Here is a 53,206-nt window from a genome sequence, read left to right as displayed (position 1 = left end):
CCACCAGAGGCTGGGTGGCAACCGCAACGGGCGGCACCATCACTGCTGGGCCGCTCTTCGCCACGGTGACCAAAAACCCCAACCTGCAGTGCAACTTCACACCCACCGTTTCTGGCGCGCAGAACCCCTACCTCCGCATCAGGCTGCGTCGGCGCAACACCACGCGGTCCGGGGCGCAGATGTACTGGGCAAACGAAGATGGAGGCCTATCCGAAGCCCGGCGCATGGTCTGGACCATCAGCACGACGACCACGGATTGGCAGGACATTGAAATCGATCTGTCCGGCCATGCCGGATGGAACGGCAAGAACATGTATGTCATCCGCCTGGATATGATGAACTCGGCCGACACGACCGGAGAAATCGACATCGCCTACATCGCAGTGGGAAGGCGATCGGCGGCAGCCTCGGCGCAAGCGCTGTCCAGCCTCGACAGTGTTGTAACGCAGCAGGGCGCAACGCTCACTGCGGAGTCGAAGCGCATAGATGGGCTTTACGCCTCAGTTGGAGATGCCAGCGCGGCGATTCAAAACGAAGCCACTGCGCGCAGTGACGGCGATACCGCGCTTGGCAGACGTGTCGATACAGTCCAGAGCAATCTGGGCGCCACGAATGCCACCGTGCAGCAGATAAGCGCGGCACAGACTGCGCTCAACGGGAAAGTAAACGCCACCTGGTCTGTGAAGCTGGGCCTCACGTCCGGCGGCACCTACTACGCGGCGGGGTTTGGCCTGGGGCTTGAGAACCAGGGAGGCACATTCCAGTCGAGCTTTGTTGTGCTGGCTAACCGGTTCGCGATTATGAACCCGGTGGGTGAGGGCCTGATCGTGCCGTTCGCTGTTCAAAACGGACAGGTCTTTATCAACGATGCGTTGATCTCCAACTTGGCAGTGCAGAAGGCAATCGTTGGCAACTCGATCAACTCATCCGCACTGGCTAATGATGGAACGCCAATCATGCGGGTGGATTTCGCTTCGGGGACGATCATAATGCTGAACCAAGCAGCAAATGCCTATACGGTCTTTAATCGCAACGGTATCGATATGGTGATTAACGGAGTGCGTCGTATTCGGATGGGTGAGTGGTAGGCATGTATGGCTAACGGTCTGGAGGTATATGGTGCTGACGGTAGACTGCTCGTCAATATGACGATGTCTATCAGTCAGCACCAAGGAGAAGTCGTAACCAATGCCGCAAATGGAGCTGTTGCTATGCCTGCTCTCCCTGCCGGCAAACAGCGCTTTTACATTGTGGTCACGTTGGTCGACACGCAGCAGTGGAAAGGAAAGAAACCGGGTGTAACAGTTTCTGGAAATACGCTGTCATGGCAATACCAGCACTCAACTTGGTTTGGCCAGTTTTCTGCCAATTGCCGTATCTATTATGGATACTATTAGGATGACATATGCCAGTTGGATTCCAAGCCTTCAAGGAGGACGGCTCCCTCCTTTTTGACATCGATCGTATCTGTTACGGCCTACTGAAGAGTGGTTACCTAAATTTGGTTGATAGATGGGGCCGGTACTATATCCGCTCCGCAAACCTCCCACCCAATGAGGAAAGCAGCTGGTCTTATCTGAATTTGCTTGACCCCATATGCGGGATCACGGTAACCGGCGCGATTTCCCCGATCGTTTTCTTGGTGGGTGACGGGAAGCCTTGCGGTGAAAGCATAAGTGGGAATGTACGAACCCTGTACTTTCAAGGTTGCACACCTGGCACCAAGGCATTTGTATTCGATCTGATGCGCGATGTGGGTGAGAGGAGCGGCATGGAATGTTACGACGCATCCGGGAGAGTGAGCTTCACAACAGGCATGCCGCCACTGAACATAGTGGCAACCGTGAATCCGCCACCAATCAATCCAACTCAAGTCCCCGGCGCTGACTCTCGAGCAACCCCGTATGTGGGTGGTGCAAATGAAACATCCGGTAGAGAGTGGTCAGGCTCTGATTTCAGACAACCAAAAGGGGCCGTCTTTGTCGGGAGTGTTAGCGGCGAACTAGCTGCTAGCCTTACATTCTCTAGGGGTTGCGGCCTGAATCAAGGATCAGATGTTGGCGATGGATTGTATCGAGTTGGTGCGAGCGAGGGGTGTGGCGGGTCTCAAAATGGAGTTCGCTTCTTTTTTAGTCCGGCAGTAGCAACAACAGCCACCACCTTCGGTAACTCAAACACATCATGGTTCGATATTCCAACAGATCGCCAACCACAAGCGCTTGTGATTCGAGCATCCGATTACCCATTTCCATTTAGATAACCATCAACGAAGAGGAAACATCCATGCCTTACGTCGCTATCAATCTGAGCAACAACTTCGATTCCGCTAATAACTACCGCTATGCCACACAGGAAGAAGCTGATGCTCGTGCGCGGGAGATCCTGAGCCAGTTTCCGGCAGCCCAAGTCTTTACCGCCAAGGTGCTGAAGGACTACAGCGCCAAGGTGACCGTCACCGCCAAGGACCCGGCCGAGCCAGAGCCACCCACCGAGGCACCGGAAGCCTGACCGAGCCCACTGGACACCACAGCCCGCTTCGTGCGGGCTTCTTTTTGCCTGGAGAAAACCTATGGCCCGACTTACTGAGGCCCAGGCCGGTGGCGCGAACGTGCTCCGCTTCCTGGACCTGATCGCCTTCTCGGAAGGCACCTCTACCGTGAAAACCAGCGACGATGGCTACAACGTGCTGTACGGCGGCGGCCTGTTCCAGGGCTATGCCGATCACCCGCGGCGCAAGCTGACCTTCCCCATCAACGGCAGGCCGGTCACCAGCACCGCTGCTGGCCGGTACCAGCTGCTTGAGCGTTACTGGGATGCGTACCGGTCAAGCCTGCGCCTGGCGGGCGGGTTCACCCCGGAGAACCAGGACCGCATCGCCCTACAGCAGATCCGAGAACGCCGGGCGCTGGATGACATTAAGGCAGGCCGCGTCGAGCAGGCGATCGCCAAGTGCTCGAACATCTGGGCCAGCTTTCCCGGGAACAACTACCAGCAAAACCCGCACCGCCTGGACAAGTTGCTGGCGCAGTGGGCGAAGTTAGGTGGGGTGCCGGCATGAAGTCCTGGGCAATCAGATCAATTGCGCTGCTGGTGCTGCTGGGCAGCTACTGGCTGACGTACCAGCACGGCCGGGCGGTAGAGCGGGCCGAGGCCGCCGCTGCATCAGCCCAGCGGGACAGTGGCGATCGCTTGGCCGAGGTGATCGGCGAGCGCACGGCCCGCCAGGAAGAACAACGACGCGCCCAGGCGCAGGAGGAGGCGAGAGCTCATGCCCAGGAAGAACGAACGATTGCTGATGTTGGCGCTGCTGGCGCCGATGCTGTTGGCCAGCGGCTGCGCGACGAAGGCGCCAAGCTCGCCGCCACCGTCAGTTGCCCCGGCACGGATACCGCCGCTGTCGCCCGAGGCCAGGCAGCCACCCGCGCCGCCATGGTGCTCTCCGACCTGCTCACACGGGCTGATGCTCGAGCGGGAGAGCTGGCGAAAGCTTATGACCGTGCCCGAATAGCCGGCCAGACCTGCGAGGCGTCCTATAATGCCCTGATCAACTGAGTGGAGCAGGGCAGTGGATAAGCGCACCTTTATTGGCATGGTAGAAGCAGGAGAACCGTTGATACAGCAGGCGATGGACGCTTTGCGTGCGTATCACCAGGCCCAAGACAACGGCACTCCGCCGGCGGAGGTGGAGCGCCTGCGCCTGCAAGCTGAGTCGTTGTTCCAGGCCGTCTCCGACTATCAGTTCAGGGTGATAGCCAAGGCCCGTGGAAAAGTTTTACCACCTCTTCACTGAAGCGGCTCAATCAGCCCGGCGCCCTGGTTGCGCACGTTGCCCACCGCGGTGCTCACCCGGTACCACTCAAAGGCTTCCGCTGATTCGCCCAGGTTGAGCGCCATTTGCTCGGCCTGTTCCTTCGGGGTCCCGGCCGCCATCCACTCTCGAGCCAAGGACGGCGCGAAAACCACCGGTCTACGGTCGTGCACATCGACCATGCCACCCTGTGCGTCGGCGGTGATGATCACGAACCCGTCGTGCTCATTGCCGGCGAACTGGCCGATACTGGCGCACAGGGCAGGGTGGCCGTCTCGGCGCCGGATGTAGTAGGGCTGTTTCTTCGGCCCGCCCTCGTCGACCCACTCATACCAACCGTCGATGGGCGTTATGGCGCGGTGCGGCCAGATAGCCCGGAAGAACGGCCCGTGCGCCACCTTTTCGACCCTTGCGTTGATGGGTGCTGCACGGTCGGTTGCCCAGTGCGGCCGCCATCCCCACCTCACCAGGTCCATACGCGGGCCTGCGCCCCCTATCCTCAGCACAGCAACAGGCGTCGTCGGCGCGACGTTGTATCGGCCCAAAGGCTGGTCGCCGACGTTGTTTGTCCAAGCCTCTGGCAGGCTGAGCGTCTCGACGAAATCGTGTATCCCACGGTATTGGCTCAGCCTTCCGCACATGCGCCGTCCTCCTATCCGAACTGATAAGCATAGCCTCAGCTTTCCCTGATTTTCGCCTCCATGTGCTTGAGGTGCTCTCGAGGATCAAGGTCGTAGCCGTCCCTGGTCAGATCGATGCCGTAATGGGCGCGCGCGATATTCATCAGGTGCACGTACTCGACGTAGGCCCCGTTCGCACGGCGGAACTCGACAGCTATCTGATCCTGCAGGCTCTGGTTGATCTCTACGAGCTTCTCGATGTTGCGCTTGGCCCTGACCAGCTCCCGCCTGAGCTGGTCGTTTTCGTTGCAAAGCATGTGGGATTGATGCTCGAGCATTTCCTCGCGGGTTGGCATGCCGAGCTCGAACCCGGTTGTGTCGATGTCCATCTGGATGACTCGCAGTAGCTGTATGGGCATACAGTATTTCGATTCGACGCAATCGGCCATGGCCAGGCGACGAGGTGTAGCGGATGGGATGGGGAATGTGATCGGCAGAACGCCGGATGCGGGCCGGAGCCCGTGGGGAGATTTTCGGGGAATGGTGAAATAGGGTATGGCACAGTGCGGCACCGTTTGCAGCGAGCGCCCGCTCAAGGCCTTGATCCGTAAGGCTTTAGGTGTATCCTGCACGCATGGGGTGCAAGGGGTCGAGTGTTCGAATCACTCCGTCCCGACCATATATTTCAATGACTTAGGCCATTTCCGAAAGGGATGGCCTTTTTCATGTGTGTGACTTTTGCGTGACTTCTCAGGTTTTTACGCCTGCCTCCTCTTCAAGATCTAAAACCCCCTCGTATGATTGTGCCTGGCCGCTGTACCGGGGGTTTTCAAAAGTCCCGCGAAGCCGGTTTTTGCATCCAGCGGATTTTTGCCGATACAGTACCCCCTCTAAGGAGGGATCATAATGAAGACCGTCGCGGTAATCGCAATCTTGGTAATACTCGCTGGCTGTTCTACGAGCGAGCCTCCGAAGGCTCAGGCAGAAACCTCTGAGTGCATCAACTACCGGTCCATGATGACCGCGCCGATAGCTCCGGATGCGATGGAGCGGCTTAGGGTTAAATGCGAGCAATCAAGGCTTTGATCTGCTGAGTCTCGTTAAAAAATCATTACCGCCTCGGCACCCGCCGGGGCGTTGTTATTGGCAGCGACGGATCGAGATTAGGCCGACTATTTCTATGTGCAACGAAAAACGCACACGAGGAGTAGTGCGAGCAAAAGAAAGCCCGCCGAGGCGGGCAAGGGACTATCACGTAGGGATAATTCGATTCTCCGCAAGGCGACGTGAAAATTGAGTGAAAGAAAAGTCCTCATACCGTGACCATCAATCTGCACCGGTCTGTGTAGTCCAGTTAATCCGCCTGTATTTTCCTCGCCCACCCAAAGGTGTCGCACGCGGGCGCTAGCCACTCACGAATCAGGGCATTGCGTGCCAGCGTTTCAGGCTGCAGCAAGCGTGCGCCGAAATCCGCATGGCGTACGAAGCGCACTTCCAGGCATGCCTCTAGTTGGCCAACAAGGCTTGGGAAGTCCATCAGGGAGTACAGGCGTGGCCACTTTATCAGCTTGCTATACCGCAATTGCTGAGACTCTACGCACAGCTGATCATCTGGGCGCCATTGTACGTTGAACAGGTTGTCATGGCGCGACAGTTCTACCCGCCATTTGCCATTCAGTGGAAGGCTCAATTCGAGTTTCAAGCTTTCAGGGCGCAAGCGGTTTCGCTGGAAGAACCAGGTTTCCGTCGGCTCGGTAGTCACATCGATGGAGCAGACGCTGTAAGGCTCCTCTGCCACATTGAACCGGGTGAACCACGCCAGGGTTTCAGGGTGGGTTGGATGGTTGAACATCTATGGCCTCCTGCCAGGCATCGCTGGAGCCTGCCTTGGCAGACCTGAGCAAATTGAAAGTGCAAGCAGCTGCAGCAACGCTTTACAGCTGCGCTTTCTGCTGCCGGGAGCGCTGAAAGCGGGTGACAGTGATCTGGACGGCAGCTGCCACGAGGCACAGCAGGCCGATTTTCCAGCTGCCTTCCAGGCCGTAATGCTCGGCTATCTTTCCAGTAATGATGACGCTAACGAAAATGGCGACAGGCAGAATCAATTTGTTCATCGGGTCTTCCAGCAAGCTGCAAAAGGCGTGAATGAACATGCGCTCATCCAGCGGAAATGACGCGATCTTAGCAAATCCATTTCCGGCTTTGTGGCCACATCCTGGCCTGGGTGTGGTCAGCTGCCCGTATCGCGATAATGGCAAAGGGGCACCATGGACTTCCGCCACTTAGCGCCCGAAACTGATCAGCTCGTACCTAGACCAAGGCAGGTCATGAATAACCTGAAACGCACAACCTCCCTCCTGTTACTGCTGGCAGTCACCTCGTTAACCGCCTGTGTCCCCTGGAAACGGGAACGCGCCGCCTACGCGGACCTTTGCGACTCCGAGTTCCAGTTCAAGGTGCCAGGCCCGCAGGGTGAAACTACGCTCTACCTGGAAACCTACCTCTACGACCACGCCGCGCAATGGGGCGAGAAGCGCTACGAGCAAGGCCTTTACGTGCAGTACCCGGGCGAGGAGTACAAGCGGCCGGAATTCTTTGTGCAGCTGATCGCCTACAACAAAGACCGACAGCGCCCGTCGACCGATTCCAAACGGGGGGAGCCGCCGATCCCGGTCCTCTACGACAGCCGCCAGGCTTACATCACCTTTGAAGACGGTTCACGTTTGAATGCACGGCCGGAGGTGTACCTGGGCATCAACGATATCTACGACTTTCCGTGGGTGAGTGAGAAAACCGCTCGGCCATCGCCGTATGACATCAACAGCGACGAAGTGCACCGGATGATCCCCAAGATCACCAACAACAAGCGCTACGGTTCGGCCTATGTGATCTTCCAGACGGACAAGTTCGATGCGGACTCCAAGTGGACGATTCATCTCGGCGCGCTGGATGTTCAGGGCCGCAAGGTGCAGATTCCGCCGCTGAAGCTTTGCTATCACCCCGTGAAAAAGTGGATCGGGATCGAGCCGCTCATGCGGCCTTGAGCGCACTTTCAAGGGAGGCCTGGCGTAGGCCCCAGGCCTGCTGTTGGTCAGCCATCGCCAATGGGGCCGCTGTGACACCGGCAAAGCCGGTGCCGGGCACCGCGTGCCTCCATTCGCGGGTTACTGTACCAGCCTTGGTATTTGGAGTCAGTCAACCCACCGCCAAAGCGGCTCGTCAAGCATCCCGGCCCCTAGCAACTGCGTCCGCCCGTGGTGCTTCTCAAGCTCCAGCACATTGCACCCGTCGCACGCGGTCAGCGCGTCGATCAGCGGCTTGCTGTGCGACACTACCCACACCTGGCTACGTTGCGAGGCGCGGATGATCAAGCGTGCCAGCGCAGGGAGCAAATCGGCATGCAAGCTGGTTTCCGGTTCGTTCAGCACCATCAGCGACGGCGGGCGCGGTGTCAGCAGCGCGGCCATCAGCAACAGGTATCTCAAGGTGCCGTCCGACAATTCAGCTCCCCCTAGCGGCCGTAGCAGCCCATGCTGGTGTAACCGCACGCTGAACAGCCCTCCCGCAGGAGCATCTATCTCCAGGCGGCTCCCGGGAAATGCGTCATCCAGCGCCGCGACCAGGTCTTCGACATCGCCAATCTCGATTATGGTCTGCAGCGCCGAAGCGAGGTTGCGCCCATCGTGATGCAGCACCGGCGACCGTGTGCCCAGCTGTGGCTGTCGGCAAGGCGCGTCGCGGTCGATGCGAAAGTGGTCATAGAACCGCCAGCTGTTGATGAAGGCGCGCAGCTCACCAATTTCCGGCGCCTGGCGGGGCCGCCCGACGATGTTGAAGAAGCTCTCGCCGCTGTCAGCATGCTGATCGAGCACTGTCCAGCCGTTGCCCTCGCGGGCCCGCACCATGGCGTTCTTGCGCTCTACCAGCAGGGAAGCGGGGCGATAGGCGCCAGCGCCCCAGATGGCTTCGCACTTGATCTCAGGGTCGAGCATGAATGCGGAGGGATAGGGCAGGGGAATCGGTAAGCCGAGGGAAATGGCAAAGCCGAAATCCTCGGTGGCGAAACCGAGCCGTAGGCGTTTGGCGTCGCTCGGGTGCTGGCCTTGGATGGGCACCTCGCCGCGCCTCATCCGCGCACTGGTTTCTGGTCCGGCCCACCAGGTCGAGTCCAGGCCGCCTTCGCGGGCAAGCGCCTCAATCACGCCGCCCTGAGCGGTTTCGGCGAGCAGGCGCAGGGCTTTGTACAAATTGGATTTGCCGCTGCCGTTGGCACCGGTCACCAAGTTGAGTTGGCCTAGTGGCAACACAAGATGGTTGATCGAGCGGTAGTTGCCGATGGCGAGGGTGGTGAGCATGCGGTGCGTCTCCGTAAGAGCATCCCTTGTGACATCCGTGAACAAATCGCGAAACAGCACTCACGCCCGTCTTGCTAGGATGCACTGTCGACCCAAGGGGCACGGACTGCGGGCTTCCGAGCACTGGCAGTGTACCCGCAGTGCTATCTGATCGCGACGTTACAGCAAGGCCAAAATGAGTTGGGGAAAGGACGCCATGAACGGTATCAACCACGTGCAACGCTTGTATTCCATGGAAGGGGCAACTCATCTGTATTCGAGTGACCCTGCCATGCTCACGCCGGCAGACCTCTACACCGTGAAACACGAGCCAGCGCACTTAGCTGCGCTGGAGAACTGCAACATCTACCTCATCGTCCGGCGGCCACGCATCCTTCTGCAGCCGGAGCGATTTACGTTAAACGGGCGGAGGGTAGCAGGCAATTTCCTGGTTCACCGTGCTCATGGCCCTGTAACGGTGCCGTTTGAATACGACATACCGCAGAGCTGCATACCCGCCAACGTGCCCATTGTGGACGTTGCCATTGCCGCTAATGGCGTGGCCATGGTTGCTATCACGCCGCATGGCCAGCAAATGGTGGCGGTTAGCGTGGTCATCGCATCATCAACGCATGCGCTGACCGACGCAGATACGGCCATGGAAGTGCTCTATGTTGGGCAGGGTATTGGTCGCACCCGTGCGCGTACTGCGCTGGACAGGCTTCAGTGCCACTCCACATTGCAGAGAATTCTTGCCGACACACTGACTAACTTTTACGAGCGGGAGGTATTGCTACTGCTGTACCGCTTTGAACATGGACGTACCATCGTAAGCAATGGTGGAGATTTCAACGTCAGCTTTCACGCAGACGATGAAGCGGATTCGGCACACTTCAAACGCCTCCAAAACGTACGGCTCAAGCGGCATGAGGTTGTCTCCCTTGCCGAAGCGGGACTCATCAATTACTTCAAACCCTATTACAACAGCCTGCTCAAGACGACGAGCTTCTCGGCGAAAAACAAGCTGAAGGTTCTCAAACAACTATTGTCGAAGGGCCCAACGGGTCTCATCGTGGAGCTTTCGACCGTCAATCTACGTTCGCGTATTGGAACGTCCTATGCCGTACCGGTTGATCTTGCCAAGCGCTATGCGCCAGATGTACTTGATGGACGCAACATTCCTGACCTTGAAACGCGTGAGCTGTGGCATGAAGAGTTGAGAAGGGTGGCTCATACCCACTTTGCTAAATTCGCGCTGACCACTGCTCAGGAGCGAGAGTCTTTCATGCATGGCACAGTGTTCCTCAAAGACAGTGAGGGCGACAAATTCGAAGTTTGCTGAGTCTTGCCATGCCATTTCGGTAGCTGCGTCCAGGCCAATCAGCTCGGGCCCCTCGCGCAACGGCAGATAATTCTATTCAACGGGTAGACTTGTAACGCGCTTTAAACTCCGTTGATCATCGTCGCAGGACCGCCCTGGGTGGCGGGCAGTCCTTCCAGAAACGCCCTGACTTCTCGCTTGCCACGCAAGTGAAGCGTAGGCACCTGCGGCCCGACCTTTAGGCGGACTGCTTCGATGTCTTGCCGGTAACCCTGGTCGAACGTCCACACGAACTTCAGAAACTCCAGGTCGAACCTTTCTTCGCAACCCGCCGCACGATCAGGCCGCGGCTGGTTTCGAAGGAGGCGCAGCAGTACCCGCATGAAACAGGTGAGCCGTGGCGTGTCGAGCCAGATGACCAGGTCAGCGCGCGGCAAGCGCAGTTCGAACGTGCGGCGTGCATAGTTGCCCTCGCAGACCCACGTATCGCCCTCGACTGCATTGCGCACACGGTCGCGGAATTGTTCGGCATCCGGCTCGGCCCAGCCGGGCTCCCAGAAGAGTTTGTCCAGGTGAACCACGGGCAGGTTCAGGCGTTCGCCAAGGGCGCGGGCGAGGGTTGACTTGCCGCTGCCGCCGTTGCCTAGGATGACGATGCGTTGCATGAGGACTTCCTGTCGGGGGCAAACGGGCGATTGTATGGCTGAAGTCAAGGCTCAACAACAGTGCGTTAACCGCTTCGCATGCTTGCCGAGCCTCAGAAATTGGCACCCTCCGCCGAAATTTCGAAGAACCTTCATGCAGTGCTCCAGACTTTGTGCATGGCGCTTCGAGAGAAGGGCCTTGTACCTTGGCCGTGCGACGTGGCATCAAGACTCTTATCGCCCTGAGCGAAGAAGCCGAGGAGCGCTGGTGCCCAGCGATGCGTGAATGCATCGGTCCCGTGCTGAAGCAGCATTAAGGCTCAAGCGCAGTCGTACTTTACCCAATCGGCAAACCGCTTTGTCATGAACGCCTTGCAGCCAACTTCTACTTGCTCCTGGCGTGATACCGATTGTTGAGCAGTCAGCTTTTCAATCAACCATCCGCCGACTCCAGCCAGACCTAGTTGGGCGGCACTGCGCCATATCGATGAGTCAGCTACCTGGGATGCTTCGACGCTGGCTTTGGCGTGCGTAACACCATCGCTGTCGCTATAGAAATGAGTAGCACTATTCACAGGCAACGGATCCTGTGCGGCCTCGCCTGTAGCGTGGATCAACGCTTTGGAGCCCGCGATGGAGTAGACACAACCGTTAGCTTTTTCTGTGCGTTCGAACACCTTCGCATAAGCCTTCGCTGCTGCGTTCTCTTCAAAATCACCTAAGAACAGGACTAGCTGATCGCTGTCGAGCGTGCACTTGGCGGCTTCGTAGTCCTTCACGTTCCACAATCGGCTCTGATAGCCGGTATACGCCTGAATCCCTGCTTCGATGATGTTGGCGGCGCTGACATAATCGTCGGCATAAACCACTGTTACCTGCTTTGGGGGCATGGTGAAGCTCATTGCTATCTATCCCTGTGACGGCGAAAAGGGGCACTTTGTAGCGCAAAAAGCGATTTGATTAAAGGCCAATTGCCATCATGGTCGATTTCATTATGATGTGGCGCTTTGCCATAGCTGAGATGGAATTCGCTTTATGTTCAATGGTGACCTGAAGAAAAACGCGCTCGAGCAACTAGAAAAGTCGCGCAAGCGCCAGGTACTGCTGGCTGCGGAGGTCGAAAAGGGGTGTACTGAGCTGCACGGCGTACGCCATCAGGTCAGCACCGACCTGATGAGAAAGGTTGAAGGTTACATCGAAACCTTAGCGAACAAACCCAAGGAGTTTGAGAAGTCCTACCAGGCCTTCAAAGCCGAAGGTCGATCATTCTGTACCTTGGTCGACAAACTAAAGATCGAAGCAGACAAGGTTGAATTTACTGCGGGCTCCTCGGCCGCTGCAGGTGTGGCCGCAGGTGTCGGTACTGCGGCGTTTGCCCCTACCGCTGCTATGGCGGTTGCCACGACTTTCGGTACCGCTTCCACAGGTGCAGCGATCTCTGGCTTGTCGGGTGCGGCCGCCACCAATGCCGCACTCGCTTGGCTGGGCGGCGGTGCCATTGCCGCAGGCGGTGGCGGCATGTCGGCCGGGTCGGCACTGTTGGCCTTGGCGGGCCCTATTGGCTGGGGTATCGGCGCTACTGCTCTCGTGGGTGGTGGGTTGTATGCACGTAGCAAGAACAAGCAGATTGCCGAGGAGGCCGATGGGCATCGTGCACAGATCGAAGTCTCGATCCGTAAGTTGAACGTCGCCAAGGAGTGGGTGACACGCATGATCGGTAGCACCGTGCAACACGCCAACGGCGTTAGCGAATTGCTCGGTGTGCTGGTGCGTACCGCACCGCGTAACTATCAGCAGTTCGATACCGGGCAAAAGGATATGCTCGGTGCATTGATCAACCACATGAATGCCTTAGGGCCGCTGCTTAACAAGGCACCCCAATAATGGGGCGCGATCAGATGGGCACGGTTCGCGATCAAGTTAGTGGGCAGGTAGTTGAGGGTATCAACGCCGTCCGTGAGCATGTCATTAACAAGCTCCAAGATGCCCAGGATGGCGCTTTCCAACGGGCGGTCGAACAGATTGATAAGGTGCGCGAGTTCCTGGGCGACCCCTCTAAGATCCTGGGAAATCCGCTTACCAAGCATGGTGAAATCGCTGAGCAGGTTGAGGTCGGTGTCCGCAACGCCCGATCCTTGATTGAGCAGCAAGGTATTGTTGCAACGTTCGAAGGCGTGGGACGTACCGCGCCGGAAGACTTCCTGCTCAATGGCATCGCGGTTCAATCGAAGTTTATCAACGGTGCCAATAATGGGCTTAGCCATGTGCTGGAGCACATGGCTAAGTACCAGAGTTTTGGCAGGGATGGGTCGTTCTATCAGATTCCGAAAGACCAGTACGAAACCATTGTCCAGGTGATGAATGGAGAGGCGGGGCCGTTGAATGACAAATCCGTCAGAGCCATTCTGGCTAAGGTAAAGGAGATTGAAGAGGCGTCTGACAGACCATTCCAGGATGTTGTGAAGCCCAGCCTGCAGAACTATGCCGATCCACAGCAGGGTAAGGTTCTCGACACCCTCAACCAGGAGCAAGACCGGCTTGCTACGCGCAATGAGCAGCGCAAGGGGGATATTCGTATCGAGAATGGACCGTCACTGGCTGAAGTGGCCCAGGCTGCTGCAATCGCTGGTGCCGTTGGTGGTGCGATCGGGCTTACTACGGCCCTGTATGGAAAGTACAAGGATGGCAAGAACGCTTTTAAAGGTGATTTTACTGTTGAGGATTGGGCAGAGGTTGGTATCGATACGAGCAAGGCTGCCGTAGGTGGTGCCATTGCGGGTGGCTCGATCTACCTGATGACTAACTTTGCTGGGATGGCCGCGCCCTTTGCGGGCGCTGTAGTCAGTGCGGCGAAAGGCGTCAGTACGCTTCTCGCTGATTACCATGCAGAGCGTATCGATTTGGATGAGCTTATGAGCTTGGGTACTGTGGTCTGTGCCGAGTCTGCCATTGTTGGTATTGCCACGGCAGCCGGGCAAACACTTATTCCAATCCCTGTAATTGGGGCGATTGTCGGCTCCGTTGCGGGCAAGATGTTCGCTGAGTTTCTCAAGGGACAGTCAGCTCAGATTCAAGCTGCGATGGACGCCCGCTTGGCCGAATACTTGTCAGTGGTCGATCAGCAGTGCCAAGCGCTACTAGCTGACATTCTTCGAGCGTTCGACGAGCTGGGCGATCTGATGACTGTTGCGTTCGACATCAAGCACAATACTCAGCTTCTCCAAAGCAGCGTGGTGCTCGCGTTGACGCTTGGGGTAGCACCTGACGTTGTGATTACCACTCATGAGGAACTTGACGCATTCATGATGGGTTAAGCGTGGCTTGTAGCAGTAAAGGCGTACTGATCCATTCATCGCGCTTGAGTGGGCATGATCCGTATGCCTAACATCAAGGATGTGCTGACGCTGCTGTCGACGCAGCGAGCCAGTAGGATTTTAGGGCTGCTGCCACACAGGTGGCGTTGCCGTGCAAGACGACTGGCCCGGCCCCACCTCAGGCTTCAGGAATAAGCCCCATCAGCAGGTGCACCTGGCGCTGCAGCTGACTCACATGTTCACGTTCGGCGCGAAGCGCGGAGCGCAGCTCGGTGTTCTCCTGCTCATGGATGCGCGCGGTGCGCTCCAGGTCGCGATCACGTTTCAGCAAGTTCCAGATATCGCCCATGCGTGCATGCTGCAGGCCCTGCACCAGCAGCATGGTGCCGGTTACGCCCAGCAGAGTGATTTCGAGAGCTTCCATCGTAAGGCTTCCTTGAATAGTGGCTTTGTGCCGGTAAGCAGGAAGATATGTCTATTGAAATTACATGTCGATAATGGTGACTTGTACAGGTAAATGAATGGTACAGGTTCGGTGCGGATCTTACCGGTGGCGGGCGAGGCATTCTGATAGTGCGATAGGTGGTGCAGCCGCCGAATGCCGTGGCGTGTACACGTTCAAGGTGCTGGCGCTCATGTACGTCAATGCGGCGGTACATATGTCTGTTTAGTTTACATATGCGCCATTCCTTGCTCCGCCTGTTGCCTGACACGTAAGATTGAACGACACGCCAAACAGCTTGGCAGTCCTTGCAGGATCCTGGATGAAACGCACACAACGAATGGAACAGACGCGCTGGGACCTGGCCTTGCGTTACCGCCTGATTGAAACGGTGGTCTGGTGGGAGGGGCGACTGACGACCAACCACTTGATGCAGAGTTTTGGTATCAGCCGCCAGCAGGCATCCAAAGACATCAACACCTACATCACCGATTACGCGTCGAAGAACCTGGTCTATGACAAGCAGATAAAAGGCTACGTGCCCACCCGGCAGTTCAAGCCGCTGTTCATCGATGACAGCGCCAGTGCCTACCTGGACCTGCTCAACCAGAACAACGAGCGTGCGCCACATATCGAGGGCCTGGCATTGGCCTATGGCCACACTGAAGTGCTCAGGGTCCCGGACCGTTCGGTCAAGCCTGAAGTGCTGCGGCCGCTGCTCAAGGCCTGCAGGGAGAAGCGGCGTCTGGACATCGACTACGTGTCCTTCAACAGTCCGGCACTGGAAGGCCGCACCATCGCGCCACATACCCTGGTCTACACCGGCATGCGCTGGCATGTGCGGGCGTATTGCGAGAAGAACGGCAAGTATCGCGACTTTGTCCTCAGCCGTTTCCGTGGTGTGCCCGAGTTGCGTGATGATGAAACCGAGAACGGCATAGACGGCGATGTGGAGTGGAACACGCCGATCGAAGTCATCTTCAAGCCGGATGAGCGGCTGACCGACGCGCAGCAGGCCATCATCGAAGTGGACTACGGCATGGTCGAGGGGCGCTTGGTGGTGCCTAGCTCGTTGGCGCTGGCCAAGTATGTGGTGCGGCGCTTCCATGTAAACCCGAGTGTTCATGACGCAAGGCCCGAGGCCCAGCAACTGGTACTGGCCAACCGGGCAGAGCTCAAGCCCTGGCTGAGCCTGGACTGAGAGGTCGCTGTTTCACCGGAAGCGACCGCTTCGCCTCTAGCCATGGTGGCGCACTAAAAAGGCCGTGAAATGGCCTACCTTGGAGTTCCCTGCCACCTGGGTTGCCTCCGGGTACCCCAGGCATATGCGCCTGCGCGGCTATTTACGCATCCCACGCACCGTTCGACGCAGTTCCCATTCCCGCACCGATATTTCCCCTGAGCCCAACCCGTGTATTCCAACGCCTGCCACGGCGAGCCCGCTTGATTAGCATGGTGTGTATTTTTATCAATAAAAAAACATTTACATTCCAATCGAACGCTGTGAATATGTCCCTGCAAGCCAAAAAAAACAAGATCGCTTCCGGCGCTGATCCCCGTCAGGCCATAACAAGAACGATACGATCAGAACCTTGAGACCGGGCCTGCCTCGCCGGTCCTTCAGCGAAGGAGAACCTCTCCCGTGCATCGCTTCCGTAATCCCGCAATGGGTCGTACCTTGCAGGCGCTGGGCCTCGCGACCCTGACCACCCTGGCACCTCACGCGCTGGCTGAAACCACGCTGCGTGTCGGCCTGGGTGCCGACATCCGCAGCACCGAGCCGGGCGTCAACCGCGACGAAAACACCGACACCGTCATCCTCCATGTGGTCGAAGGGCTGGTAGCCCACCGTGAGGATGCCTCGGTCGGGCCGTTGCTGGCGCAAGCGGTGCAGGTCTCCGACGACGGGCTCACGTACACCTTCACCTTGCGTGACGGGGTGCATTTCCATAACGGCGCAACGCTGAGTTCGGCCGATGTGAAATGGACCTGGCAACGCTACCTCGACCCGAAGACCCAGTGGCGCTGCCTACCTGAGTTCGATGGCCGGGGCGGCGCGAAGATCGTCGATATCGCGACGCCTGATGCGCAAACCGTGGTGTTCACCCTCGACCAGCCCAATGGGTTGTTCCTCGCCTCGATGGCGCGCCCTGACTGCGGTGGCGCGGGCATCTTCCACCCGGATTCGCTGGCCGCCGATGGCCGCTGGAAGGCACCCGTGGGCACCGGGCCGTTCACGTTCAGTGAATGGAAGCCCGGCCAATACGTGCTGCTTGAGCGCTTCGAGCACTACAGCGCGCGCAATGAAGCCGGCCCCGATGGCTTCACCGGCAACAAGCAGGCGCTGGTCGATAGCGTGCGCTTCATGATCATCCCCGACCCCTCGTCGGCCAAGGCTGCGCTGCTGTCGCGCAATGTCGACCTGCTGCCGGACGTCACCGCCAGCGATGCCCAGGAGCTCAAGGCGCTGCCGGGCATACAGGTGTCGGCAAGCCCGATCATGGCCATCTGCGGCCTGCTGTTCCAGACCAACGACCCGTTGCTCAAGGACCTGCGCATTCGCCAGGCCATCGCCCACTCCCTGGACTACGCACAGATCGTCAATGCCCTGTCCAACGGCCTCTCGCAGCCCAACAACTCGGCGATCCCGAGCACCAGTGCGTTCCACGACGAGGTGGCCAAGCAGGGTTACAACTACGACCCTGCGCAGGCCCAGCGCCTGCTCAAGGACGCCGGCTACAAGGGCCAGCCGATCAAGATGCTGGTCAACAAGCGCTACCAGCAGATGTTCGACATGGGCGTGTTGGCCCAGGCGATGGCGCAGGCCAGCGGGTTGAACATCCAGATGGAAACCCTCGAGTGGGGCACCCAGCTGGAGCGCTACCAGAGTGGCAACTACCAGATGATGTCGTTCTCCTACTCCTCGCGGCTGGATCCCGCCCTGGGCTTCGACTCGCTGATGGGCGACAAGAGCAAGGAGCCGCGCAAGGTCTGGGACAACCCGCAAGCTCAGGCACTGCTGCGCCAGGCGACGCGTGAAAGCGACACGGCCAAGCGCCAGGCGCTGTTCGATCAGTTGCACGGGATGATGATCCACGACACGCCGATGGTGATCATCTACAACGGCACGGTGACCGGTGCGCTGCGCGACAGCGTGCAGGGCTATCACTCCTGGCCGGTGGCCAAACCACGGTTGTGGGGCGTCAGCCTCGCGGCGAAGTAGGGTAGGGGCCTGAACGATGTTGCGCTTTATCCTGCAAAAGCTGGGCATGGCCGTGCCGACCTTGCTGCTGATCTCGGTGATGGTGTTCGCCCTGATCCGCTTGATACCCGGCGACCCGGCACTGTTGATGCTCGGTGACATGGCCGACCCGCAAAGCCTGGCCGACATGCGCCAGACCCTGGGCCTGGATCACTCAGTGGTGACCCAGTTCCTGATCTGGTTCAAGGCGGTGCTCAGCGGTGACCTGGGCTGGTCCATCAGCACCCGTGAGGCGGTGTTGCCGCTGATTTTCGAGCGCTTCGCGGTCAGTGCCAGCATTGTCCTGATTGCCGTGTTGCTGGCGACCCTGATCGCCGTGCCATTGGGCGTGCTGGCGGCCTGGAAGCAGAACAGCGCGCTGGACCTGGGGCTGGTGATGAGCGCCACGCTGTTGCTGTCGATCCCCAGCTTCTGGCTTGGCCTGCTGCTGCTCTATGCCTTCGGCATCAAGCTCGGCTGGCTGCCGGTGGTGGGCTATGTCAGCTTCGGCGAAGCGCCGTGGCAGGCGCTCAGCTACCTGGTGCTGCCGATCGTCACCCTGACCCTGGTCGAAGTCGGTGCCATCGCCCGCATGGCCCGGGCCAGCACCATTGAGGTGTTGCGCCTGGAGTACATCGCCCACGCCCGCGCCAAGGGCCTGTCGGAGCGTGCCGTGCTGTGGCGCCACGCCTTGCGCAATGCCTTTGCGCCGACCTGGACGCTGGTCGGGCTGATCCTCGGCAACCTGCTCGGCGGCATCGCCGTGCTCGAAACCGTGTTCACCCTGCCGGGCATCGGGCGGCTGATGGTCGATGCGATCTTCGCCCGCGACTACCCCGTGCTGCAGGGCTGCCTGCTGCTGATCACCTTCGTCTATGTGCTGGTCAACTTGTTCGTCGATCTGCTCTACCCACTGTTCGATCCAAGGGTGAAGTTATGAGTTCGAAACCCTCCTGTGTGCCCTTGGCGACGCTGGACGTGCCTGTGCGCAAGGCACCGCGGGCCTGGCCGCCGGCCAACGCGCTGATGGGTGCTGGGCTGCTGCTGGTGCTGGTGCTGTTGGCCCTGCTGGGCGTGTTCTGGACCCCGTACGACCCGCTGCGCATTGACCTGCTGGCGCGTTTCCAGGCGCCTTGCGCCGCGCATTGGCTGGGCACCGACGAGTTTGGCCGTGACGTGTTCAGCCGGTTGTTGATTGGCGCGCGTACCAGCCTGTGGATCAGCCTGCTGTCGGTCAGTTTCGCGGTTCTTGCCGGAACCTTGATCGGCATGCTGGCGGGCTACCTGCGTGGCTGGACCGACCGCGTGCTGATGATGTTCAACGACGCACTGCTGGCGTTCCCGGGCATTCTCATGGCCCTAGGCATCATGGCGGTCATCGGTGCCAGCCAGTACGGCATCGTCCTGGCCCTGGGCATCGCCTACACCCCTTCGGTGGTCCGTGTGGTGCGGGGCAGCGTGATGTCGTTGCGCGAGCTGGAGTTCATCGAGGCGTCGCGGGTCATCGGCAATTCCGAGCTGTACACCATGCTGCGCCATATCGCGCCCAACTGCCTGGCTCCCCTGTGTGTGCTGGCCACCAGCATGTTCGGTTGGGCATTGCTGTCGGAGAGCGCCCTGAGCTTCCTTGGCCTGGGCGTCCCGCCGCCGGCGGCCACCTGGGGCAACATGCTCGCCAGCAGCCGCCCGTACATTGCCTCGGCAAGTTGGCTCGGCATTTTCCCTGGCGTGTTCATTTGCCTGGCGCTGCTGGCCATCAACCTGTTCGGCGATGCCCTGCGCGATCGTCTCGACCCCCGGATGAGGAAGTGATCATGTCCCAGTCAACCCCCCTGCTGCGGGTCCGTGACCTGCAGGTTCGCGTGGGCGAGCACGGCGTGCTGGCGGTCGATGGCCTGAGCTTCGACATGGCACCTGGCGAGATCGTCGCCCTGGTGGGCGAGTCGGGCAGCGGTAAAACCATGGCTGCGCGTGCTGTCATCGGCCTGCTGCCCCTGCCGATGCAGGTGTGCGGCGGCAGCCTGGACTTTCGCGGCAGTGACCTCACGCGCCTCGACAGCCAGGCCCTGCGCGCCATCCGTGGCGCGCAGATCGGCATGGTGTTCCAGGAGCCCATGGTCTCGCTCAACCCGGCCCTGACCATCGGCCGGCAGATGGCCGAGGCGTTGCAGCTTCACACCCGTCTGGGCCCGCAACAGATCCATGAGCGCTGCGTGCAGATGCTCCAGCGCATAGGCATCCGCGATGCCGAGCGTTGCCTGAAGGCCTTCCCCCACCAGTTCTCCGGTGGCATGCGCCAACGCATCATGCTGGCCTCGGTGATGCTGCTGCGGCCCAAGCTGTTGATCGCCGACGAACCGACCACGGCGCTGGACTGCCTGGCGCAACTGGATGTGATCGAGCTGATGCTCGAACTTACCCGCGAGCAGGGCACCGCCGTGCTGTTCATCAGCCACGACCTGTCGCTGGTGGCGCGCTATGCCCACAAGGTCGTGGTGATGCGTCACGGCAAAGCGGTGGAGCAGGGCGCGATTGCCGACATCCTTCTGGCGCCCAAGGCCGAATACACCCGTCAGTTGCTGGAGGCTTTGCCGCGTCGCGGCGAGTTGCCACCGCTGCCTGCCAGCGACGGGCCCTTGGTGCAGGTCGATCAGGTGTGCATCGAGCACCCGGGCCCCGCCAATTTCTGGGGCAAGCGTCAGTACAAGCGCGTGGTGCACGCCGCCAGCTTGAGCATCGCACCCGGCGAGACCTTGGCCCTGGTCGGCGGCAGCGGCTCGGGCAAGACCACCCTCGGGCGCTCGCTGGTCGGGCTGGTCAAACCGTGCGCGGGGTCCATCCGCTTCAGGGGCGTGGATATCCTCAAGGCCGCCAACCGGACTCACCGGCTGCAGTGCCAGATGATCTTTCAGGACCCGTTCTCCTCACTCAACCCGCGCATGCGTATCGGCGAAATCCTGATCGAGCCGCTACGCCACGAACCGGGCCTGAATGCCAGCGAGCGGCGTGAACGGGTTTTGCAGACCATGCGTGACATCGGCCTGCCGGAGGCATTCGCCGAGCGCTTCCCGCATCAGCTGTCCGGTGGTCAGCGCCAGCGCGTGGCGATTGGTCGGGCGCTGGTCCGGCACCCGCAGTTGGTCATCGCCGACGAACCGATCTCGGCCTTGGACATGACCATCCAGAAGCAGATTCTCGAGCTGTTCGAGCGTCTCCAGGCCCAATACGGCTTTGCCTGCCTGTTCATCTCCCACGACCTGGCGGCGGTAGAGCGCATCGCCCACCGGGTCGCGGTGATGCACCAGGGGGAGGTCGTGGAGGTGGGCGACCGCGAGCAGGTCTTCGACCACCCGCAACACCCGTACACAAGGCGACTGCTGGCGGCCGCCAGCCCGCTGGAACAACTTGACGACGGTAGTTACCGAATACGTCGCACCGGTTGAGCTGACCCCTGACTGACGCCCACACGCCGGCTGCAAAACCGGCGTGAGGGGGGAGTCATGTCCAAAAAAACAATAACAACACTCTCACAATGACTGCCGGGAGCCAGAAACATGAGACGCATCCACCTGAACGTACTGTTGACCGGTGTAGGCCTGATCAGCGCTCAAGCCCACGCCGAATTCATCAAGGACAGCAAGGGCTCGCTGGAACTGAAGAACTACTACTTCAACCGTGACTACCGGGAAGACGCCGGGCAATCCAAGCGCGAGGAGTGGGCCCAGGGCTTCACCCTGAACTTGCAATCGGGTTTTACCGAGGGCGTGGTCGGCTTTGGCGTCGATGCCGTTGGCATGCTCGGCCTCAAGCTCGACTCCAGCCCAGACCGCTCGGGCTCCGGCCTGCTGGCACGGGACAACGAGGCTGAACCGGGCAAACCGAGCTATGCCAAGCGAGCCCAGGACGAATACTCCAAGCTCGGTGTCACCGGCAAGGTGCGCGTTGCCAAGAGCGAACTGCGCAGCGGTCACCTGCTGCCGGACCTGCCGACACTGCAGCCGAACACCAGCCGGATTTTCCCGCAGACCTTCCGTGGCACGCAGGTCAGCTCCGGGGACATCCCGGGCCTGGCGCTGATCGGTGGGCAGATCGACCGGGTGCGCCAGCGCGAGTCGACCGACTATGAGGAAATGGGCCTGACCAGCCAGAGCGGTGCTTATCGCAGCACTGCGAAGAGTGATCGTTTCCGCTTCGCCGGGGGGGACTACAAGCTGACGCCGAGTCTGCTGCTGACCTACCACTACGCCCAACTGGAAGACATCTACCAACAGCACTACGTTGGCCTGAAGCACAGCTTTGCGCTGGGCGGCGGCGCGCTGAAGACCGACGTCCGCTACTTCGACGCCGACAAATCCGGCGCCGGGCTGGCGGGCAAGGTCGACAACCGCGCACTGAGTACCCGCTTGGCTTACAGCTATGGCGGCCACACTTTCGGCGGTGGCTATCAGGAGCAGTTCGGCAGTACCCCGTTCACCTACGTGGACGGCACCAACACCTTCCTCTTTTCCGAGTACCAGTTGAGCAATTTCTCCCAGACCAAAGAGCGTACCTGGCATGCGCGTTACGATTACAACTTCGCGGCGCTGGGCGTTCCGGGTCTGAGCTTCTCGACGCGCTGGGCCAAGGGCGACCAGGCCGTGGTCAAGGGCTTCGATGGCCAAGCCCGGGAGTGGGAGCGCGATATTGACCTGGGCTACGTGATTCAGGGCGGGCCGCTGAAGGGCGTGTCGCTGCGTTGGCGCAATGCCCTGACCAAGGCCAACTACCTGCGCGACATGAACGAAAACCGAGTGATCATCGGTTACACCGTGGCGCTCTGGTAATGGACCTACGCCTTGCTCCGCGCCACGCCCATTTTGCTCGCGACCTCCAGGTGGCGGTGGAGCAGGGTGGAGGCCCATTCGTTATCGCCTTGCTCCAGCGCATCGAGAATTGCCAGATGCTCCCGGCACGAGACCTTGACCCGCTCGACGTTGTTCACCGAATGGAACTCGGTCAGGCGGCGCAGGCGGTTCTGTTGCTGCACCGCCTGAAGGATGTAGGCATTGCCCGACGCTGCAGCCAGCAACTCGTGGAACTGGGCGTTGCTTTCGAAGAAGTTCTTGCTGTCGGCGATGCCGTCGAGCAGGTCCAGCTGCTGCTTGCGGCAGCGTTGCAACTGCTCCTGATTGAGGCGAAAGGTTGGCTCCAGCAAGCCGGCGGGCTCGAGCAGCATGCGAAAGCGGTAGCTCTCGAAGCGCGTTTGCCTGTCGCTCAAGGTCGGCGCGAACTGCCAGCCATGGCCGTGTTTGCGCTGCATCACGCCTTCGTCGGACAGCCGCAACAGGCAGCGGCGCAACACGCTTTTGCCTACGTTGTAGCGGCGCAGCAGGTCGCTTTCGGAAATCTGGTCCGGCAGCGACTGGCTGAGGCGGTCGTCAATCAGGCGCGCATACAGCGCGTCCTCTTCGTTTTGCAGCTCGCCAGCGTTCATTCCCACCACTGTCGGCTCCAGCGGCACACGAAAGCCGTGGTTGGCCATCGGTTCGATCAGTCGCTGGTCGGCCAGGTATGCCAGCGCACCGCGCACCGGCGAGCGCGAGACACCAAAGCGTTCGGCCAGCTCCACTTCCTTCAGATGGTTGCCGGGCGCCAGCTCGCCGCTCTGGATGGCCGAAAGGATCTGGCCAGCAACCTTGGTCTGCAGCGAAGTGAGTTGAACCATGGACGATGTCGTTCCTGTGACAGGGGAGAGAAGCCTGCCTGGCATGCCCCCGGCCTAAGGCCCGGGGCGCATGGAACACAGGCAGCGCGAGGTACAGCGTTGCAAAAACCTATTTACTCATCTTTGTTTTATTTTGCATATAAAAACATAGATGGTCGCCAGCGTTATTTTAAGGAACACCCGTGATGAGTTACATCCCACTTCCCCGCGCCTTGCCCCAGGACAAGGGTGTCGATCCGCAGGCCATCGTCGATTTCATCGAGGCCGTACAGGCCGATGGCCTCGAGCTGCACAGCTTCATGCTGTACCGCGACGGCGCCGTGGTCAGCGAGGCGTTCTGGCGGCCCTATGCCGCGCGGCGTCCGCATGTGCAGCACTCGGCGACCAAGAGCTGGACGGCCACCGCAATCGGTTTGCTGATCGACGACGGGCGTCTGGCACTGGATGACAAGGTGGTGGAGTTCTTTGCGCAGTTGTGCCCGCCGCAGGTCAGCGACAACCTGGCGGCGATGACTGTCGAAGACCTGCTGACCATGCGCACGGGGCATCGCCGTGGTATCTCCGGCGGCGATTGGCGCAATGTCACCAGCAGCTGGGTGGAGGCGTTTCTCAACGAACCCGTCGATGAGGCTCCAGGCAAGGCGTTCATCTACAGCAGTGCCAGCAGTTTCATGCTCTCTGCCATCGTCACTCAGGTCACCGGCAAAACCCTGCACCAGGTGCTCGACGAGCGGGTGCTGCGCCCTATGGGCATGGACGCGCTGCACTGGGATTTGGCGCCAGGGGGCTACAACAGTGGCGGCAACGGCTTGAGTTGCACCAGCGAGGACTCGCTGAAGTTCGGCGTGCTGCACCTGCAGCGTGGGCAGTGGCAAGGGCAGCAGTTGTTGTCCAGCGAGTGGGTCGATGCCGCCACCCGCAACCAGGTCGATGACGTGTGGATGGGCGAGTTCGACGGCAAGCAATACCTGCCGCGTGACGCTGGCAACGCCGCGAGCAACCGCCGCGAAGGCTACGGTTACCAGTGGTGGATGATGCGCAACGGCGGTTACTACGCCTCTGGCGTGTTCGGCCAGCAGTGCATCGTGTTGCCGGCGCAAAACACCGTGATCGTCTTCACCAGCGGCCTGCGACTGGGCGAGAAGCGCCTGCACGCGGCGCTGTGGGCGCACCTGTTCCCAGGCCTTGGGCGCACCGCACAAGCGCCGGATGCCGCGCAGGCCAAGCTCGATGCGCTGATCGATGGCCTGCGGTTGCCCGAACTCGAGGGCGCCAGCGAGTCTGCCGCTGGCGCCGAGCTGGCAGGGCGTTACCGGATTGAACCGAACGAGGACCAGGTACGTGAAATTGCCCTGGCCTTCGATGCCGAGGGCTGCGACTTCACCCTGGTCGATCACCGCGGTACCCATCACGTTCGAGTCGGCTTGCGCCAACCGATCGAATCGCTGACCGGCATCACCGGCAACTACCTGCACCATCAGTACCAGCCTGAGCAGACCCCGGTGGTGGCCCAGGGACGCTGGGATGCCGCAGGCGGCCTGCGCATGCGCTGGCGTTTTGTCGAGACCGCCTTCACCGACCACGTCGACTGCCGCCTGGAGCAGGGCGTGCTGGTGTTCGACCGCGGCGTGAACACCAACGCCGGCGCCCTGCAGCGCCCGACCCTGCGCGGGCACCGTATCTGAATGCTTTTTGAAAGGAACGACGTCATGACTCAGCCTTTGCACACCGGCCTGTGGGCCCCCTTCACCCCGATGCGCGACTTCGCACGCCAGCCGATGCTGTTCGAGCGCGCCGAGGGCATGCATTACTTCACCCCTGAGGGGCGTCCGGTGCTGGACGCCATGGCCGGGCTCTGGTGCGTCAACGCCGGCCATGGCCATCCGCGTATCGTCGAGGCGATCCGGGAAGCGGCGGGGCGTCTGGACTTTGTCTCCTCGTTCAAGATGAGCCACCCGGATGCCCTGCGCATGGCCGATGCGCTGGTCGACATTGCCCCGCAGGGGCTGGACAAGGTGTTCTTCACCAACTCTGGCTCTGAGGCCGTGGATACCGCGCTGAAGATTGCCCGTGCCTATCACCAGGCCCGGGGCGACTGCCGGCGGACCAAGCTGATCGGCCGCGCCAAGGGCTACCACGGCATGGGCTTCGGCGGGTTGTCGGTGTCGGGTATCGGGCGACAGAAGCGCGATTTCGGCCCGCTGCTGGGCGACGTCGCGCATCTGCCGTTGCCCTACGACGCCAGCATGCGCTTCAGTGCAGGCCAACCCCAGCAGGGTGCCGATTACGCCGAGGCACTGCTGCAATTGCTGGAGGTGCACGACCCGGCCACGGTCGCGGCGGTGATCGTCGAGCCGGTGACGGGCTCGGGTGGCGTGTATGCGCCGCCGCTGGGGTATTTGCAAAAGCTGCGTGAGGTCTGCGATCGCCACGGTGTGCTGCTGATCTTCGACGAAGTGATTACTGGCTTCGGCCGCTTGGGCGAATCGTTTGCCGCGCAGGCGTTCGGCGTGGTGCCCGACCTGATGACCACCGCCAAGGGGCTGACCAATGGAGCCGTGCCCATGGGTGGCGTGCTGGTCAGTGGCGCGGTCTATGAGGCGTTCATGCACGGCCCGGCATCGGCCATCGAGCTCATGCACGGGTATACCTATTCGGCTCACCCTCTGGCCTGCGCTGCGGGCCTTGCCACCTTGGCGGTTCACCAGGCGCTGGGGATCAATGCCCATGTCCAGGCGGTAGCGCCGGTCTGGCAGGCCCAGGCGCTGGCCTTGCGCGGTCACCCGGTTGTACAGGATGTCCGGGCGATCGGCCTGTTGTGTGCGGTGCAACTGCGCGGGCGCGAGGGCGCACCTGCTCCGGCAGCAGACGTGGCGCGCCTGTGCTTCGAGGACGGCGTGTTGGTGCGCGCGTCCGGTGACAACATCGTGCTGTCGCCGCCCCTCATCGTCTCGACTGAGCAGATTGGTCAGATCTTCCACACCTTGCGCCGTGCGCTGGAGAGGGTGGCATGAACCCGCTCGACTTCTACATCGATGGTCGTTGGGAAACGCCGCTCGGGCGGCCGACCCAGGCGTTGATAAATCCCCACGACGAGCAGCCTTTCAGTTGCATCAGCCTGGGCAACAGCGACGATGTCGACCGTGCCGTAACGGCTGCCCAGCGGGCCTTTGTCCAGTATTCACAGTGGCCCCGTGAGCAACGCCTGGAGCTATTGGCCGCCATCATTGAGGGCTATCGCCAACGTAGCGAGGAGCTGGCCCAGGCCGTTCACCAGGAGATGGGCGCACCGCTTTCGCTGGCCCGCAGCGCGCATGTCCCTGCCGGGCTTGGGCATCTGCAGCGTGCCTATGAGGTGCTGCGCGACTACAGCTTCGACCGTATGCACGGTACCACCTTGATCACCCGGGAGCCCATCGGGGTGTGCGGGTTGATCACCCCTTGGAATTGGCCGCTCAACCAGCTCACCTGTAAGGTCGCCCCGGCGTTGGCCGCTGGCTGCACCATGGTGCTCAAGCCCAGCGAACGGGCGCCGCTGTGCGCCATGCTGCTGGCCGATGTGTTGCATCAGGCAGGCGTGCCAGCCGGGGTGTTCAACCTGGTCAATGGCGATGGGATCACGGTGGGCGACCAGATTGCCCGGCATCCTGGGGTCGACATGGTGTCGTTCACCGGCTCCAACGTGGCGGGTGTCGCGGTGTCCAAGGCGGCGGCCGATACGGTGAAGCGGGTGTCGCTGGAGCTGGGCGGCAAGTCAGCCAATCTCATCCTCGAAGATGCTGATTTCGACGCGGCGGTGCGCCATGGCGTCAGCGCGTGCATGCGTAACAGCGGCCAGTCGTGCAATGCGCCAACGCGGTTGCTGGTGCCTCGCCATCGTCAGGAACGGGCCATCGAGATCGCGCGGGAGGTTACTGCCCGGGTGTGCTTCGACGACAGCGACCCTGCCACGAGCATGGGGCCGCTGGCCAATGCTGCGCAGTATCTGCGGGTCCAGGGCATGATCGGGGCAGCCATGGCGCAGGGCGCTCGGTTGGTCTGTGGCGGTGTTGGTCGCCCGGGAAATGCTACGGCGGGGTATTTCGTCCAACCCACCGTGTTTGCGGATGTCACTTCGGACCTGGCGATTGCCCGCGAGGAAGTGTTCGGCCCGGTCCTTGCGATCATGCCGTATGACACCGAAGAACAGGCCATTGCCCTGGCCAATGACAGCGCTTATGGGCTGTCTGGCTATGTGACGGCGGGTGATGTGCAACGTGCCCGAAGCATGGCCCGCCGCTTGCGAACCGGCATGGTTCACCTCAATGGCTGCAAGGCTGACAACGGTGCGCCGTTTGGCGGGTACAAGCAGTCCGGGAATGGGCGGGAGTGGGGGATCCACGGATTTGAAGAGTATCTAGAAACGAAATCGATCTTCGGTTACGCGGCGGATTGAACAGGCGCGTACTGAAAAGCCGCCTCTGGTTTATCTGGGCATCCATTGCGTAGGCATGCCCGGATCTTGCCCATGCGTTGCCTGGTGTCCGGCATCAGGCCGGCGACCTGGGAAGAGCCCGCGCGGCACCGATCCTTGATATCTGCACCCCCATCCGTTATAGATAAAAAGGAAACCATAAAGAAAAGAGGCCTTTGCAGCCCCCATGCACGAGATCACACGTATCTTCCGCCCTTCAGGCCCCCATTTTGCGCACCGCGCGGGTGGATACGGGCCGAACCCCATGATGCCTTCCCCGCTTTCGACCCTCTTCCACGTATTGTCGATTCCGCCAAGCAAGTTCTTGCTGGCCCAGATGCGCAAACGCCCCGTCCCTCCACCTGCACCGTAGCGCCTGAATTTCACCACCCCGGCCTTTTTGCCGTTCGGGGGTGGCGAGCCTTTGCTTTTTTTCAGCGTTCAACTGTTCAGGAATCACTATGACTCTTCGTGTCGCTATCATCGGTGCCGGCCCGTCCGGCCTTGCGCAACTGCGTGCCTTCCAATCCGCCCATGCACAGGGCGCCCCTATGCCCGAAATCGTCTGCTTCGAAAAGCAGGCTGACTGGGGAGGGATGTGGAACTACACCTGGCGCACTGGCCTGGACCAGCATGGCGAACCCGTGCATGGCAGTATGTACCGCTACCTGTGGTCCAACGGCCCCAAGGAGTGCCTCGAATTCGCCGACTACAGCTTTGATGAACACTTTGGGCGGCCGATCTCCTCGTACCCGCCGCGTGAGGTGCTGTGGGACTACATTCAAGGCCGTGTGAAAAAGGCCGGAGTGCGGGACTACATTCGCTTCAATACTGCGGTCAAGAACGTCAGCTTCGATGAAAACACCCGCGAGTTCACCGTTAGCGCCCACGACTACGGCCTCGGCCAAGGTGTTGAGCAGGTGTTCGATTATGTCGTAGTCGCCAGCGGGCACTTCTCCACCCCGCACGTGCCTGACTTCGAAGGCTTCGAGCGTTTCGCCGGGCGAATCCTGCACGCCCACGACTTCCGCGAAGCAATGGAATTCAAGGGAAAGGACTTGCTGATCGTCGGCAGCAGCTACTCGGCCGAAGACATCGGCTCGCAGTGCTACAAGTACGGCGCGCGCTCGATCACCACGGCCTACCGCACCCAGCCAATGGGCTACAAATGGCCCAAGGGCTGGGAAGAGCGCCCGCAACTGGTGCGCGTCGAAAGCGACCTGGCGTTCTTCGCCGACGGTTCGCACAAGCGCGTGGATGCAATCATCCTGTGCACCGGCTACCAGCACCACTTCCCGTTCCTGCCCGATGAGCTGACCCTCAAGACCAACAACCGCCTGTGGCCTGCCGGCCTGTACCAGGGCGTGGTGTGGGAGCAGAACCCTCAGCTGATCTACCTGGGCATGCAGGACCTCTGGTACAGCTTCAACCTGTTCGATGCCCAGGCCTGGTTTGCACGCGACTATATGCTGGGGCGGATCCAGCTGCCGTCGAAGACGGACATGCGCGCCGACAGTGAGCGCTGGCGCGAAGACGAGGAGCGTCTGGAAACCACTGCCTCGATGTATGAGTTCCAAGGCCGATACATCAGACATCTGATCGAGCAGACGGATTATCCGAGCTTCGACATCGAGGCGGTGAACCGCATCTTCCTGCAATGGAAGAATGACAAGAAGCACGACATCATGGGTTACCGGGATAAATCGTACCGTTCGGTTATCACGGGCACCCAAGCGGTGCCACACCATACCCGCTGGATGCAGGCGATGGACGACTCGCTGCAGGAGTACTTGCGCGAAACGGACGGCAGTAAGGGGGAAATAAAGGCCCTGGCGCGTTCAAGTCAGGGCTGAGCCAGCCGCGTTACATCCACCACCGGCAGTCGGCCGCGCCGCGCAGCCTCCAGACCTTGCGCGCTGTCCTCGAACACCAGGCAGCGCTCTGGAGGCAGCCCCAATTGCTGGGCAGCCTGCAGATGGATGGCGGGGTCAGGCTTGGCCTTGCCGACGTCGTCGAACGTCACGATGGCGTCGAACAGCTCGACCAACCCCAGCGCGGCCAGTGAGTGCAAGACGATCTCGCGAGAGCCGCTGGACGCTACGGCCATGGGTTTGACGCCCGCGAACCGTTTGGCGATGGCCGACACCTGGGTGAGTTCGCGCAAGTGCCGCGACAGGTTGGCCAGGTAGTGCTGGCGCATCGTCGCCACCACCCTGGGGCGATCCAGCGTGACCTGGTTGCTGTGCTCGAACTGCTCCATCAGCTGTGTCTCGCACAACCCGCAGCGGTCAGCGTGCCATGCCGTGTCCATGACCTTGCCAGACGCTGCAAAGGCCGCGCGCCAGGCGTCGGCATAGGCGGGCAGGCTGTCTACCAACGTCCCGTCGCAGTCGAAGATCAGGCCGTCGGCGGCCTGCAGCAGCGTTTCCAGTTGAGGCTGCGACATCATGGCGCTTCCGCCTCCCCCGGGTAACGGGTTTGCAGCACCACCGCCAGGGCATCCGGGCGCCAGAACTCCTGGTCGAATTCCACCGGTTGGCCGCGTTCGCCGAAGCTCAGGCGCTCCAGGTAGAAACTGCTCGACCCTGGAGAAACCTGCAGCAGGTCGGCTTGAAAATCGTTCATCGTCTCCGGGTGCATGCACAGCTCGCTGCGCGATTGCACGCGGCCAAAGCGCTCGCGCAGCAGGGCGGTCAGCGAGGTATTGAGGTCGGCGTCGAGCAAGCGGGGGCACCAGTCGGCCACCAGCACGTTGCATTCCAGCAGCACCGGGCGTTGATCGACCCAACGGCGGCGCTGCAGGTAGAACACCGGCTCCTCCGGATGCTCCAGGCCCATGCGCTTGGCCAGCCAGGCCCCGGCCGGGCGGCGCTCGGCGTGCAGGCATTCGGTGCGTGGCGTACGGCCCTGGGTGGCGACGTACTCCATGAAGCCGGTGATGCCGGTCGGGTCGTAGCGGATGCGCGGCGGGCTCACATACCAGCCGCGACGGTCCTGACGGTAGATGACGCCGTCGGTTTCCAGCAGTTGCAATGCCTGGCGCAGGGTCACGCGGGTGCAGCCGAAACGCTCGGCCAGTTCCCGTTCTGCGGGCAGCTTGCTGTCGGCGGGCAGGCATCCTTTGGCCAGGTCGCTGGCCAGTTGATCGCGGATGCGCAGGTAATGGGGCTGGGTGGCGCGCCAACTGGTCTGGGGTTGCGATTCGCTGACGAACGAGGTGCGGAACGGGTTCATGGCAACACCTCAGCGCCCGTGGGCAGCGTGCGCTGCTGAGCCTGCAGCTCGCTGCGCCAGGCCAGCAGGCCATAGGTGGCCAGTATCACGAATCCGGCGTACAGCGCTGCGGTGAGTTGCAGGTCCTTGAACAGAAACAATCCAACGTAGGCGCTGTCGAGCACGATCCACAACGCCCAGCTGGCGACATACTTGCGCGCCGCCCAGAAGCTGGCCACCAGGCTGAGCGAGCTCAGCAGTGCGTCGATCCATGGCGCCGAGGCATCGGTGTAGCGCTGCATGAGGGCACCCAGCAGGACCGCGCCGGCAAGCCCCACCGCGAGGCTGACGAGCGCCTCGCGACGTGGCAGACGGTGGACCCCGACCTTACCGGCGGCGCTGTAACCTTGGCTCCAGCGCCACCAGCCGTAACCCTGCAGCACGGCGAAGACCAGTTGCAGCAGCATGTCGCAATACAACTTCACCTCGAAGAAAATCCAGGCGTAAAGCAGCACGGCGACCACGCTCACCGGCCAGCACCAGCGAATGCGTTGGGTGGTCAGCCACACGCCGAGGATGTTGATCAGCACGGCAATAATTTCTAAGGTTGACATGGGCGCCTCCTCGGCAGCGTCAATACTGGGGCTTCAAGGCCTTGTGCTTGAAGGCGCGTTTCTGTTGCTCCGACAACCCGTCGCGCCCTTGGTAGGGCGCGCTGTACCAGCTGCCATAGGTGGGGTTGGGGAGCAGAAACCAGCGCTCCCCCAACCAGGCGAAGTAGGGGCGGGCGGCGTCGAGCTTGGCCTGTTGGCTGCCGGGGGTGGCCATGAAGTCGCCGAAGCTGTCGCCCAGTTGCATCAGCACGCGGGCCTGCGTGCCCACCCAATGCCGGCGGCAGGTCTTGTCTGAACCGCTGGCCTGGCACCCGCCGATGGCGGTGCCCGCCGTGAGGATCTGGGCGCTGCTGTCGATCGGGAAACCGACGCGGCGCAGATTTTCCAGGGTCGCCTGCTCCTGGCCAGGTTCACGGTTGGTCAGGTAGTACGGCGTGATCCCACGCCGCGCCGCAGCCTGCAGGAAGTCAACGGCGCCGGGCAGGGCCGGGGCCTTGGCGCTATCCACCCACTGGTACCAGGCGCTGTAGTCATACGGGCGGTCGGCGAGAATCGCCCGGGCGTTGAGCCCAATGTTGTCCAGCAGGGTTTCGTCGATGTCGATGATCACTGCCGGTGGCAAGCCCTGCAGCGCGCGCGGTGCTTGTGCCAATGCATCCCAGGTCGGGTCGGCCAAGGCCTGGTCCAGGTGCCGGGTGGCACTGGCGTAGGCCTGGCGGAACAGCAAGTCGTGCTCCACTGACGTCTGGGTCCAGAGCACCGCGTCGAGTTGGTCGTTGGCAGGTGCGTTCTGTTGGCAACCAGTGAGTAGCATCGCCAACAGGGCGGCAAGCAGCGGGACGGGCCGGTTCATGGCGATTCCTCAGAAGCTCACGGTGGCGGACAGGCGGGCGGTGCGCGGGGCACCCTGGAACAGGTAGCCGTCGCCCAGGTATTCGCCCACATCGCGCCAATAGCGTTTGTCGAAGAGGTTGTCCACGGTCAGGCGCAGGACGGTTTCGTACCCCTCGACGTCCAGGGTGTAGCGTGCGCCGGCATCGAATACCGTGTAGCCATCGACCTTCACGTTGCCTGCCTGGCTTGCATACTTGCTGGCGCTGTAGCGCAGGCCACCCAGCAGGGCCAGGCCTTTGATGCTGGCGATACTGTAGTCGGCGTGCAGGCTGGCGCGCACTTTCGGGACGTTGATCGCCTGGTGCCCTTCGTAGCTGTCGGTGCCGCTGTCCTCGACCCGGGCGCGGATCGCCGCGGCACTGGCCGCCACCTGCAGTTGCTCGGTCAGGTGCCCGCTGGCGGAAAGCTCGAGGCCAATGTTTTCCTGTTCGCCTTGTTGCACGAACGTGAAGCTGCCATCGCCATTGGGCCGCGAATACTGGTAGGCCTTGCTGATGCGAAACAGCGCGGCGCCCAAGCTCAGGCCTTGCCAGTCACGCTTGGCGCCCACTTCCAGTTGGCGCGAAACGGTGGGAGGCAGGATCTCGTCGGCGTTGGTGGTGAACCACGCCGCTTCGCCGCCCAGGGACAAGCCCTTGCTGTAGCTGGTGTACAGCGAGATGTCCGGGCGAGGCTTGTAGATCAGCGCGACATTGGGCAGGAACTCGGCACGCTGGGTATGGCGGGTGGTATTGCCGTCGATGTCGAAGGTCTTTTCGTCCAGGCGCACCTGGCGGCCCCCCACAATGGCCTGCCAGTGGTCGCCATAGCTCAGCCGGTCGGTGAAGAACAGCCCGTACTGGCGGCTGTCCAGGCGCCGATAGGTGTGGCCAAGCGGCTCGGTGGTGGGCGCAAAGTCGGGCACGGGCTGGTAGATGTTGGCGGTGCCCACCCACTCGTTGACCGAGTCGCGGCGGTCGACGATGCGGCGCAAGGCGCTGCTGCCGACGGTCAGTTCATGCTGCAGCGGGCCACTGTCGAAGCGCCCGTTCAGGGCAGCCTGAAGCTCGTCGTTGCGGCGGGTATCGTCGGGGTTGCGGAAGTCATAGACATCGTAGTCGCCTTCGGGGCTGAAGTAGTTCGGCACGGCGGAACCGGCGCAGCTTGCGGCGCCATAGCAGCCCCAGGCGAAGGCGCTGTAATCGTCGATCACCACGCGGCTGCGCGAAGCGCTGACGTTGGCGCTCCAGTTGTCGTCGAAGCGGTACTCGAAGCGGCTGCCCAGGTTGAGCGAGTCGATGCCCACCGGTTTGGACCAGCGCTGATCGGCCAAGCGGTCCTTGGGGTCGATGCCGTGGGGCACCACGCTGCCGCCGAGCAACTGGTAGCCCGGTACCGAGCGCTGCTCGCGGGTCTGGTACTCGGCATCCAGTTGCAACAGGGCGGCGTCGGTGATGTTCCAGTCAACGGCCAGGGAGGCGAAATCGCGTTTGCCGTCGGAGTTGTCGACATAGGAGCGGATGTCTTCGTGGGCGAAGTTGGCACGTACCCCCAGGCGTTGCTCGCTGTCGATCCAGCCACCAAGGTCGGTGGCAATGTAGCGCTCGCCCGATTCGTTGCTTGCCACAGTGACCGAGCGGACGTTCTGCGGGCGTTTGGTGACGTAGTTGACCAGCCCACCGGGCTCGGAAACACCGCTTTGCAAGCCGGCAAGGCCTTTGAGCAGTTCGACCTGCTGCTTGTTTTCCAGTGCGACGTTCTGCTCGCCGGTGATGGTGCTGCCGTTGATCTTGTAGCTGTTGGCGGCACTGAGGGAAAAGCCGCGGACCACGAAGTTTTCATAGTAGCCGATCGGTGCATAGCTTTCGCCGGTCGACGCGTCGTTGCTGAGCACTTCGCTGAGCAACCTGGCCTGGCGATCCTTGAGCAACTGCTCGGTGAACACCGCGACCGAGGCTGGCGTATCAAGCAGCGGCGCTTCGCCGAAGCCACCCACCGACGCTGATGTGGCATGGTAGCTGTCGATTTGCTCGCCGGTTACGGTGACGGTCTCCAGCAGGGTGCTGTCCGCCCAGGCCAGGGCTGGGCTCAGTGACAGACTCAGCAGCCCCAGCGCGAGGCCGTGGCGGTGTTGCAGGGACAAGGATGAAGCCATGAACAAACTCCTGGGTGACCAGCGGCGTGGCACCGAAAAACGGGTAAACGTGTGCCCGCGAAGGTGCGCGCACGTGGCGGCGACGGCATCGTCGAGCTGGCTTTTGAAGGGGGTGAAACCTCAGGTCGGAGTTGCTCCGGTGGTCATTGGCAACGCAGGGTCGGCGGCCCATTCCTGCAGCGAGCCGTCGTAGATCGAAACGTTCTGGCGCCCCAGGCGTGTAAGGGCCAGGGCCGTGGCGGCGGCGGAGATGCCGCCGCCACAATAGAGAATCAGCGGTTGGTCGCCTTCGAGCAGCGCTGGCCCGAGCGCTGCGGCCAACGCTTCGGGGGGCAGGTAGCGCCCCTGGTCGTCAAACAGCCCCCGCGCTGGCCGGTTGAGGCTGCCGGGGATGTGGCCGCGTCGAGCATAACGGGTCACGGCGCTGCCCTCGAACAGCCCTTGGGAAAGCGCGCAGATCAGCGTACCTGGGGCCTGCCCATTGGTCACTGCCAGCACGTCCTCGCGGCTGGCCCAATACCCTGCCTGCACAGTCAACGCCGCTGGCGAACCCGGCGCCTTGTCTGGTGCTTTCGTACCTTGGGCGAGGGGCAGGTTGGCTTGGCGCCAGGCCTTCAGCCCGCCGTCGAGCACTGCGGCGCGCACGCCCAGGCTGCGCAGCATCCACCAGAGGCGCGCTGCCCAGAAACCGTCATGTCGGTCATAGACCACGATCTGCCGCGCCTCGGCGATGCCCAGGCGCCCCAATGCCTCACGAGCAGCCGCCAGCGAAGGGACGGCGAAGCTGTAGCCCGCCGAGGTATCGGCCAGGTCGCCGGTCAGGTCAGCATGCCGAGAGGTCGGGATATGCTCGGCAAGCCATGCGCGATAGCCACTGGCGACACGGTAGTCACCGTCGAACTGGGCGGCGGCCAGCTCCACGCTGGCGTCCAGCACCACCAGCCCGGGTTGTTCCAGAGCCTGGTGCAGTGCGTTGGGTGAAATGAGGATGTCGGGCATAGGGAGTCCTGTCAGCGCGTGCGTGCGATCCGGTCCAGATGACCCAGCAGGCGCACGCCTTCGCTGTCGCCAAACCACTGGCCATGGCCGATCAGGAACTGGTGATAGGCGATGTCGGCATTGCTGCGCGATTCGACGATGCCCTGGAAGTAATCGATTTCCGCAAGGGCGAAATCTACATGCACCAGGGGTAACAGCGCTTTGAGCGTGAGTAGATCGGCGTGTGTCAGCGGCCGTTGACTGTGGTAACCGGCCAGCAGTGCATCGACTGCGTCGAGGTCGGCTGCGGCGCGCCCCCCTGTGTCGAGTTCAAGCCAGGGAATGCAGTTGCGTTCCACCGCAGTGGCCAGGTCGAACAGGGCGAAGGTCAGGTCGCTCAGGCCGAAGTCAAGGATGCTCTGCACCTGCTCTTTGCTGCCCGGTTCGGTCCAGAGCAGGTTGGAGGCATGCCAGTCGTTGTGGGTCCACAGGGCAGGCTGGTGCTTGAGCAGCGGCAGCAGGGCGCGATGATGGGGCAGGTACAGTTCGCCCAGCGCCTGCTGCCAGTCTTTACCCGCAAGGTAGTGGCCCAGCGCAGGGCGCTGTGCCAAGGCGTTTTCGATCGAGGCCAACGGTGCGCTGTCACCCAACAGGCGCAGGTTGGCAACCAGCACCGGCGTGCGCCGGGCTGGCGCGGCAAAGCCTTCAGCGGCCTGGTGCAGGCGAGCGAGGGCGGCGCCCGCTGCGTGGGCGTGCTGCAGGGTAAGGAACGGTGTCCACGACAGTGCGTCACGGTACAGGTCCCGGCCCTGTGCGAGCGGCAGTACCTCGTAGGTCCATTCACCCAGGGCCACCACGCTGCTGTCGTTGCGGTCGAGCAAGGGGGTGACCACGGGGGCGCCACGCTGCTTCAGGTACTGAACGAAGCGGTGTTCCTCCAGCAGCCAGGCCGGCTGGCGAACGCTGCGGTGGTGGCGCTTGACGAACAGCTCGCCCTGCTGCGTGCGCACCTGCGCGGCCGCCGAAAAGGGGCGAGGGCTGTGCCAGTGCAGTGGCTCCACGGCGCCGATCCGGGGGAAGTGCTGCAGCACGTCTTCCACATCCGCTTGGGACAGCGCAGGCCAATCGGCTTGCACAGGTTGCAACCCCATGCCATGGGCGATACGCGATGGCTCGGTCATGCCTGCGGCTCCCTGAGGTAACGGTTGCTGGTGGCCCCGCGCCAAGCATCAGCGTCGGCCAGTACGCCATGGTCGTGCAACCACTGGGCGTAGGGCGCGATCAGCTCCTCGCGCTGCTGGCCCCAGCGCTGCTCGTGCAGCCAGGTTGGTGCGATGTGTTGTAGCGATTGGCTGAGCAGCGCCCGCGGGAAGTAAGGTGTGGCCGCCTCATAGGCGTCCAGGGCGCTCTGCGGGTCCTCGGCCGCTGCGCGAAAGCCACGCTCGGTGGCGGCGAGGAAGGCGCGGGCAGTCTCGGGGTTGTCCTCGAACCAGCTTTGCAGGCCGCCCAGCAGATAGCTGTGGTAGCGCGGTGCGCCGATGGTGTCGACCGGCCATACCACGCGGCGCTCAGGCGAGACAGGGCTGTCCATCAACGCTTCCCAGGCCCAGTAGCCACCGAAACTGGCGTGGGCAATGCCCGCAGCCAGGTCTTCGGGGCGTAGCTCGCGCACTTTGCTGTCAACGATGATGACGGCATCCGGGTCGCCACCATCGGCGGCCACCAGATGGCGGACCATCGCCAGGCCCCGCGGCGTGGGGTTGAGTGCCAGGCGCTTGCCTGCGAGGTCCCTCGGGCGGCGAATGCCGAAGTCGGTCAGTGTCTGGATCGACTCCAGGCCGCTATGGTTGATCGCCGCGACGCCCAGCAGCGGCTGCCCGAGGCTGCGCCGGACCAACAAACGGTTGCTGGGAAACACACCAACATCGGCGTGGCCGTTGAGCAGGTGCTCCAAGGTGTCGCCATGGAAGGGGTCCGGCACAACCAACTGCACCGACAAACCGGCGTCCTGATACCAGCCACGCTCTCGTGCGAGGTAAAACCCGGCCGAGTTGGGCCAGGGATGAAAATATTCCAGCATTACCCGTACAGCGATCATCCTGTCTTGCTCCTTGGTGCCCTCAGGGCTCATGGAGCAGATTTAACGGTTAGGTATCTGGTATATACCAATATTGATCCGTGCTATTTATATTCCTTAACTGAATAATATGCACGGGTTTATATCTTTTTGGCTGGATGCCTTGGGGCGCGTACTGGTGCTGGTGCGGTGAGCTGATGGCCTCAGCGGTTTCAGCGTTGCCGGAATGCACCCAACACAACCAGGGAAGCATTCTTTCGCGTGGTCCTGGCCTGTATCTCGGCCAGGCCGCAATCCGATTGAACGATTCAGCACCCTGCACCGTCGGTACTTCCAGGTCTTTCGCATTTGGAGGCATTACCGATGAAGTATCGCACCCTAGGCAACACCGGCCTGCTTGTATCTGAACTGGTGATCGGCACGGTCCCGTTCGGTGGCCGTGGCGCATTCGAGAAAACCGGCAGCGTCGACGTGCCCCTGGCCAGGCGCATGTTCGACATGGCCTTCGACGCCGGTGTAAACATGGTCGACACGGCGGACCTGTACTCCCACGGGTTGGCGGAAGAAATCGTCGGCAAAGCGCTGGCTGAGCGTCGCCCGTCCATCATCCTGGCCACCAAGGCACGCAGCCCGATGGGCGACAACCCCAACGACAGCGGCGCTTCGCGCTACCACCTGATCCGCGCCTGCGAGGCCAGCCTCAAGCGCCTGGGCACCGACCATATCGACCTGTACCAGATTCACAACTGGGATGGCATCACGCCTGTGGAAGAGACCTTGTCGGCGCTGGAGCACCTGGTGCAAAGCGGCAAGGTGCGTTACTTCGGCACGTCCAACTACACCGCCTGGCAGATGATGAAAACCCTCGGCAGCGCCCGGCTCAATGGCTGGCAGCAGCCGGTTTCCCAGCAGATCTACTACACCCCCGAGGCCCGTGAGGCAGAGTACGAGCTGTTGCCGATGGCGCTGGACCAAGGCATCGCCACGCTGGTGTGGGGGCCGTTGGGGGAGGGGTTGCTGACCGGCAAGGTTCGCCGTGGGCAACAGACACCGCCCGGCACGCGCCAGGGCAATGACTGGCCAGAACCTTATGTGCATGACAGGGAGCGTGCGTACGACATCATCGAGGCGCTGATCGAGGTGGGGCAGCGGCATGGCTGTTCGCCGGCGCGGGTATGCCTGGCCTGGCTCAAGGACCGCCCGGGCATTACCAGCGTGATCACGGCGGGGCGTACGGCCGAGCAGTTGCACGATAACCTGCAGGCGGCGGAGCTGGTGCTGACGCCCAAGGATCAAGCGCAGCTCGAACAGGTGACACGGATCGCGCCGCAGTATCCGTATTGGCACCGGATTGCGGCGCAGATGGACCGGATCGATCCGGCCGAGGCAGCGTTTATCGAGCTGCATCGGGAGACGATGAAGCAGCACAAACAGTAATGGCTGCAGGGGGGGCGTCGGCATCGTTGACGTGCCAAGACGCCCCTCACGGCGTCGGTGACAGCTCATGCTCAAAGGGCAGGTCGGGCCCCACCCGCGAACAGGTGACCGCCGCCGCGCGTATGGCATAGCCGAGTATCATGTCGACCGTGTCGCGGTCCAGCCGGCCCACGCCCTCTGGCGTGTCGGCACCCAGCCGTGCCAGGCAGGCCAGTACCGCCGCCTGGAAGGTATCTCCCGCCCCGACCGTATCGCGCACCGGCAGCGAGGCATCCGCCGCTCGCTGCCATGAGCCGTGCGCGCAATGCACGCTGGCGCCGTCGGCGCCATGGGTGATGAACACCAGCCGACACCGGGTGTTCAGCCATTCACGCGCCACCGCTGCCGCGTCGCGCTCTGGGTAGAGCAGCGCCAGGTCTTCCTCGCTGGCCTTGATCAGATGCGCATGCCCGGCAAACGCTTCGACTTGCCTGCGCCACAGCGCCACATCCGGCTGCGGGTTGAGGCGTACGTTCGGGTCCAGGCTGATCAAACGCTGGTCGCGTTCGCGTTCAACCAGCGCCATCAGCGTGTCGGCCACCGGCGTCACCACCAAGGTATACGAGCCTACATGCAACCCCCGCACGCGCTCATCCAACACCGGCAGATGCTCCAAGCGCACCTGCCGGTCAGCGCAGCCTTCGCCGCGAAACTGGTAGTGCGCCGAGCCGTTTGCATCCAGGCCGACCATGGCCAGGGTCGTTGGGGCATCGCTTGTTACCAGGAACCCGCTGTCCACGCGTTCCTCGTCCAGTACCCGACGCAGCCGGGCGCCAAGGTAGTCGCTGGATAGCCCGCCGAAGAACGCCGCGTCCACGCCCAGGCGGCGCAGGCCGACGGCGACGTTGAACGGCGAGCCACCGGCAATGGCGGTAAAGCCTAGCTCGCCGCTGCGGCGGCTGCTTTGCAAGCTAAAGACATCGAACAGGGCCTCGCCACACACCAGGTACATGAAGTTCTCCAAAAAAATGAGGGCAGTTGCCGGCGATCACCGCACTGGCAGCTGTTCCCGGTAGCGTTGATAGACGGCCTCGTACGCGGCCTGTTGCGCCGGGCGGGGCTGCGTGCGGGTAGTGGGGTCGAGGTCCACGCAGCGCTGACACAGTGCCTGAAGACTGTCGCCCTGGCCGAGCTGGCGGCCCAGGCTCCAGGCCGCCTGGATAGCCGCCCCCAGCGCCGCGGCTTCGGTCTGCCGGGGGCAGACCACCGGTAGGCCGAGCAGGTCGGCGAGCACCTGGCGCCACAGTGGGCTTTTCGCCGCGCCGCCGACCAGGCGAATTTCGCTGCCCTGCAGGCCGCCGGCACGCAGCAGGTCCAGGCCGTAGCGCAGGCTCAAGCAAGTACCTTCGAGCACGGCGCGGCAGAGGTTGGCACGGGTCAGGTTGGTACTGGTCATGCCGTGCAGGCTGGCACTGGCGTTGGGCAGTGCCGGTACGCGCTCGCCCTCGAAGAACGGCAGCATCAGCAGGCCATCGGCGCCGATCGGGGCTTGGTCGGCGAGGGCGGTGAATTGCGCCAGGTCCAGCGCCAGCAGGTCGCGTACCAGGGCGCAGGCGCTGGTCAAATTCATGGTGCAGATCAGCGGCAACCAGCCGCCACTGGAGGCGCAGAAGGTCGCCACTTCGCCTTGGGGGCTGACCTGGGCATGATCGGCATAGGCCGCCAGTGTGCCGGAGGTGCCCAGGCTCAGGGTGATCATGCCCGGGGCGATGTTACCCGTGCCAATGGCACCGAGCATGTTGTCGCCGCCGCCGCTGGCCACCCAGGCCTGTGGGCTCAGACCGAGGGCCGCCGCCGCGTGTTCGCGTAACGTACCGACGCACTCACCGGGGGCGAGCAGTTCGGGCAGCGCCGCCACCAGGTGCTCGCCCGGCTCGATGTGTTGCAGCACGTCGGGCGCCCAGGTTCTGCGGCGCACGTCGAAATAGCCGGTGCCGGAGGCATCGCCAAGCTCACTGCAGGCGCGGCCGGTCAGCCAGTAATTGAGGTAGTCGTGCGGCAGCAGGATGTGGGCCAGGCGCGCGAACAGCGCGGGGAAATGGCGCTTGCTCCACAGCAGCTTGGACACGGTGTAACCCGGTGCGATCACCAGCCCCAGCCGTTCGAGCGAGCCTTGTGCACCACCGAGTGCGTCGAGCAGTTCCTGGTTCTCAGGCGCGGTCTCGGTGTCGCACCAGAGCTTGGCCGGGCGCAGCACCTGGCCTTGGGCGTCGAGCATCACCAAACCATGTTGCTGGCCGGACACCGCCAGTGCACGGATCGCATGGCCATCGACGCCGGCCTGGTGAAGGGCACCGGCCACCGCTGTGCGCAGGGCGGCCAGCCAGTCGGCCGGGGCCTGCTCGCGGCGGCCATCGCGGCCGTGCGGGGGCGCATGGGCGGCGCTGCCCAGGCCCAGCACCTGGCCGCTGCCGGCGTTCAGCAACAAGGCCTTGGTGCCTTGGGTGCCGCAGTCGATGCCGAGGAACAGTCCGTCCATGTTGTCGCGCTCCAGGTCAGCCGCCGAGGACTCGGCGCAGGGTTTCACTCACGCCTACTTCGCGCAAGCTGTCGTACTGGCGCTCGAAGGCGCTGACGAAAGCCTTGGACGTGGGAATGGCGGTGCCGAAGATCGCCTCGTCGCCCAGCACCCGGGCGGCCAGGCCGTCGCGTTGCACCACCCGCGCCTGGCAGTCTGCGGCGCGTGGATCGGGGACGGCGTAGGCCGTACCGTTTTCGTCCACCCCGCGCAGGTAAACGGCCCAGGCCGCCACCACCAGGGCCACGCGGTCCAGCGCTTGGCCGTCGGCGATCAGGCGGTTGGCGGTGGGCACGATGAACTTGGGGAACTTCGAAGAGCCGTCCGAGCACACCCGCTCCAGTTGGTCGGCGATGGCACGGTTGGCGAAGCGTTCGGTAAGGCTGTCCTTGTAACGCGCCAGATCGATCCCCGGCACCGGGGCGAGCTGCGGGGTCACGTCCAGGTCCATGAAGGTGCGCATGTAGCGGCGCAGCAGCGGGTCCTCAAGGGTTTCGTGGACAAAGCGGTAACCCTGCAAGAAGCCCAGGTAAGTCAGCGCCAGGTGGCTGCCGTTGAGCAGTTTGATCTTCATCGCTTCATAGGGTGTGACGTCGTCGGTGAACTGCACGCCAACCTTCTCCCAGGCTGGGCGCCCGGCAACGAACTTGTCTTCCACCACCCACTGCAGGAACGGCTCGCACACCACTGGCCAGGCATCCTCCACGCCATGGCGCTCAAGCAGTTGCTGACGGTGGGCTGGGCTGGTCATCGGGGTGATACGGTCGACCATGGCGTTGGGGAAGCTGACGTGGCCGTCTATCCACTGCGCCAGGTCGTGGTCGAGCAGGTGGGCGAAGGCCAGCAGGGCCTTGCGCGCTACCGCGCCGTTGTGTGGAAGGTTGTCGCAGGACATCACGGTAAAGGGCCCTGTACCCGCCTCGCGGCGACGGCGCAGCGCTTCGCAGAGGTAGCCGAAAACGCTGCGCGGAGCCTGTGGGTTGGCCAGATCGTGCTCGATCAGCGGCAGGTCGGCGCGGAACTCGCCGGTGCTGTCGTCGATGCAGTAGCCGCCTTCGGTGATCGTCAGCGAGACGATGCGGATACCGGGCTCGGCCAGTTTGGCCAGCAGCGCTTGGGCGCCGTCCTCGGCCAGCAGCATGCCGTTGAGGGCGGCAATCACCCGCACCTCGGTACCGGGGGCATCGCCCAACTCGAACAGGGTGTACAGGTAATCCTGTTCGGCCAGGGCGTCGCGCATGGCGCGGTCCTCGCTGCGCAGGCCGGCGCCGCAGATCGCCCAGTCGAGGCCTTCGCCGCGGTTTATCAGGGCGTCGGTGTAGGCCGCCTGATGAGCCCGATGGAAGCCGCCGACGCCGATGTGCACGATGCCCTGGCGCAAGTGCGACGGGTCATAGGTAGGGCGGGCGACCGTGGCCGCCAGCAGCCCGAGGTTGTGCGTGTTGAGTTTCATCCTGGGTATCCTTGGACGGCGGCTTCAGGCCGCCTGTTGCAGTCGTTTGTCGAGGGCCTGGCCGTTGCTGTCGAACAGGTGGCAGTGGCTTGGGTCGAAAGCCAGTTCCAGCGGCTGGCCAAAGCCCGGCGCGAAATCGCCGCGCACACGCACGGTGAGCATTTCCCCGGAGGCTGCGCGCACATGGCAATAGCTGTCGCTGCCCAGGCGTTCGCTGACGTCGGCAATCACCTGCAGCGCACCGGGCTGCCCTTGGTCGGCGCTGTTGATGCTCAGGTGCTCGGGGCGGATGCCCAGGGTTACCGGGCTGCCGGTGGCCAGGGTGCCTGCGCACAGGGGCAGGCCGATACGTGCGCCGCACTCCAGGGCGACCTCGCACTGGTTGCCCTGGTTGCGGCTCAGGTGGCCGCGCAAGAAGCCCATCTTCGGCGTGCCCAGAAAGCCTGCGACGAACAGGTTGGCCGGGTGGTGATACAGCTCCAGCGGCGAGCCGACTTGCTCGATACGCCCACCGTTGAGCACCACCACCTTGTCGGCCAGGGTCATCGCCTCGACCTGGTCGTGGGTCACGTAGATCATGGTGGCGGCCAGCTCCTGATGCAGGCGCGCCAGTTCCAGGCGCATCTGCACCCGCAGGGCGGCGTCGAGGTTGGACAGCGGCTCGTCGAACAGGAAGATTTTCGGGTTGCGCACGATCGCCCGGCCAATTGCAACCCGCTGGCGCTGGCCACCGGAGAGCTGGCGCGGCTTGCGCTCGAGCAGCGGCTGCAGCTCGAGGATGCGGGCGGCGTTGTCGACCTTGGCCGCCACCTCGCGCTTGCTCACCCCCGCCAGGTCCAGGGCGAACGACAGGTTCTTGCGCACGGTCATGTGCGGGTACAGCGCATAGGTCTGGAACACCATGGCCAGGTCGCGTTTGGCCGGGGCGGTGTCGGTGATGTCGAGGCCGTCCAGGGTGATGGTGCCACTGCTGACCTCTTCGAGGCCGGCGATCAGCCGCAGCAGGGTCGACTTGCCGCAGCCGGACGGGCCGACGAACACCACGAACTCGCGGTCGCGCACGTCCAGGTCGATGCCTTTGATGATGGCGTGGCCATCGAAGCCTTTGTGCAGGTTACGGATCTTCAGGTCAGCCATGTGGAATGTCCTCCGCGGTGGCCGGGAATAAGGATGATTGAGCAGCAACTATGGAGGTGCGGCACTTGCCCCAGCGCCGCCCAAGCGGTTGGGGAGAGCGGTCACAGAGGGGCAGGCGTGCCTGCACAGGCGCCATCATTTGACGGCCCCGAACGAGAGGCCGCGCACCAGTTGCTTCTGGCTGATCCAGCCAAAAATCAGGATCGGCGCGCAGGCCAGGGTCGAGACGGCCGAGAGCTTGGCCCAGAACAGCCCCTCGGGGCTTGAGTAGGAGGCCACCAATGCCGTCAACGGCGCGGCGGCTGCGGAGGTCAGGTTCAGCGACCAGAATGCCTCGTTCCAGCACAGGATCAGTGACAACAGTACCGTCGAGGCCAACCCGCCCCGGGCGATCGGCAGCAGGACCCGGACAATTTCCTGCCAGGTGCCGGCACCGTCCAGGCGCGCGGCTTCTAGGATGTCCACGGGGATGTCCTTGAAGTACGTGTACACCATCCACACCACGATCGGCAGGTTGATCAGGGTGTAGACGATGATCAGTGCCAGGCGCGAGTCGAGCAGGCCGAACTGCTTGGCCAGCAGGTAGACCGGCATCAGCACGCCCACCGGCGGCAGCATCTTGGTCGACAGCATCCACAGCAGCGTGCGCTTGGTGTGGCGGGTCTCGAAGAAGGCCATGGAGTAGGCCGCCGGCACGGCGATGAGCATGCACAGCAACGTCGCCGAGAAGGCGATTAGCACCGAATTCCAGGCATAGGCGAAGTAGTCGCTGCGCGCATTGATGTGCAGGTAGTTCTCTAGCGTCGGCGTGAAGAACACCTGCGGGGGCGTGGCGAAGGCGTCCAGTTCGGTCTTGAAGCTGGTCAGCAGCATCCAGAAGATCGGGAAGAAGATCACCAGGGCGATGCCCCAGCACAGCAGGCCGAGCAGCGCATCGCGCAGGCGGCGGGTTTGCTTGAGTGTCAGCATGGCGGGCTCCTTAGCTGCGCTCGGTCAGGTTCTTGCCGATCATCCGTACCAGCACGATGGCGGCGATGTTGGCGATCAGCACGGCGATCAGCCCACCGGCCGAGGCCATGCCCACGTCGAATTGCAGCAGCGCCTGGTTGTAGATCAGGTAGGCGAGGTTGGTGGACTCGTAGCCGGGGCCGCCGCTGGTGGTGGTGAAGATTTCGGCGAACACCGACAGCAGGAAGATCGTCTCGATCATCACCACCACGGCAATGGGGCGGGCCAGGTGGGGCAGGGTCAGGTGCCAGAAGATCGCCAGCGGCCCGGCGCCGTCCAGGCGAGCGGCCTCCTTCTGCTCCTGGTCCAGCGACTGCATGGCGGTCATCAGAATCAGGATGGCGAAAGGTAGCCATTGCCAGGAGACGATCAGGATGATCGACAGCAGCGGATAGTGCGCCAGCCAGTCCACCGGTTGCGCGCCGAACAGGCGCCAGACGGCAGCGAGGATGCCCGACACCGGGTGGAAGATCAGGTTCTTCCACAACAGCGCGCTGACCGTCGGCATGATGAAGAACGGCGAAATCAGCAGCACCCTTACCACGCCGCGCCCCCAGAACTCGCCGGCCTCCAGCAGCGCAGCGATGAGCACGCCAAGGATCACGCTGATCGCCAGCACGCTGCCGACCAGGGTCAAGGTGTTCAACGCGCCGGGCAGGAAACCTGCGTCGGTGACGAAAAAGGCAAAGTTCTCCAGGCCCACAAAGGGGTTATCGCCGGGGTACAGCAGGTTGTAGCGGATCAACGAAAAATACAGGGTCATACCCAGGGGCACGATCATCCACAACAGCAGCAGCGCCACCGAAGGGCTGACCAGGAACCAGCCGGGGCCGACGCGGCGTTTGCCGGTGCGTGGGGTGGCGAGGGTTGGGGTGTCGAGGGCCGAAGTGTTCATGGCGACTCCGTTTGCAGCGAAAAAGGGCGAGCGGCAAGCCGCCACCGCACCGGGGTACGGCGCGGTTACGGCCAGGGGCGGGCTACTTGGGGTAACCGGCGCGCTTCATCTCGCGTTCGGTGGACTGCTGTGCGGCGGCCAGCACCTGGTCGACCTTCATCTGTCCGGTCAGCGCGGCGGAGAACAGCTTGCCGACCTGGGTGCCGATGGCCTGGAACTCGGGGATCGTCACCAGCTGGATACCCACATAGGGCACAGGCTTGAGGGTCGGGTGAGTGGGGTCGACGCGCTTGAGCGATTCCAGCGTCACCTTGGCGAATGGCGCGGCGGCAAGGTATGCATCGCTGTAGGTCGAGGCGCGGGTGCCCGGTGGCACGTTGGCCACACCTTCCTTGTCGGCCACCAGCTTGCCGTAGGCCTCGGAGGTGGCCCAGGCGCTGAAGGCCTTCGCCGCGTCCTTGGACCTGGAGCTGGTGGGGATCGCCAACGCCCAGGAATACAGCCACGACGCGCCCTTGTCGGTGACCTGCTTGGGGGCGAAGGCGAAGCCGACCTGGTCGGCGACCTTGCTCTGGGACTTGTCGGTGACAAATGAGCCGGCCACGCTGGCATCAACCCACATCGCGCACTTGCCGCTGTTGAACAGCGCAAGGTTTTCGTTGAACCCGTTGCTCGACGCCCCAGGGGGGCCGTACTGCCTGAGGGTATCGACGTAGAAGTTCAGCGCGTCCTTCCATTCGCTGCCGTTGAATTCCGGTTGCCACTGCTCATTGAACCAACGCGCGCCGAAGGCATTGGCCACGGTGCCGATCAGCGCCATGTTCTCGCCCCAGCCGGCCTTGCCGCGCAGGCAGATGCCGTACTGGCCCTGGTCGGGGTGGTTGAGTTTTGCGGCAAATTCGCCAAGCTGGGTCCAACTCGGCTGCTCGGGCATCTCCAGGCCGGCGTTGTGGAACAGGTCCTTGCGGTAGTAGGTGATCGAAGCTTCGGCGTAGAAGGGTAGGGCGTACAGCGTGCCGTTCGCCGACAGGCCATTGCGTACCGAGGGGAACACGTCGTCGAGGTTGTAGTCGGCCGGCAGGTCCTTCATGGGTTCCAGCCAGCCCTTGGCGCCCCACAGCGCGGCTTCGTACATGCCGATGGTCAGCACGTCGAACTGCCCGCCCTGGGTGGCGATGTCGGTGGTCAGGCGCTGACGCAGTACGTTTTCTTCGAGCACGACCCACTTGAGCGCAATCTCCGGGTGCTGCGCTTCGAACACCTTGGCCAGGCGCTGCATGCGGATCATGTCGTTGTTGTTGACCGTGGCGATGGTCAGGGTTTCAGCGGCCTGCGCGTACAGCGGCAGGCTGAGGCAGGCGGCGGCCAGGCAGGCCTTGATCGAGTCGTTCATCTGTGAACTCCCCTTCCGGGCCGGGTGGCGGCGCGGAAGACATTATTGTTTTTGTGTCGCTCGCCGCCGATTACACCGCCCTACGGCGATGCCGACAAAGCCTCGCCTGCACTTTGACTGATACTTTTTTGCGCGGGTGGGTGTCAGTGGTGGTTCTGTTCGGTCAGCCGCTGGGTCACCAGGCTGCGATAGCCGGAGGGGGTCATGCCCTTGAGCTGTTGGAAGCGCCGGTTGAAGTTCGACAGGTTGCTGAAACCGGATTCGAAACAGACTTCCGTCACCGGCAGGTCGCTTTTGGCCAGTAATTCGCAGGATTTGCTGACCCGCAGGCGGTTGACGAACTCGACAAAGCCGCGCCCCGCGGCCTGCTTGAAGAAGCGCGAGAAGTAGGTAGGGGTCATGCCCAGGTGTTCGGCGACTTCGTTCTGGGTCAGGTCCTGGGCGTAGTGCTGGAAGATGTAGTCCACCGCCCGGTTGATGCGCTCGACGTTATGCTCGTCGGCCAACTGCGAGGAGGTGACGGTGGACAACAGCTGGTAATCCTCGCAGGCAGCGAGCTGCTCCATGAGGATAAAAAAGTATCCCAGGCGGGTCATGCCGCGGCTGTCGGCAATACGCTGCAGCAACTGGCGGCTTTCGGCGATCAGCGCCGGGGCACGGAACTCGATGCCATAGCGCGCCCGGGCCAGCAGCGGGGCAAGTTGAGTGAGCTCGGAAAACACCTGGCTGCCGTCCTCGAGCACTTCGTCGGTGAAGTTGACCAGCATGTCGCGCTTGCCCACTACCTCGTCGGGGCCAACCTGGCTGATCCAGTTGTGCGGCAGGTTCGGGCCGGTGAGGAACAGCGTGTCAGGCGCGAAGTTACCGATGTAATCGCCGATGAACACCTTGCCGGAACTGGCGACGATCAGGTGAAGCTCGTATTCCTTGTGAAAATGCCAGCGCACCAAGGGGCTGGGGAAACCGTGCTGGCGGTAGATCAGCGAGTGACCCTCGTGATCGTCCATCAACTCGTAAGACGGGTCGGTGACTTTGCTCGCTCTGGGCATGGCGTCGCTAGGCCTCATCAACGGGTGGGCAATCCGCTGCCACAGGTTCGCTCGCGCTCTGGCGCGGTTCAGGCAGCTTGTTCGCCACGCCGAACGGCACATGCACCATGGGCAGATCCCCCGCCGCCGACATCAGGTGGCTGCGCTGGTCATCGAAGAACATGTGCGGCTTGAGAATCGACAGCACCCGGTCTTTCTCCATGCCGCCCAGAAAGAACGACTCGTCCGGCGAAACCCCCCAATTCTTCAAGGTAGTCACCACCCGCTCATGTGAAGGCGCATTGCGCGCGGTGACAATGGCGATGCGCAGGATGCGTTTGTACGCCGGGTCCTGCGCCAGCTTCTGGTCTTCCAGCGTGCGGATCAGCGAAAGCTTGCGGTACAGGTCGGCCAACGGCCCCGGCTGGTGAGGGACGGCTTTGTGCGCGTGTTCGTGAGCCTGGAATTCGTTCAGGTCCTGGCGCTGCTTGTACACGCTTTCCGCTTCGTCATCGGCGATCACGCCATCGAAGTCGAAAGCGACCCGCAGTTCGGTATCGATTTCGTCATCGTAGATCTTGCTCGGCAGTACCAGCCCGGCGGGGTAGTTGGCGTCGATGGCGCGCTGCACGTCCCCTTCGTGGGCGCTGAGGAACAGCGACGCGTTGAAAGCGGGGATGTACTCGTAGGGCGAGCGGCCGGACATGAAGGCTGCGCGGGTGATGTCCAGGCCGTAGTGGGCGATCGAGCGGAATACCCGCAGGCCGGTTTCGGGCGAGTTGCGCGACAGCAGCACCACCTCCACCGGCAACTGGGCGGGGAAGGCCTGGTTGATGCTCAGGAAACGGCGGATGAACGGGAAGGCGACGCCCTTGGGGAACGGCACGTCCAGGTTGGCTTCCTGGTGCAGGCGGTAGGCTTCGACCCCCTCGGCCTGGTAAATATCGTCGGAGACGGCCAGGTCAAACAGGGCACTGGATGCGACGCCAACGACGAGTTTCTGTTCGATGGGGTAGGGCATGGCGGGTTTCCTTCGTCTGAGCCAGATCCTAACACGACGACAGGGGCGTTATCGCTGGCGACAGCCTGAGCGCTAAATTCTCATCGCCTGACCTGAAGCAATTTTCGTCGCTGGCTTTATCGCTATGCTGAGCCCTTCAAGCCCGCCGGTGAACGCGCCCATGACGGATCATGCCCTGCAATCGCCCCCTTCTGCGCCCGTACGCTTCCCGCCGGGCCTGATCTTCGCCTGCCTGGCCTTGCTTGGCGTGCTGTTCCTGCCCCTGCCCGAAACCCTGCCGGTCGCTGGCCAGCGAATGCTGGCGATTCTGGCGTTTGCAGTGGTGGTCTGGGTCACCGAGGCGGTGTCCTACGAGGCCAGCGCCATCATGATCACCGCGCTGATGGCTGTGCTCATGGGCACGGCGCCGACCCTGGCGGACCCTGCGCAAACCTACGGGTCTTCGGCCGGGGTGTCGATGGCACTCGCCGGCTTCGCCAGCCCCGCATTGGCGTTGGTGGTCGGTGCGTTGTTCATTGCTGCGGCGATGACCCACACCGGCCTGGACAAGCGCATTGCACTGGTGACCCTGACCAAGGTCGGCGCCAGCACCCGGCGAGTGTTGCTGGGGGCCATGCTGGTGATTGTGCTGCTGAGCCTGGTGGTACCCAGCGCGACTGCGCGCAGTGCCTGTGTGGTGCCGATCATGATGGGGGTGATCGCTGCCTTCGGTGTGCCGCTGCGCTCCAATATCGCCGCGGGCCTGATGATCATCGTGGCCCAGGGCACCAGTGTGTGGAATGTCGGGATCCAAACCGCTGCGGCGCAGAACCTGCTGACCGTTGGTTTCATGGACAAGATGCTCGGGGAACGGGTGTCGTGGATCGACTGGTTGATCGCCGGCGCGCCGTGGGCGGTGATCATGTCACTGGTGCTGGTGGCGCTGGTGTTGAAGCTGTTGCCACCCGAAAGCGACAACGTGCCCGGGGGGATGGACGGAGTCACTCGCAGCCTGGCGGCGCTTGGCCCGATGACGGCAGCGCAGAAGCGCCTGGGCGGGGTCTCGCTGGTACTGTTGCTGGCTTGGGCAACGGAAGGCCGGTTGCACCCATTCGACACCACGACCACCACCTATGCCGGGCTGGTGACCCTGCTGCTGCCACGCTTTGGCGTCATGACCTGGAAGGATGTGCAGGCGCGCATCCCCTGGGGGACCGTGATCGTGTTCGGCGTAGGCATCAGCCTGGGCAGCGCGCTGCTCAGTACTCACGCCGGGCAGTGGCTGGGCGCACAGGTGGTAGAGCATACCGGCCTGGACACGCTCGGCACGTTGGGGGTCTTTGCCATCCTCAGCGCGTTCCTGATCGTCATTCACCTGGGCTTTGCCAGTGCCACCGCACTCACCTCGGCGCTGTTACCGATTCTGATCGCAGTCCTGCAGACGCTGCCAGGCGACTTCAGCCGGGTTGGCATGAGCATGATGCTGGGTTTCGCCGTCAGTTTCGGCTTCATCCTGCCGATCAACGCGCCGCAAAACATGGTTTGCCTCGGCACCGAAACCTTTACGCCTCGGCAGTTTGCCCGGGTGGGGCTGTGGGTCAGTGCGATCGGTTATGTATTACTGCTGGTCTTTGCCAGTACCTATTGGTCCTGGCTTGGCTGGATGTAGGTAGAGCGTTCATCCGCCCAGGTTGCAGCTGTATGGGTTGGCGTACCCTGTACGTCGGCTAAGCTGACCGGGCATTCACTCAAGCACTCAGGTTCACAAGGAGGTATTCATGAAAGCTGCAGTTGTTGCCAAAGGGCGTCGTGTGGAAGTGGTGGAAAAAACACTCCGACCGCTCGCGCACGGTGAGGCCTTGCTGAAGATGCAGTGCTGTGGCGTCTGCCACACCGACCTGCATGTCAAGAACGGTGATTTCGGCGACAAGACCGGCGTGATCCTCGGTCACGAGGGCATTGGCGTGGTCGAGCAGATAGGGCCGGGGGTCACGTCGCTCAAGGTAGGGGATCGTGCCAGCGTGGCCTGGTTCTACCAGGGGTGCGGGCACTGCGAGTACTGCAACAGCGGCAACGAGACGCTGTGCCGCGAGGTCAGAAACTCTGGCTACACCGTCGATGGCGGCATGGCCGAGGCCTGCATCGTGGTGGCCGACTATGCGGTGAAAGTGCCGGATGGCCTCGATTCGGCTGCGGCCAGCAGCATTACCTGTGCCGGGGTGACCACCTACAAGGCCGTTAAATCGTCCAACATTCGCCCAGGCCAGTGGATTGCCATTTATGGCCTGGGTGGCCTAGGCAACCTTGCCTTGCAGTACGCGAAGAATGTCTTCAATGCCCGGGTCATCGCGATTGACGTGAATGATGAACAGTTGGCGTTCGCCCGTGAGATGGGCGCCGACCTGGTGCTCAACCCTCGCAGCGAGGAGGTGGCGAAAATCATTCAGGAAAAGACCGGCGGCGCGCATGCCGCCGTGGTCACGGCGGTATCGAAAAGTGCCTTCAACTCGGCGGTGGATGCGCTGCGCGCCGGTGGGCGGTTGGTGGCCGTGGGGCTGCCGTCTGAAGCCATGAGCCTGGACATTCCACGGCTGGTGCTCGATGGCATCGAAGTCGTGGGGTCGCTGGTCGGTACGCGTCAGGACTTGCTCGAAGCCTTCGAATTCGCGGCACAAGGCAAGGTGGTGCCGAAAGTGACGCTGCGCCCGATCGAAGACATCAACGACATTTTCGATGAGATGCTCGAGGGCAAGATCAAGGGCCGCATGGTGATCAATTTTGCAGGCTGAGGTTGATCGCACCCAGTGACCCAGCACCCCACCGTTGAGAGCGGGGAAACCCGCTCCCGACAAGGCCGCCACTAAAGCGCCTGGAATCGGCCCTCGAAATCTGCCGCCAATTGCTCCAGTGTCACGCTCCCCAAGCGCTCCAGCAACAGCGCCTGCGCCGCCTCGAACGCGTCGGTCAACGCTGCATTCACGGCCTGTTCCACCAGGCACTGCGGATGGTCGGTGGATAACCCGATCGCAAAGATCGAGGCCCCACCCAACGCCTCGTGGATGTTCAGCAAGGTGATATCCGCCAGCGGTTTGGCCAGCGTCCACCCCCCGCGATGCCCTTTTTCCGAACGTACATAGCCGTGCTCCTTGAGCAGGGCCATGGTCCTGCGTACCACCACCGGGTTGGTGCCGAGCATCTGCGCGATGGTCTCCGAGGTCGACGGTCTGTCGTGGCGGGCCATGTGGATCAGCACGTGCAGCATGCGGGACAAGCGGGTGTCGTTTCTCATGGGGGGAGGGAAGCCAGGTCGAGAGAACCGTCAGCCTCACACGAAACAACAAAGGTTACAAGAGTATTGACCTGCGCATATCATGTAACTTACGTTGTGTCGTGAATTCATCGGATGGGCCCGAGGCCCTGGGAGACATGAGCACATGTTCGACGTCATCATTGTGGGGGGCAGCTATGCCGGTATTTCTGCGGGCCTGCAGCTGGCGCGTGCGCGCC

The 53,206-nt window shown here is 62.4% G+C and carries 51 protein-coding genes (1 of these 51 only partly in view); 24 read left to right on the top strand and 27 right to left on the bottom strand.

Annotated elements, in window-relative coordinates:
• The 6 genes from L6D80_RS15095 to L6D80_RS15070 all read left to right on the top strand — a co-directional run.
• Positions 1–1,088: DUF1983 domain-containing protein (locus L6D80_RS15095; protein ID WP_236183055.1), on the top strand; the 1,088-nt coding region annotated here is incomplete at its 5' end.
• A gap of 6 nt (positions 1,089–1,094) precedes the next feature.
• Complete coding sequence (locus L6D80_RS15090; protein WP_176517029.1) at positions 1,095–1,397, top strand: hypothetical protein; 303 nt, start codon at positions 1,095–1,097, stop codon at positions 1,395–1,397.
• Positions 1,398–2,283: 886 nt separating this feature from the next.
• Positions 2,284–2,508, top strand: coding sequence for a hypothetical protein (locus L6D80_RS15085; protein WP_176512735.1), 225 nt, complete (start codon positions 2,284–2,286; stop codon positions 2,506–2,508).
• Positions 2,509–2,569: 61 nt separating this feature from the next.
• Positions 2,570–3,058, top strand: a complete 489-nt coding sequence (locus L6D80_RS15080) for a glycoside hydrolase family 24 protein (RefSeq protein ID WP_176512734.1) — start codon at positions 2,570–2,572, stop codon at positions 3,056–3,058.
• Positions 3,055–3,552, top strand: coding sequence for a DUF2514 domain-containing protein (locus L6D80_RS15075; RefSeq protein ID WP_176512733.1), 498 nt, complete (start codon positions 3,055–3,057; stop codon positions 3,550–3,552). The genes L6D80_RS15080 and L6D80_RS15075 overlap by 4 nt, the downstream gene beginning before the upstream one ends.
• Positions 3,553–3,565: 13 nt before the next feature.
• Entirely contained in the window at positions 3,566–3,790 is a 225-nt protein-coding gene (locus tag L6D80_RS15070; RefSeq protein WP_176512732.1) for a hypothetical protein, read from the top strand.
• Here L6D80_RS15070 and L6D80_RS15065 read toward each other — a convergent pair.
• From L6D80_RS15065 to L6D80_RS15050, 4 genes are all read right to left on the bottom strand, one after another.
• On the bottom strand, positions 3,784–4,449 hold the full coding sequence (locus tag L6D80_RS15065; RefSeq protein WP_176512731.1) for an SOS response-associated peptidase: 666 nt from the start codon (positions 4,447–4,449) through the stop codon (positions 3,784–3,786). The two genes, L6D80_RS15070 and L6D80_RS15065, sit on opposite strands and share 7 nt — an antisense overlap.
• Positions 4,450–4,484: 35 nt before the next feature.
• Positions 4,485–4,817: a hypothetical protein gene (locus tag L6D80_RS15060; RefSeq protein WP_176512730.1), complete on the bottom strand. Its 333-nt coding sequence runs from the start codon at positions 4,815–4,817 to the stop codon at positions 4,485–4,487.
• A gap of 965 nt (positions 4,818–5,782) precedes the next feature.
• Positions 5,783–6,280: a hypothetical protein gene (locus L6D80_RS15055; RefSeq protein ID WP_176512729.1), complete on the bottom strand. Its 498-nt coding sequence runs from the start codon at positions 6,278–6,280 to the stop codon at positions 5,783–5,785.
• A gap of 82 nt (positions 6,281–6,362) precedes the next feature.
• A complete protein-coding gene (locus L6D80_RS15050; RefSeq protein ID WP_054903657.1) occupies positions 6,363–6,581 on the bottom strand; it encodes a hypothetical protein in 219 nt (72 codons plus the stop codon).
• Positions 6,582–6,755: 174 nt separating this feature from the next.
• Between L6D80_RS15050 and L6D80_RS15045 the strand changes: the two genes are divergently transcribed.
• Positions 6,756–7,472, top strand: coding sequence for a hypothetical protein (locus L6D80_RS15045; protein WP_054903656.1), 717 nt, complete (start codon positions 6,756–6,758; stop codon positions 7,470–7,472).
• A 147-nt stretch (positions 7,473–7,619) separates the two neighbouring features.
• On the opposite strand, the gene L6D80_RS15040 is transcribed toward L6D80_RS15045, so the two are convergent.
• Entirely contained in the window at positions 7,620–8,783 is a 1,164-nt protein-coding gene (locus L6D80_RS15040; protein WP_176512728.1) for an AAA family ATPase, read from the bottom strand.
• Between the two features lie 196 nt (positions 8,784–8,979).
• Here L6D80_RS15040 and L6D80_RS15035 point away from each other — a divergent pair, with 196 nt between their 5' ends.
• A complete protein-coding gene (locus L6D80_RS15035) occupies positions 8,980–10,104 on the top strand; it encodes a hypothetical protein (protein ID WP_176512727.1) in 1,125 nt (374 codons plus the stop codon).
• Between the two features lie 101 nt (positions 10,105–10,205).
• Here the strand turns inward: L6D80_RS15035 and L6D80_RS15030 are convergent, their stop codons facing one another.
• Both L6D80_RS15030 and L6D80_RS15025 read right to left on the bottom strand, forming a co-directional pair.
• A complete protein-coding gene (locus tag L6D80_RS15030; RefSeq protein ID WP_176512726.1) occupies positions 10,206–10,748 on the bottom strand; it encodes a P-loop NTPase family protein in 543 nt (180 codons plus the stop codon).
• Positions 10,749–11,047: 299 nt separating this feature from the next.
• Positions 11,048–11,629 (bottom strand): hypothetical protein, encoded by a 582-nt coding sequence (locus L6D80_RS15025; protein ID WP_176512725.1) that lies wholly within the window; start codon positions 11,627–11,629, stop codon positions 11,048–11,050.
• 133 nt (positions 11,630–11,762) lie between these two features.
• On the opposite strand from L6D80_RS15025, the gene L6D80_RS15020 reads away from it, so the two are divergent.
• Both L6D80_RS15020 and L6D80_RS15015 read left to right on the top strand, forming a co-directional pair.
• The gene (locus L6D80_RS15020) at positions 11,763–12,611 is read left to right on the top strand and encodes a hypothetical protein (RefSeq protein WP_176512724.1); all 849 of its coding nucleotides are present in this window, start codon (positions 11,763–11,765) and stop codon (positions 12,609–12,611) included.
• A complete protein-coding gene (locus L6D80_RS15015) occupies positions 12,611–14,041 on the top strand; it encodes a hypothetical protein (protein ID WP_176512723.1) in 1,431 nt (476 codons plus the stop codon). The genes L6D80_RS15020 and L6D80_RS15015 overlap by 1 nt, the downstream gene beginning before the upstream one ends.
• Before the next feature lie 178 nt (positions 14,042–14,219).
• Here the strand turns inward: L6D80_RS15015 and L6D80_RS15005 are convergent, their stop codons facing one another.
• The gene (locus L6D80_RS15005) at positions 14,220–14,465 is read right to left on the bottom strand and encodes a hypothetical protein (RefSeq protein WP_054901736.1); all 246 of its coding nucleotides are present in this window, start codon (positions 14,463–14,465) and stop codon (positions 14,220–14,222) included.
• A gap of 340 nt (positions 14,466–14,805) precedes the next feature.
• Between L6D80_RS15005 and L6D80_RS15000 the strand changes: the two genes are divergently transcribed.
• The 6 genes from L6D80_RS15000 to L6D80_RS14975 all read left to right on the top strand — a co-directional run bounded on the left by L6D80_RS15000 (position 14,806) and on the right by L6D80_RS14975 (position 22,547).
• Entirely contained in the window at positions 14,806–15,684 is an 879-nt protein-coding gene (locus tag L6D80_RS15000) for a helix-turn-helix transcriptional regulator (RefSeq protein WP_054901737.1), read from the top strand.
• A gap of 465 nt (positions 15,685–16,149) precedes the next feature.
• A complete protein-coding gene (locus L6D80_RS14995) occupies positions 16,150–17,706 on the top strand; it encodes an ABC transporter substrate-binding protein (protein WP_176512739.1) in 1,557 nt (518 codons plus the stop codon).
• A 16-nt stretch (positions 17,707–17,722) separates the two neighbouring features.
• Positions 17,723–18,664 (top strand): ABC transporter permease, encoded by a 942-nt coding sequence (locus L6D80_RS14990; RefSeq protein ID WP_176512722.1) that lies wholly within the window; start codon positions 17,723–17,725, stop codon positions 18,662–18,664.
• On the top strand, positions 18,661–19,536 hold the full coding sequence (locus L6D80_RS14985; RefSeq protein WP_176512721.1) for an ABC transporter permease: 876 nt from the start codon (positions 18,661–18,663) through the stop codon (positions 19,534–19,536). The genes L6D80_RS14990 and L6D80_RS14985 overlap by 4 nt, the downstream gene beginning before the upstream one ends.
• 2 nt (positions 19,537–19,538) lie before the next feature.
• Entirely contained in the window at positions 19,539–21,167 is a 1,629-nt protein-coding gene (locus L6D80_RS14980) for an ABC transporter ATP-binding protein (protein ID WP_176512720.1), read from the top strand.
• A gap of 111 nt (positions 21,168–21,278) precedes the next feature.
• The gene (locus L6D80_RS14975) at positions 21,279–22,547 is read left to right on the top strand and encodes an OprD family porin (protein WP_176512719.1); all 1,269 of its coding nucleotides are present in this window, start codon (positions 21,279–21,281) and stop codon (positions 22,545–22,547) included.
• A gap of 5 nt (positions 22,548–22,552) precedes the next feature.
• On the opposite strand, the gene L6D80_RS14970 is transcribed toward L6D80_RS14975, so the two are convergent.
• On the bottom strand, positions 22,553–23,428 hold the full coding sequence (locus tag L6D80_RS14970) for a GntR family transcriptional regulator (RefSeq protein ID WP_176512718.1): 876 nt from the start codon (positions 23,426–23,428) through the stop codon (positions 22,553–22,555).
• Positions 23,429–23,613: 185 nt separating this feature from the next.
• Here L6D80_RS14970 and L6D80_RS14965 point away from each other — a divergent pair, with 185 nt between their 5' ends.
• The 4 genes from L6D80_RS14965 to L6D80_RS14950 all read left to right on the top strand — a co-directional run bounded on the left by L6D80_RS14965 (position 23,614) and on the right by L6D80_RS14950 (position 29,734).
• Positions 23,614–25,113 (top strand): serine hydrolase domain-containing protein, encoded by a 1,500-nt coding sequence (locus L6D80_RS14965; protein WP_176512717.1) that lies wholly within the window; start codon positions 23,614–23,616, stop codon positions 25,111–25,113.
• 24 nt (positions 25,114–25,137) lie between these two features.
• Positions 25,138–26,442, top strand: a complete 1,305-nt coding sequence (gene aptA, locus L6D80_RS14960) for an omega-aminotransferase AptA (RefSeq protein WP_176512716.1) — start codon at positions 25,138–25,140, stop codon at positions 26,440–26,442.
• Positions 26,439–27,863 (top strand): aldehyde dehydrogenase family protein, encoded by a 1,425-nt coding sequence (locus L6D80_RS14955; RefSeq protein WP_054901746.1) that lies wholly within the window; start codon positions 26,439–26,441, stop codon positions 27,861–27,863. The genes aptA and L6D80_RS14955 overlap by 4 nt, the downstream gene beginning before the upstream one ends.
• Positions 27,864–28,342: 479 nt before the next feature.
• Complete coding sequence (locus L6D80_RS14950) at positions 28,343–29,734, top strand: NAD(P)-binding domain-containing protein (RefSeq protein WP_176512715.1); 1,392 nt, start codon at positions 28,343–28,345, stop codon at positions 29,732–29,734.
• Here the strand turns inward: L6D80_RS14950 and L6D80_RS14945 are convergent.
• The 8 genes from L6D80_RS14945 to L6D80_RS14910 form a co-directional block, all read right to left on the bottom strand.
• Positions 29,725–30,330 carry an HAD family hydrolase gene (locus L6D80_RS14945; protein WP_219824806.1) on the bottom strand — a complete coding sequence of 202 codons (606 nt, stop codon included), beginning with the start codon at positions 30,328–30,330 and terminating at the stop codon, positions 29,725–29,727. The two genes, L6D80_RS14950 and L6D80_RS14945, sit on opposite strands and share 10 nt — an antisense overlap.
• A complete protein-coding gene (locus L6D80_RS14940) occupies positions 30,327–31,115 on the bottom strand; it encodes a GntR family transcriptional regulator (protein WP_176512714.1) in 789 nt (262 codons plus the stop codon). Before L6D80_RS14940 ends, L6D80_RS14945 begins: the two co-directional genes overlap by 4 nt.
• Complete coding sequence (gene pnuC, locus L6D80_RS14935) at positions 31,112–31,708, bottom strand: nicotinamide riboside transporter PnuC (protein ID WP_176512713.1); 597 nt, start codon at positions 31,706–31,708, stop codon at positions 31,112–31,114. Before pnuC ends, L6D80_RS14940 begins: the two co-directional genes overlap by 4 nt.
• Positions 31,709–31,727: 19 nt before the next feature.
• The gene (locus tag L6D80_RS14930; protein WP_054901750.1) at positions 31,728–32,561 is read right to left on the bottom strand and encodes a 5'-nucleotidase, lipoprotein e(P4) family; all 834 of its coding nucleotides are present in this window, start codon (positions 32,559–32,561) and stop codon (positions 31,728–31,730) included.
• 9 nt (positions 32,562–32,570) lie between these two features.
• Complete coding sequence (locus L6D80_RS14925) at positions 32,571–34,736, bottom strand: TonB-dependent siderophore receptor (protein ID WP_054901751.1); 2,166 nt, start codon at positions 34,734–34,736, stop codon at positions 32,571–32,573.
• Between the two features lie 120 nt (positions 34,737–34,856).
• On the bottom strand, positions 34,857–35,735 hold the full coding sequence (locus L6D80_RS14920) for a sulfurtransferase (protein ID WP_176512712.1): 879 nt from the start codon (positions 35,733–35,735) through the stop codon (positions 34,857–34,859).
• Between the two features lie 11 nt (positions 35,736–35,746).
• Positions 35,747–36,895, bottom strand: a complete 1,149-nt coding sequence (locus L6D80_RS14915) for a phosphotransferase enzyme family protein (RefSeq protein WP_082422813.1) — start codon at positions 36,893–36,895, stop codon at positions 35,747–35,749.
• Complete coding sequence (locus L6D80_RS14910; RefSeq protein ID WP_054901753.1) at positions 36,892–37,812, bottom strand: ABC transporter substrate-binding protein; 921 nt, start codon at positions 37,810–37,812, stop codon at positions 36,892–36,894. Before L6D80_RS14910 ends, L6D80_RS14915 begins: the two co-directional genes overlap by 4 nt.
• 342 nt (positions 37,813–38,154) lie before the next feature.
• Here L6D80_RS14910 and L6D80_RS14905 point away from each other — a divergent pair, with 342 nt between their 5' ends.
• The gene (locus tag L6D80_RS14905) at positions 38,155–39,228 is read left to right on the top strand and encodes an aldo/keto reductase (protein WP_176512711.1); all 1,074 of its coding nucleotides are present in this window, start codon (positions 38,155–38,157) and stop codon (positions 39,226–39,228) included.
• 46 nt (positions 39,229–39,274) lie between these two features.
• Here the strand turns inward: L6D80_RS14905 and L6D80_RS14900 are convergent, their stop codons facing one another.
• From L6D80_RS14900 to L6D80_RS14860, 9 genes are all read right to left on the bottom strand, one after another.
• Positions 39,275–40,219, bottom strand: a complete 945-nt coding sequence (locus L6D80_RS14900; RefSeq protein WP_176512710.1) for a carbohydrate kinase family protein — start codon at positions 40,217–40,219, stop codon at positions 39,275–39,277.
• 36 nt (positions 40,220–40,255) lie between these two features.
• Positions 40,256–41,746, bottom strand: a complete 1,491-nt coding sequence (xylB, locus tag L6D80_RS14895) for a xylulokinase (RefSeq protein ID WP_176512737.1) — start codon at positions 41,744–41,746, stop codon at positions 40,256–40,258.
• A 16-nt stretch (positions 41,747–41,762) separates the two neighbouring features.
• Entirely contained in the window at positions 41,763–43,238 is a 1,476-nt protein-coding gene (locus L6D80_RS14890; protein WP_176512709.1) for a mannitol dehydrogenase family protein, read from the bottom strand.
• Positions 43,239–43,262: 24 nt separating this feature from the next.
• Positions 43,263–44,375, bottom strand: coding sequence for an ABC transporter ATP-binding protein (locus tag L6D80_RS14885; protein ID WP_176512708.1), 1,113 nt, complete (start codon positions 44,373–44,375; stop codon positions 43,263–43,265).
• Between the two features lie 135 nt (positions 44,376–44,510).
• Positions 44,511–45,344, bottom strand: coding sequence for a carbohydrate ABC transporter permease (locus L6D80_RS14880; protein WP_176512707.1), 834 nt, complete (start codon positions 45,342–45,344; stop codon positions 44,511–44,513).
• Between the two features lie 10 nt (positions 45,345–45,354).
• Complete coding sequence (locus L6D80_RS14875; RefSeq protein ID WP_176512706.1) at positions 45,355–46,278, bottom strand: carbohydrate ABC transporter permease; 924 nt, start codon at positions 46,276–46,278, stop codon at positions 45,355–45,357.
• Between the two features lie 82 nt (positions 46,279–46,360).
• Positions 46,361–47,671, bottom strand: coding sequence for an ABC transporter substrate-binding protein (locus tag L6D80_RS14870; RefSeq protein WP_176512705.1), 1,311 nt, complete (start codon positions 47,669–47,671; stop codon positions 46,361–46,363).
• Between the two features lie 143 nt (positions 47,672–47,814).
• On the bottom strand, positions 47,815–48,720 hold the full coding sequence (locus L6D80_RS14865; RefSeq protein ID WP_054901762.1) for an AraC family transcriptional regulator: 906 nt from the start codon (positions 48,718–48,720) through the stop codon (positions 47,815–47,817).
• 7 nt (positions 48,721–48,727) lie between these two features.
• Positions 48,728–49,720, bottom strand: coding sequence for a 5'-nucleotidase (locus L6D80_RS14860; protein WP_176512704.1), 993 nt, complete (start codon positions 49,718–49,720; stop codon positions 48,728–48,730).
• 160 nt (positions 49,721–49,880) lie between these two features.
• Here L6D80_RS14860 and L6D80_RS14855 point away from each other — a divergent pair, with 160 nt between their 5' ends.
• Positions 49,881–51,368 (top strand): DASS family sodium-coupled anion symporter, encoded by a 1,488-nt coding sequence (locus tag L6D80_RS14855; protein WP_156358085.1) that lies wholly within the window; start codon positions 49,881–49,883, stop codon positions 51,366–51,368.
• A 109-nt stretch (positions 51,369–51,477) separates the two neighbouring features.
• Positions 51,478–52,488, top strand: coding sequence for an alcohol dehydrogenase AdhP (gene adhP, locus L6D80_RS14850; protein ID WP_176512702.1), 1,011 nt, complete (start codon positions 51,478–51,480; stop codon positions 52,486–52,488).
• Between the two features lie 71 nt (positions 52,489–52,559).
• Here adhP and L6D80_RS14845 read toward each other — a convergent pair whose 3' ends face one another.
• Entirely contained in the window at positions 52,560–52,988 is a 429-nt protein-coding gene (locus tag L6D80_RS14845; RefSeq protein ID WP_054901765.1) for an Rrf2 family transcriptional regulator, read from the bottom strand.
• 145 nt (positions 52,989–53,133) lie between these two features.
• Here L6D80_RS14845 and L6D80_RS14840 point away from each other — a divergent pair, with 145 nt between their 5' ends.
• A protein-coding gene (locus tag L6D80_RS14840; protein WP_176512701.1) for an NAD(P)/FAD-dependent oxidoreductase crosses the window boundary here: on the top strand, positions 53,134–53,206 show its start. Its footprint extends 812 nt past the window's final position; 73 of the gene's 885 nt are visible here — the first part of the coding sequence; it begins with the start codon at positions 53,134–53,136; the stop codon falls past the right edge of the window.

It is taken from the genome of Pseudomonas ceruminis, assembly GCF_021602025.1.
Classification (GTDB): Bacteria; Pseudomonadota; Gammaproteobacteria; order Pseudomonadales; family Pseudomonadaceae; genus Aquipseudomonas; species Aquipseudomonas ceruminis.
This window is presented reverse-complemented; position numbering and strand designations above follow the sequence as displayed.

Bases quoted from the DNA above. Each gene is read 5' to 3' on its own strand.
- L6D80_RS15090 (WP_176517029.1), top strand. From the start codon at position 1,095: ATGGCTAACGGTCTGGAGGTATATGGTGCTGACGGTAGACTGCTCGTC.
- L6D80_RS15085 (WP_176512735.1), top strand. From the start codon at position 2,284: ATGCCTTACGTCGCTATCAATCTGAGCAACAACTTCGATTCCGCTAAT.
- L6D80_RS15080 (WP_176512734.1), top strand. From the start codon at position 2,570: ATGGCCCGACTTACTGAGGCCCAGGCCGGTGGCGCGAACGTGCTCCGC.
- L6D80_RS15075 (WP_176512733.1), top strand. From the start codon at position 3,055: ATGAAGTCCTGGGCAATCAGATCAATTGCGCTGCTGGTGCTGCTGGGC.
- L6D80_RS15065 (WP_176512731.1), bottom strand. From the start codon at position 4,449: ATGTGCGGAAGGCTGAGCCAATACCGTGGGATACACGATTTCGTCGAG.
- L6D80_RS15060 (WP_176512730.1), bottom strand. From the start codon at position 4,817: ATGGACATCGACACAACCGGGTTCGAGCTCGGCATGCCAACCCGCGAG.
- L6D80_RS15055 (WP_176512729.1), bottom strand. From the start codon at position 6,280: ATGTTCAACCATCCAACCCACCCTGAAACCCTGGCGTGGTTCACCCGG.
- L6D80_RS15050 (WP_054903657.1), bottom strand. From the start codon at position 6,581: ATGTTCATTCACGCCTTTTGCAGCTTGCTGGAAGACCCGATGAACAAA.
- L6D80_RS15045 (WP_054903656.1), top strand. From the start codon at position 6,756: ATGAATAACCTGAAACGCACAACCTCCCTCCTGTTACTGCTGGCAGTC.
- L6D80_RS15040 (WP_176512728.1), bottom strand. From the start codon at position 8,783: ATGCTCACCACCCTCGCCATCGGCAACTACCGCTCGATCAACCATCTT.
- L6D80_RS15035 (WP_176512727.1), top strand. From the start codon at position 8,980: ATGAACGGTATCAACCACGTGCAACGCTTGTATTCCATGGAAGGGGCA.
- L6D80_RS15030 (WP_176512726.1), bottom strand. From the start codon at position 10,748: ATGCAACGCATCGTCATCCTAGGCAACGGCGGCAGCGGCAAGTCAACC.
- L6D80_RS15025 (WP_176512725.1), bottom strand. From the start codon at position 11,629: ATGAGCTTCACCATGCCCCCAAAGCAGGTAACAGTGGTTTATGCCGAC.
- L6D80_RS15020 (WP_176512724.1), top strand. From the start codon at position 11,763: ATGTTCAATGGTGACCTGAAGAAAAACGCGCTCGAGCAACTAGAAAAG.
- L6D80_RS15015 (WP_176512723.1), top strand. From the start codon at position 12,611: ATGGGGCGCGATCAGATGGGCACGGTTCGCGATCAAGTTAGTGGGCAG.
- L6D80_RS15005 (WP_054901736.1), bottom strand. From the start codon at position 14,465: ATGGAAGCTCTCGAAATCACTCTGCTGGGCGTAACCGGCACCATGCTG.
- L6D80_RS15000 (WP_054901737.1), top strand. From the start codon at position 14,806: ATGAAACGCACACAACGAATGGAACAGACGCGCTGGGACCTGGCCTTG.
- L6D80_RS14995 (WP_176512739.1), top strand. From the start codon at position 16,150: ATGGGTCGTACCTTGCAGGCGCTGGGCCTCGCGACCCTGACCACCCTG.
- L6D80_RS14990 (WP_176512722.1), top strand. From the start codon at position 17,723: ATGTTGCGCTTTATCCTGCAAAAGCTGGGCATGGCCGTGCCGACCTTG.
- L6D80_RS14985 (WP_176512721.1), top strand. From the start codon at position 18,661: ATGAGTTCGAAACCCTCCTGTGTGCCCTTGGCGACGCTGGACGTGCCT.
- L6D80_RS14980 (WP_176512720.1), top strand. From the start codon at position 19,539: ATGTCCCAGTCAACCCCCCTGCTGCGGGTCCGTGACCTGCAGGTTCGC.
- L6D80_RS14975 (WP_176512719.1), top strand. From the start codon at position 21,279: ATGAGACGCATCCACCTGAACGTACTGTTGACCGGTGTAGGCCTGATC.
- L6D80_RS14970 (WP_176512718.1), bottom strand. From the start codon at position 23,428: ATGGTTCAACTCACTTCGCTGCAGACCAAGGTTGCTGGCCAGATCCTT.
- L6D80_RS14965 (WP_176512717.1), top strand. From the start codon at position 23,614: ATGAGTTACATCCCACTTCCCCGCGCCTTGCCCCAGGACAAGGGTGTC.
- aptA (WP_176512716.1), top strand. From the start codon at position 25,138: ATGACTCAGCCTTTGCACACCGGCCTGTGGGCCCCCTTCACCCCGATG.
- L6D80_RS14955 (WP_054901746.1), top strand. From the start codon at position 26,439: ATGAACCCGCTCGACTTCTACATCGATGGTCGTTGGGAAACGCCGCTC.
- L6D80_RS14950 (WP_176512715.1), top strand. From the start codon at position 28,343: ATGACTCTTCGTGTCGCTATCATCGGTGCCGGCCCGTCCGGCCTTGCG.
- L6D80_RS14945 (WP_219824806.1), bottom strand. From the start codon at position 30,330: ATGATGTCGCAGCCTCAACTGGAAACGCTGCTGCAGGCCGCCGACGGC.
- L6D80_RS14940 (WP_176512714.1), bottom strand. From the start codon at position 31,115: ATGAACCCGTTCCGCACCTCGTTCGTCAGCGAATCGCAACCCCAGACC.
- pnuC (WP_176512713.1), bottom strand. From the start codon at position 31,708: ATGTCAACCTTAGAAATTATTGCCGTGCTGATCAACATCCTCGGCGTG.
- L6D80_RS14930 (WP_054901750.1), bottom strand. From the start codon at position 32,561: ATGAACCGGCCCGTCCCGCTGCTTGCCGCCCTGTTGGCGATGCTACTC.
- L6D80_RS14925 (WP_054901751.1), bottom strand. From the start codon at position 34,736: ATGGCTTCATCCTTGTCCCTGCAACACCGCCACGGCCTCGCGCTGGGG.
- L6D80_RS14920 (WP_176512712.1), bottom strand. From the start codon at position 35,735: ATGCCCGACATCCTCATTTCACCCAACGCACTGCACCAGGCTCTGGAA.
- L6D80_RS14915 (WP_082422813.1), bottom strand. From the start codon at position 36,895: ATGACCGAGCCATCGCGTATCGCCCATGGCATGGGGTTGCAACCTGTG.
- L6D80_RS14910 (WP_054901753.1), bottom strand. From the start codon at position 37,812: ATGATCGCTGTACGGGTAATGCTGGAATATTTTCATCCCTGGCCCAAC.
- L6D80_RS14905 (WP_176512711.1), top strand. From the start codon at position 38,155: ATGAAGTATCGCACCCTAGGCAACACCGGCCTGCTTGTATCTGAACTG.
- L6D80_RS14900 (WP_176512710.1), bottom strand. From the start codon at position 40,219: ATGTACCTGGTGTGTGGCGAGGCCCTGTTCGATGTCTTTAGCTTGCAA.
- xylB (WP_176512737.1), bottom strand. From the start codon at position 41,746: ATGGACGGACTGTTCCTCGGCATCGACTGCGGCACCCAAGGCACCAAG.
- L6D80_RS14890 (WP_176512709.1), bottom strand. From the start codon at position 43,238: ATGAAACTCAACACGCACAACCTCGGGCTGCTGGCGGCCACGGTCGCC.
- L6D80_RS14885 (WP_176512708.1), bottom strand. From the start codon at position 44,375: ATGGCTGACCTGAAGATCCGTAACCTGCACAAAGGCTTCGATGGCCAC.
- L6D80_RS14880 (WP_176512707.1), bottom strand. From the start codon at position 45,344: ATGCTGACACTCAAGCAAACCCGCCGCCTGCGCGATGCGCTGCTCGGC.
- L6D80_RS14875 (WP_176512706.1), bottom strand. From the start codon at position 46,278: ATGAACACTTCGGCCCTCGACACCCCAACCCTCGCCACCCCACGCACC.
- L6D80_RS14870 (WP_176512705.1), bottom strand. From the start codon at position 47,671: ATGAACGACTCGATCAAGGCCTGCCTGGCCGCCGCCTGCCTCAGCCTG.
- L6D80_RS14865 (WP_054901762.1), bottom strand. From the start codon at position 48,720: ATGCCCAGAGCGAGCAAAGTCACCGACCCGTCTTACGAGTTGATGGAC.
- L6D80_RS14860 (WP_176512704.1), bottom strand. From the start codon at position 49,720: ATGCCCTACCCCATCGAACAGAAACTCGTCGTTGGCGTCGCATCCAGT.
- L6D80_RS14855 (WP_156358085.1), top strand. From the start codon at position 49,881: ATGACGGATCATGCCCTGCAATCGCCCCCTTCTGCGCCCGTACGCTTC.
- adhP (WP_176512702.1), top strand. From the start codon at position 51,478: ATGAAAGCTGCAGTTGTTGCCAAAGGGCGTCGTGTGGAAGTGGTGGAA.
- L6D80_RS14845 (WP_054901765.1), bottom strand. From the start codon at position 52,988: ATGAGAAACGACACCCGCTTGTCCCGCATGCTGCACGTGCTGATCCAC.